This is a genomic window from Ensifer sp. 22460 (assembly GCF_052044935.1).
In the GTDB taxonomy this organism is placed as follows: domain Bacteria; phylum Pseudomonadota; class Alphaproteobacteria; order Rhizobiales; family Rhizobiaceae; genus Ensifer.
On the sequence record NZ_JBQENZ010000019.1, the window covers coordinates 1 to 57,090 of the forward strand.

At 62.1% G+C, this 57,090-nt stretch carries 51 protein-coding genes and 2 pseudogenes (1 of these 53 only partly in view); 27 read left to right on the plus strand and 26 right to left on the minus strand.

Translation table 11 applies throughout. The annotated features are described in order from the left end of the window. Positions 1-1,127, plus strand: a 1,127-nt coding sequence (locus tag ACTJKM_RS22245; RefSeq protein WP_440660929.1) for a glycine C-acetyltransferase, incomplete at its 5' end; no start/stop codon positions are given. Between the two features lie 11 nt (positions 1,128-1,138). Continuing rightward, on the plus strand, positions 1,139-2,173 hold the full coding sequence (gene tdh / locus ACTJKM_RS22250; RefSeq protein WP_440660734.1) for an L-threonine 3-dehydrogenase: 1,035 nt from the start codon (positions 1,139-1,141) through the stop codon (positions 2,171-2,173). A 202-nt stretch (positions 2,174-2,375) separates the two neighbouring features. Here tdh and ACTJKM_RS22255 read toward each other — a convergent pair whose 3' ends face one another. From ACTJKM_RS22255 to ACTJKM_RS22265, 3 genes are all read right to left on the minus strand, one after another. Next, a complete protein-coding gene (locus ACTJKM_RS22255) occupies positions 2,376-4,175 on the minus strand; it encodes an NAD(P)/FAD-dependent oxidoreductase (protein ID WP_440660930.1) in 1,800 nt (599 codons plus the stop codon). 66 nt (positions 4,176-4,241) lie between these two features. Next, positions 4,242-5,315, minus strand: coding sequence for a 2,3-butanediol dehydrogenase (locus ACTJKM_RS22260; protein WP_440660932.1), 1,074 nt, complete (start codon positions 5,313-5,315; stop codon positions 4,242-4,244). Between the two features lie 163 nt (positions 5,316-5,478). After that, the gene (locus tag ACTJKM_RS22265; RefSeq protein ID WP_440660933.1) at positions 5,479-7,350 is read right to left on the minus strand and encodes a sigma-54-dependent Fis family transcriptional regulator; all 1,872 of its coding nucleotides are present in this window, start codon (positions 7,348-7,350) and stop codon (positions 5,479-5,481) included. A gap of 363 nt (positions 7,351-7,713) precedes the next feature. Between ACTJKM_RS22265 and ACTJKM_RS22270 the strand changes: the two genes are divergently transcribed. Next, positions 7,714-9,111: a family 16 glycosylhydrolase gene (locus ACTJKM_RS22270; RefSeq protein WP_113515146.1), complete on the plus strand. Its 1,398-nt coding sequence runs from the start codon at positions 7,714-7,716 to the stop codon at positions 9,109-9,111. A gap of 355 nt (positions 9,112-9,466) precedes the next feature. Here ACTJKM_RS22270 and ACTJKM_RS22275 read toward each other — a convergent pair whose 3' ends face one another. Next, a complete protein-coding gene (locus ACTJKM_RS22275; protein ID WP_440660934.1) occupies positions 9,467-9,892 on the minus strand; it encodes a hypothetical protein in 426 nt (141 codons plus the stop codon). Positions 9,893-10,271: 379 nt separating this feature from the next. Here ACTJKM_RS22275 and ACTJKM_RS22280 point away from each other — a divergent pair, with 379 nt between their 5' ends. After that, positions 10,272-11,585, plus strand: a complete 1,314-nt coding sequence (locus ACTJKM_RS22280) for an alkyl sulfatase dimerization domain-containing protein (RefSeq protein ID WP_440660935.1) — start codon at positions 10,272-10,274, stop codon at positions 11,583-11,585. Between the two features lie 219 nt (positions 11,586-11,804). On the opposite strand, the gene ACTJKM_RS22285 is transcribed toward ACTJKM_RS22280, so the two are convergent. From ACTJKM_RS22285 to ACTJKM_RS22300, 4 genes are all read right to left on the minus strand, one after another. Further along, on the minus strand, positions 11,805-13,184 hold the full coding sequence (locus ACTJKM_RS22285; RefSeq protein ID WP_058328959.1) for an aspartate aminotransferase family protein: 1,380 nt from the start codon (positions 13,182-13,184) through the stop codon (positions 11,805-11,807). A 37-nt stretch (positions 13,185-13,221) separates the two neighbouring features. Beyond that, a complete protein-coding gene (locus ACTJKM_RS22290; protein WP_058328958.1) occupies positions 13,222-14,718 on the minus strand; it encodes an NAD-dependent succinate-semialdehyde dehydrogenase in 1,497 nt (498 codons plus the stop codon). Between the two features lie 176 nt (positions 14,719-14,894). Then, a complete protein-coding gene (locus tag ACTJKM_RS22295) occupies positions 14,895-15,341 on the minus strand; it encodes an MEKHLA domain-containing protein (RefSeq protein ID WP_058328957.1) in 447 nt (148 codons plus the stop codon). Positions 15,342-15,543: 202 nt separating this feature from the next. Next, the gene (locus ACTJKM_RS22300) at positions 15,544-16,128 is read right to left on the minus strand and encodes a tyrosine phosphatase family protein (RefSeq protein ID WP_058328956.1); all 585 of its coding nucleotides are present in this window, start codon (positions 16,126-16,128) and stop codon (positions 15,544-15,546) included. Positions 16,129-16,746: 618 nt separating this feature from the next. Between ACTJKM_RS22300 and ACTJKM_RS22305 the strand changes: the two genes are divergently transcribed. Beyond that, positions 16,747-19,314 (plus strand): SH3 domain-containing protein, encoded by a 2,568-nt coding sequence (locus tag ACTJKM_RS22305; RefSeq protein ID WP_063893413.1) that lies wholly within the window; start codon positions 16,747-16,749, stop codon positions 19,312-19,314. A 384-nt stretch (positions 19,315-19,698) separates the two neighbouring features. After that, on the plus strand, positions 19,699-20,124 hold the full coding sequence (locus tag ACTJKM_RS22310; RefSeq protein ID WP_057249384.1) for a plastocyanin/azurin family copper-binding protein: 426 nt from the start codon (positions 19,699-19,701) through the stop codon (positions 20,122-20,124). Between the two features lie 137 nt (positions 20,125-20,261). On the opposite strand, the gene ACTJKM_RS22315 is transcribed toward ACTJKM_RS22310, so the two are convergent. The 12 genes and pseudogenes from ACTJKM_RS22315 to ACTJKM_RS22370 all read right to left on the minus strand — a co-directional run bounded on the left by ACTJKM_RS22315 (position 20,262) and on the right by ACTJKM_RS22370 (position 32,583). Then, positions 20,262-21,068 carry an ABC transporter ATP-binding protein gene (locus tag ACTJKM_RS22315; RefSeq protein ID WP_058328954.1) on the minus strand — a complete coding sequence of 269 codons (807 nt, stop codon included), beginning with the start codon at positions 21,066-21,068 and terminating at the stop codon, positions 20,262-20,264. Further along, positions 21,065-22,018, minus strand: a complete 954-nt coding sequence (locus ACTJKM_RS22320; RefSeq protein ID WP_440660937.1) for an ABC transporter ATP-binding protein — start codon at positions 22,016-22,018, stop codon at positions 21,065-21,067. The genes ACTJKM_RS22315 and ACTJKM_RS22320 overlap by 4 nt, the downstream gene beginning before the upstream one ends. Beyond that, the gene (locus ACTJKM_RS22325) at positions 22,005-22,844 is read right to left on the minus strand and encodes an ABC transporter permease (RefSeq protein WP_058328952.1); all 840 of its coding nucleotides are present in this window, start codon (positions 22,842-22,844) and stop codon (positions 22,005-22,007) included. Before ACTJKM_RS22325 ends, ACTJKM_RS22320 begins: the two co-directional genes overlap by 14 nt. Beyond that, positions 22,841-23,863: an ABC transporter permease gene (locus ACTJKM_RS22330; protein ID WP_440660939.1), complete on the minus strand. Its 1,023-nt coding sequence runs from the start codon at positions 23,861-23,863 to the stop codon at positions 22,841-22,843. Before ACTJKM_RS22330 ends, ACTJKM_RS22325 begins: the two co-directional genes overlap by 4 nt. A gap of 16 nt (positions 23,864-23,879) precedes the next feature. Further along, positions 23,880-25,445: an ABC transporter substrate-binding protein gene (locus tag ACTJKM_RS22335; RefSeq protein WP_440660941.1), complete on the minus strand. Its 1,566-nt coding sequence runs from the start codon at positions 25,443-25,445 to the stop codon at positions 23,880-23,882. A gap of 36 nt (positions 25,446-25,481) precedes the next feature. Further along, positions 25,482-26,603 (minus strand): DUF917 domain-containing protein, encoded by a 1,122-nt coding sequence (locus tag ACTJKM_RS22340; protein ID WP_440660942.1) that lies wholly within the window; start codon positions 26,601-26,603, stop codon positions 25,482-25,484. After that, the gene (locus ACTJKM_RS22345; RefSeq protein WP_440660943.1) at positions 26,600-28,144 is read right to left on the minus strand and encodes a hydantoinase/oxoprolinase N-terminal domain-containing protein; all 1,545 of its coding nucleotides are present in this window, start codon (positions 28,142-28,144) and stop codon (positions 26,600-26,602) included. The genes ACTJKM_RS22340 and ACTJKM_RS22345 overlap by 4 nt, the downstream gene beginning before the upstream one ends. A 3-nt stretch (positions 28,145-28,147) precedes the next feature. Beyond that, positions 28,148-28,651: an Lrp/AsnC family transcriptional regulator gene (locus ACTJKM_RS22350; protein ID WP_162764751.1), complete on the minus strand. Its 504-nt coding sequence runs from the start codon at positions 28,649-28,651 to the stop codon at positions 28,148-28,150. A gap of 564 nt (positions 28,652-29,215) precedes the next feature. Further along, on the minus strand, positions 29,216-29,566 hold the full coding sequence (locus ACTJKM_RS22355) for a ribbon-helix-helix domain-containing protein (RefSeq protein ID WP_057249375.1): 351 nt from the start codon (positions 29,564-29,566) through the stop codon (positions 29,216-29,218). A 24-nt stretch (positions 29,567-29,590) separates the two neighbouring features. Further along, complete coding sequence (locus ACTJKM_RS22360) at positions 29,591-30,187, minus strand: DJ-1/PfpI family protein (RefSeq protein WP_058321348.1); 597 nt, start codon at positions 30,185-30,187, stop codon at positions 29,591-29,593. A 310-nt stretch (positions 30,188-30,497) separates the two neighbouring features. After that, a pseudogene (locus ACTJKM_RS22365) lies at positions 30,498-30,931 on the minus strand (ParB-like protein); the annotation flags it as partial. Continuing rightward, the gene (locus tag ACTJKM_RS22370) at positions 30,928-32,583 is read right to left on the minus strand and encodes a SulP family inorganic anion transporter (protein ID WP_440660945.1); all 1,656 of its coding nucleotides are present in this window, start codon (positions 32,581-32,583) and stop codon (positions 30,928-30,930) included. The pseudogene ACTJKM_RS22365 and the gene ACTJKM_RS22370, both read right to left, overlap by 4 nt. 116 nt (positions 32,584-32,699) lie before the next feature. On the opposite strand from ACTJKM_RS22370, the gene ACTJKM_RS22375 reads away from it, so the two are divergent. Continuing rightward, on the plus strand, positions 32,700-33,194 hold the full coding sequence (locus ACTJKM_RS22375; RefSeq protein ID WP_440660947.1) for an NUDIX hydrolase: 495 nt from the start codon (positions 32,700-32,702) through the stop codon (positions 33,192-33,194). Between the two features lie 43 nt (positions 33,195-33,237). On the opposite strand, the gene ACTJKM_RS22380 is transcribed toward ACTJKM_RS22375, so the two are convergent. From ACTJKM_RS22380 to ACTJKM_RS22390, 3 genes are all read right to left on the minus strand, one after another. Then, positions 33,238-33,612 (minus strand): hypothetical protein, encoded by a 375-nt coding sequence (locus ACTJKM_RS22380; RefSeq protein WP_440660948.1) that lies wholly within the window; start codon positions 33,610-33,612, stop codon positions 33,238-33,240. 168 nt (positions 33,613-33,780) lie between these two features. Beyond that, entirely contained in the window at positions 33,781-34,650 is an 870-nt protein-coding gene (locus tag ACTJKM_RS22385; protein WP_113399518.1) for a DMT family transporter, read from the minus strand. A gap of 146 nt (positions 34,651-34,796) precedes the next feature. After that, positions 34,797-35,918 (minus strand): NAD(P)-binding domain-containing protein, encoded by a 1,122-nt coding sequence (locus ACTJKM_RS22390; RefSeq protein ID WP_440660950.1) that lies wholly within the window; start codon positions 35,916-35,918, stop codon positions 34,797-34,799. A gap of 386 nt (positions 35,919-36,304) precedes the next feature. Between ACTJKM_RS22390 and ACTJKM_RS22395 the strand changes: the two genes are divergently transcribed. The 6 genes and pseudogenes from ACTJKM_RS22395 to ACTJKM_RS22420 all read left to right on the plus strand — a co-directional run bounded on the left by ACTJKM_RS22395 (position 36,305) and on the right by ACTJKM_RS22420 (position 40,972). Beyond that, positions 36,305-36,856 carry a MaoC family dehydratase gene (locus ACTJKM_RS22395; RefSeq protein ID WP_113513988.1) on the plus strand — a complete coding sequence of 184 codons (552 nt, stop codon included), beginning with the start codon at positions 36,305-36,307 and terminating at the stop codon, positions 36,854-36,856. Positions 36,857-36,863: 7 nt separating this feature from the next. Beyond that, positions 36,864-38,024, plus strand: a complete 1,161-nt coding sequence (locus tag ACTJKM_RS22400) for a CaiB/BaiF CoA transferase family protein (protein ID WP_113513986.1) — start codon at positions 36,864-36,866, stop codon at positions 38,022-38,024. Then, complete coding sequence (locus ACTJKM_RS22405; RefSeq protein WP_440660951.1) at positions 38,021-39,157, plus strand: extracellular solute-binding protein; 1,137 nt, start codon at positions 38,021-38,023, stop codon at positions 39,155-39,157. Before ACTJKM_RS22400 ends, ACTJKM_RS22405 begins: the two co-directional genes overlap by 4 nt. Positions 39,158-39,284: 127 nt before the next feature. Next, positions 39,285-39,550 (plus strand): annotated as a pseudogene (locus tag ACTJKM_RS22410) (nucleotidyltransferase); the annotation flags it as partial. Between the two features lie 631 nt (positions 39,551-40,181). Continuing rightward, on the plus strand, positions 40,182-40,478 hold the full coding sequence (locus ACTJKM_RS22415; RefSeq protein WP_058321439.1) for a type II toxin-antitoxin system TacA family antitoxin: 297 nt from the start codon (positions 40,182-40,184) through the stop codon (positions 40,476-40,478). After that, the gene (locus ACTJKM_RS22420; protein WP_113513982.1) at positions 40,475-40,972 is read left to right on the plus strand and encodes a GNAT family N-acetyltransferase; all 498 of its coding nucleotides are present in this window, start codon (positions 40,475-40,477) and stop codon (positions 40,970-40,972) included. Before ACTJKM_RS22415 ends, ACTJKM_RS22420 begins: the two co-directional genes overlap by 4 nt. Before the next feature lie 515 nt (positions 40,973-41,487). Here ACTJKM_RS22420 and ACTJKM_RS22425 read toward each other — a convergent pair. Further along, positions 41,488-42,324: an amidohydrolase family protein gene (locus tag ACTJKM_RS22425; protein WP_113513980.1), complete on the minus strand. Its 837-nt coding sequence runs from the start codon at positions 42,322-42,324 to the stop codon at positions 41,488-41,490. 76 nt (positions 42,325-42,400) lie between these two features. Further along, on the minus strand, positions 42,401-43,189 hold the full coding sequence (locus ACTJKM_RS22430; protein WP_057249366.1) for an IclR family transcriptional regulator: 789 nt from the start codon (positions 43,187-43,189) through the stop codon (positions 42,401-42,403). A gap of 167 nt (positions 43,190-43,356) precedes the next feature. Here ACTJKM_RS22430 and ACTJKM_RS22435 point away from each other — a divergent pair, with 167 nt between their 5' ends. The 14 genes from ACTJKM_RS22435 (at position 43,357) to ACTJKM_RS22500 (ending at position 56,654) form a co-directional block, all read left to right on the plus strand. After that, positions 43,357-44,676: an ABC transporter substrate-binding protein gene (locus ACTJKM_RS22435; RefSeq protein WP_058321356.1), complete on the plus strand. Its 1,320-nt coding sequence runs from the start codon at positions 43,357-43,359 to the stop codon at positions 44,674-44,676. Positions 44,677-44,757: 81 nt separating this feature from the next. After that, positions 44,758-45,654 (plus strand): carbohydrate ABC transporter permease, encoded by an 897-nt coding sequence (locus ACTJKM_RS22440; RefSeq protein WP_057249364.1) that lies wholly within the window; start codon positions 44,758-44,760, stop codon positions 45,652-45,654. After that, positions 45,654-46,520: a carbohydrate ABC transporter permease gene (locus ACTJKM_RS22445; RefSeq protein WP_057249363.1), complete on the plus strand. Its 867-nt coding sequence runs from the start codon at positions 45,654-45,656 to the stop codon at positions 46,518-46,520. The genes ACTJKM_RS22440 and ACTJKM_RS22445 overlap by 1 nt, the downstream gene beginning before the upstream one ends. 6 nt (positions 46,521-46,526) lie before the next feature. Next, entirely contained in the window at positions 46,527-47,624 is a 1,098-nt protein-coding gene (locus ACTJKM_RS22450) for an ABC transporter ATP-binding protein (RefSeq protein WP_440660954.1), read from the plus strand. Position 47,625: 1 nt separating this feature from the next. After that, positions 47,626-48,738: a mandelate racemase/muconate lactonizing enzyme family protein gene (locus ACTJKM_RS22455; protein ID WP_440660955.1), complete on the plus strand. Its 1,113-nt coding sequence runs from the start codon at positions 47,626-47,628 to the stop codon at positions 48,736-48,738. A gap of 10 nt (positions 48,739-48,748) precedes the next feature. After that, on the plus strand, positions 48,749-49,099 hold the full coding sequence (locus ACTJKM_RS22460) for an L-rhamnose mutarotase (RefSeq protein WP_440660957.1): 351 nt from the start codon (positions 48,749-48,751) through the stop codon (positions 49,097-49,099). Continuing rightward, a complete protein-coding gene (locus ACTJKM_RS22465; protein WP_440660958.1) occupies positions 49,092-50,171 on the plus strand; it encodes a Gfo/Idh/MocA family protein in 1,080 nt (359 codons plus the stop codon). Before ACTJKM_RS22460 ends, ACTJKM_RS22465 begins: the two co-directional genes overlap by 8 nt. 1 nt (position 50,172) lies before the next feature. Then, entirely contained in the window at positions 50,173-50,619 is a 447-nt protein-coding gene (locus ACTJKM_RS22470; protein WP_058321363.1) for a MaoC/PaaZ C-terminal domain-containing protein, read from the plus strand. A gap of 10 nt (positions 50,620-50,629) precedes the next feature. Next, positions 50,630-51,364, plus strand: a complete 735-nt coding sequence (locus ACTJKM_RS22475) for an SDR family oxidoreductase (protein ID WP_058321364.1) — start codon at positions 50,630-50,632, stop codon at positions 51,362-51,364. Positions 51,365-51,389: 25 nt separating this feature from the next. Next, the gene (locus ACTJKM_RS22480; protein WP_440660960.1) at positions 51,390-52,235 is read left to right on the plus strand and encodes a fumarylacetoacetate hydrolase family protein; all 846 of its coding nucleotides are present in this window, start codon (positions 51,390-51,392) and stop codon (positions 52,233-52,235) included. 21 nt (positions 52,236-52,256) lie between these two features. Next, positions 52,257-53,534: an L-fuconate dehydratase gene (locus ACTJKM_RS22485; RefSeq protein WP_440660961.1), complete on the plus strand. Its 1,278-nt coding sequence runs from the start codon at positions 52,257-52,259 to the stop codon at positions 53,532-53,534. Positions 53,535-53,730: 196 nt separating this feature from the next. Further along, positions 53,731-54,708, plus strand: coding sequence for a C4-dicarboxylate TRAP transporter substrate-binding protein (locus ACTJKM_RS22490; RefSeq protein WP_440660963.1), 978 nt, complete (start codon positions 53,731-53,733; stop codon positions 54,706-54,708). Positions 54,709-54,831: 123 nt separating this feature from the next. Beyond that, positions 54,832-55,344 carry a TRAP transporter small permease gene (locus ACTJKM_RS22495; protein WP_440660965.1) on the plus strand — a complete coding sequence of 171 codons (513 nt, stop codon included), beginning with the start codon at positions 54,832-54,834 and terminating at the stop codon, positions 55,342-55,344. After that, entirely contained in the window at positions 55,341-56,654 is a 1,314-nt protein-coding gene (locus ACTJKM_RS22500; RefSeq protein ID WP_440660966.1) for a TRAP transporter large permease, read from the plus strand. Before ACTJKM_RS22495 ends, ACTJKM_RS22500 begins: the two co-directional genes overlap by 4 nt. Before the next feature lie 67 nt (positions 56,655-56,721). Here the strand turns inward: ACTJKM_RS22500 and ACTJKM_RS22505 are convergent, their stop codons facing one another. After that, positions 56,722-57,090, minus strand: the 3' portion of a protein-coding gene (locus tag ACTJKM_RS22505) for a VOC family protein (RefSeq protein ID WP_058327568.1). 6 nt of this gene lie beyond the right edge of the window; the window shows 369 of its 375 coding nt (coding positions 7-375); its start codon lies off the right edge, out of view; its stop codon occupies positions 56,722-56,724.

The following is a 57,090-nucleotide window of genomic DNA, read 5'->3' on the forward strand; positions in this document are numbered from 1 at the left end:
TGTACAAGTCGGAGCGTGTCATCACCTCGAAGCAGGCGGGCGCGATCGAGGTCGCCTCGGGCGACCGCGTGCTCAACTTCTGCGCCAACAACTATCTCGGCCTTGCCGACAACGCGGAACTCGCCGAGGCCGGCAAACAGGCGCTCGACCGTTACGGCTACGGCATGGCCTCGGTGCGCTTCATCTGCGGCACGCAGGAGGAGCATAAGCAACTCGAGGCCCGCATCTCGTCGTTCCTCGGCCTGGAAGACACCATCCTCTATTCCTCCTGCTTCGATGCCAATGGCGGCCTGTTCGAAACGCTGCTTGGCGAAGAGGACGCGATCATCTCCGACGCGCTCAACCACGCCTCGATCATCGACGGCGTGCGGCTCTCCAAGGCCAAGCGCTTCCGCTACGCCAACAACGACATGGCAGCACTGGAGGAGGAGCTGAAGAAGGCGGAGGGCAGTCGCTTCAAGCTGATCGCCACCGACGGCGTGTTCTCGATGGACGGCATCATCGCCAACCTGCAAGGCGTCTGCGACCTCGCCGACAAATACGGCGCCATGGTCATGGTCGACGACAGCCATGCGGTCGGCTTCGTCGGCAAAAATGGCCGCGGCTCGGCCGAACATTGCGGCGTCGAGGGCCGCATCGACATCATCACCGGCACGCTCGGCAAGGCGCTCGGCGGCGCCTCCGGCGGTTACACCTCGGCCAAGGCCGAGGTCGTCGAGTGGCTGCGCCAGCGCTCGCGGCCCTATCTGTTTTCCAACACGCTGGCGCCGGTCATTGCCGCCGCCTCGCTCACGGTCTTCGACCTGATCGAGAACGGCGATGCACTGCGGCAGCGGCTCTATGCCAATGCCACCCTGTTCCGCACCGAGATGTCGAAGCTCGGCTTCACGCTTGCCGGCGAAGGGCACCCGATCATCCCGGTCATGCTCGGCGATGCGGCGCTCGCCCAGGAGATGGCGGCGCGCATGCTGCAAAAGGGCGTCTATGTCATCGGCTTCTCGTTCCCGGTGGTGCCGAAGGGACAGGCGCGCATCCGCACGCAGATGTCGGCGGCCCACAGCGAGAACGACGTACGCCGGGCGATCGCCGCCTTCGAAGCGGTCGGCCGCGAGCTTGGCGTGATCTGAGGGAGAGACTGATGACGAACATGATGAAGGCGCTGGTGAAATCGAAGCCGGAAGAAGGCCTCTGGATGGAGCGGGTGCCGGTGCCGGAGATCGGCCCGAACGACGTGCTGATCAAGGTGAAGAAATCGGCGATCTGCGGCACCGACGTGCATATCTGGAACTGGGACCAGTGGGCGCAGAAGACCATCCCGGTGCCGATGGTCGTCGGCCACGAGTTCATGGGCGAGATCGCCGAGGTCGGCTCGGCCGTCACCAAGTACCATGTCGGCGAGCGGGTGTCGGGCGAGGGCCATATCGTCTGCGGCAAATGCCGCAACTGCCGCGCCGGCCGCGGCCATCTGTGCCGCAACACGCTCGGCGTCGGCGTCAACCGCCCGGGTTCCTTCGGCGAGTTCGTCTGCCTGCCGGAATATAACGTCGTGCCGATCCCGCACGACGTGCCCGACGAGGTCGCGGCGATCTTCGACCCGTTCGGCAATGCCGTGCACACCGCCCTTTCCTTCGATCTCGTCGGCGAGGACGTGCTCGTCACCGGCGCCGGGCCGATCGGCATCATGGGGGCACTGGTTGCCAAGCGCTCGGGTGCGCGCAAGGTGGTGATCACCGACATCAACCCGACGCGGCTGGCGCTCGCCAAGAGCGTCGGCATCGATTACGTCGTCGACGCCTCGAAGCAAAACCTCGCCGACGTGATGAAGGCGATCGGCATGACCGAGGGCTTTGATGTCGGTCTCGAAATGTCGGGGGCGGCGCCGGCCTTCCGCGACATGATCGACAAGATGAACAATGGCGGCAAGATCGCCATCCTCGGCATCGCGCCGGCCGGATTCGAGATCGACTGGAACAAGGTGATCTTCAAGATGCTCAACCTCAAGGGCATCTACGGTCGCGAGATGTTCGAGACCTGGTACAAGATGATCGCCTTCGTGCAGGGCGGCCTCGACCTTTCTCCCGTCATCACCCACCGCATCAGGATCGACGAATTCCGCGACGGCTTCGAGGCCATGCGCTCCGGCAATTCCGGCAAGGTGGTGATGGACTGGTAAGGCCTTGAGGAGAGCTCCGCGCGATTTGCGTGGTCTCTGGAACGACCATAGATAAGCGTTTGCCAGAGTCTCCGCTCGCGGCGGGTTCGGAGATACTTTCATCCGCGCTTCGGCGGGCGTTCCAGTCTCCTAAAGCTAGCCTGGTCTTCTCACGAGCGCGGGGAGAGGGCGGGCAAACCGCCCTCTCGTCGGCGCACTTTCGTCAGCGTTTGTGATGAACGCTTTGCAGGCCATAGACCGGTGTCTGGATGCCCTCCAATCGTGCCTTCAGTTGCAGCGAGAGATACTGCGAGTAATGGCGCGACTGGTGCAAGTTGCCGCCGTGGAACCAAAGCGCCTCCTGTTGCGTCGGCTTCCACATGTTGCGCTGTTCGCCCTCCCAGGGGCCGGGGTCCTTCGGCGTATCGGAGCCGAGCCCCCAGACTTTGCCGATGCGGTCGGCGGTCTCCTGGTCGATGAGGTCCGCGACCCAGCCGTTCATCGAGCCGTAGCCCGTCGCATAGACGATGACGTCGGCCGGGATTTCCTTGCCGTCAGACAGTTTTACCGAGGTCTCGGTGATCTCTTCCACCTGTCCCGCGGCAAGCTTCACCTTGCCATCGATGATCAGCTGTGAAGCGCCGATATCGATGTAGTAGCCGGATCCGCGGCGCAGGTACTTCATGAAAAGACCCGAGCCATCCGCCCCCCAATCCAGCTGGAAGCCGGCTTTCTCCAGCTCCGCGTAGAAGTCGGCGTCGCGCTCGCGCATCTTGTCGTAAAGCGGGATCTGGAACTCGTGCATGATCCGATAGGGCAGCGAGGCGAAGATGAGGTCCGCCTTGCCCGTCGTCACGCCATTTGCCAGCGCCTGTTCGGAATAGAGCCCGCCGAGGCCGATATCCATCAGCGTGTCGGATTTAACGATATGGGTTGTCGAGCGTTGGATCATCGTGACGTCGACGCCTGCTTCGTAAAGTGCGGCGCAGATGTCATGGGCCGAATTGTTCGAGCCGATCACGACAACTTTCTTGCCCTTGTAGCCATCCGGCCCCGGGTGCTGCGAGGAATGATGCTGCTCACCCCTAAAGCGCTCGCGGCCCTTGAAATCCGGGATGTTCGCCTTGCCGGACATGCCGGTTGCAAAGACGAGCTGTTTCGGCCGCAGCACCACTTCCTCGCCGTCGCGGTCGACCACGATCGTCCATTCCTTCGTGGCTTCGTCCCATTTGGCCGACTTGGCGGTGGAGCGTGTCCAGTAGTTCAGCTCCATCACCTTCGTATAGAATTCCAGCCAATCGCCGATCTTGTCCTTTGGCGCGAAGACCGGCCAGTTCTTCGGGAAGTCGATGTAGGGCAGGTGATCGTACCAGACGGGGTCATGCAGGCAGAGCGACTTGTAGCGCTTGCGCCAGCTGTCGCCTGGCCGGTCGTTCCTTTCGAGGATGATGGTGGGCACGCCCAGCTGACGAAGCCGAGCGCCGAGCGCAATGCCGCCCTGTCCGCCGCCGATGATCACGACATAGGGCTGGTATTCATAGCCGAGCGTGCGCTCCTCATGCTCGCGCTCCTCCTTCCAGGTCTTCGCGCCGACATTCTGGCCGTGCTTGGCGCCGAGGGGGCGGGTAAAGCCGGACTTTTCCTCGTGGCCCTTGAGTTCGGCAAGCGCCGTCAGCAGCGTCCAGATAAGGCCGTTCTTGATGCGCACGAGGCCATAGCCGCGCCCGGTCGCCGTCTCGAACGAGATCCAGCTTTCGAGCACGCCATCGGTCTCGGTCGCTTCCTCGCCGGCGGCGACGCGCCAATTGGAGGGCTTTGCAAAGGCGAGCTGCGCATCAAGCATGTCGCGCACCTGATCCCGGCCCTCGACCGTCTTGATATTCCAGGTGAAGGCGACGAGGTCGCGCCAGTAGCATTCCTCGGCGAAGAGGTTGGCTGCATCGTCGATGCGGCCGGTTTCGAGCGCGTCGCCAAAGGCATCAAGCAGCGTCTGAACGCGGGTGGTGGGGGTCTTCTCGAGCATCGTTTCTCCTCCTGCTCTGTGATGAAGATGGGACGGCTCCTCAACCGTCCCGCAACGCGGACCGGCCTAACGCTTGAGGTCGATCAGAATTTTCAAATGGGTGCCGGCGGGATCGAGTAGCTTGTCGAACCCTGCCGAAACGGCCTCGCCGAGCGAGACATATTTGGTGACGATCCGCCGCGCCGGAATCTGGCCGCTCGCGATCAGGCGCGCGACACGCGGCCAGTAGTGGGTCGGGTAGGCCCAGGAACCGCGGATATCGATGTCCTTGAAGGTTACGTCGAACCAGTTCAACGGGTTTTCTCCGGGGTGAAGACCGGTCTGTACGACAACACCCTGCTTGCGCACGGCGCTTGCGCAGGCCTTGAGCGCATGTTCGTTGCCGACGCATTCGATGGCGACGTCGCAGCCGACACCGCCCTCGGTCTCGGCCTGGACGACGTCGCCGACCTTTTCCATCTTCGGATTGATCGTGCGGACGTCGCCCAGCGCTTCCTTGGCCAACGACAGTCGCGTCTCGTTGGGGTCGGAGAGGAAGATCTTCGAAGCGCCGGCGGCCCGCGCAGCCATCGCAACGAGAATGCCGATCGGCCCTGCGCCGGTGACCAGCACGCTGCTGCCGGCGGTGACGCCGCCGCGGTCGCAGGCGTAAACAGCGACTGCGGTGGGCTCGATCAGCGCGGCCTCCTCGTCGGACAGTGCATCGGGAATGGGCTGGACATTGTAGTCGTTGAGAAGGGCTGCTTCCGCCATTCCCCCGGAATGCCAGGAGAGGCCCGCAAGTGCGAGGTTGGCGCTCAGGTGAAACAGACCGCGATCGGCGTAATAGTCGCCACGGCGGGGCATGATCAGCGGTTGGACCGAGACCCGGTCGCCAGGCCTCACATGGCTGACCCCTTCGCCGACTGCCTTCACGATGCCGCCGAATTCATGACCAAGGATCTGTGGTCCATGGGCGCCGGTGAAGGGATGCGGCTCTTTCGGGATGAAGATCGGCCCATAGGCGTATTCATGCAGATCGGTCCCGCAGATACCGCAGAAACGGTTCTCCACCAGCACCTCGCCCGGCCCGGGCTGAGGCGGGGCCTCGACATCGTCAATGCGTAGATTCCTGGCGGCGTGAAAGCGCAGAGCTTTCATTTGTGTTTCCTCCTGTTGTTCTTGCACAGGAGGGGCAGCAAGTGGCATGCCAGATCGCGATGCTGCCTATTTTCTGGGTAATATCAATGGTTTAAAAATCGTCGCAGCCGAAAATCTCGGGGAATGCAACAGTTGCTGCGCAACAGGTGTTGCAGGCGTTGCGTCAGTTGAGACGCTTCAGGCGACGGTGGATGGTCGAGCGGTTGACGCCGAGCTTCCTTGCAAGTGCCGAGATGTTGTCGCCGCAGTCTCGCAGCGCCTGTCTCAATGCATCGTCCTCGCCTGGCAGCGAATGGACCTGGGTGGCGAAGAGATGTTCCGGCAGGCACTCGGTATCGATGAGGCCACCTTCGGAAAGTGCGGCGGCGACCCGCAGGACGTTGGAAAGCTCACGCAGATTTCCCGGCCATTCATGCGCCAGCAAGGCCGCCCGGGCGGCCTTGTCGATGCGGTAGGGCTCGTTGTTCTCCTTCTCGATGCGAGCGAGCAATTGGTCGATCAGCCAGCCGAGATCCTGGCGCTCTCGCAAGGCTGGCAGGCAGAGCGTTGCGGCGTTCAGGCGGTAATAAAGGTCTTCTCGGAAACGGCCTTCCTTCACCAGTTCCGCGAGATCGCGGTGGGAGGCGGAAACCACGCGCAGGCGGATCGGGCGCGCCTTCAGCGCGCCGACCGCCTGGACCTCATTTTCCGAGAGCACGCGCAACAGCCGGCTTTGCAGCGAAAGCGGCATGTCGCCGATCTCGTCGAGGAACAGGGTGCCGCCGTCGGCATCCTCGATCAGGCCGCGCTTGCCCTTCTGGCTGGCGCCAGTGAACGCGCCGGGAGCGTAGCCGAAGAGTTCGGACTCGATGAGATGCTCCGGGATTGCCGCGCAATTGACCGCGACGAAGTTGCCATTGCCGCAGCAACTGTCATGGATCGCGCGCGCAAGATATTCCTTGCCGCTGCCTGTTTCCCCTTGAATGAGAATAGAGATGTTGCGGGTCGCAAGTTTCGCCGCGCGGGTCTGCACCCGTTCCATTGCGGCGTCGCCGCGACTGAGATCGCGCAAAGCCCGGGGTAGGCGCGGCTCCGGCCCGGTAGGCGCGCGAAGGCTGACGACGGGCGCGATGGCGCTAGCGAAAAGGACAAGACCACTCTTGGCTCGAAGCAGGCGTTCGCCGTTCGGCCGGCCGCGCATGAAATTCGGCAGGTCGTCTACGTCGATATCGAAGATCTCCGAAACCGGAAGGCCAAGGAAATCACGCGTTCTGAGGCCGCGGATGTTCATCGAGCGGGCGAGTGCGCCGAAACCACCATGGGTCATGCCAGTGATACGCCCGCTGCCATCCAGGGCGATGGCGGCGTCCGGGTCGACATCAAGGAATTCCGGCGACCGCGCGAGCCGCAGGACCCAGTCATTGCGGGTACGGGTCATGAGATTGGCGAGCTCGATCCGGCGTGCAGTCGCGGACACCAGATGCAGCGCCAGCTGCTGGCTCGCCTTGGCGGTGGGTGACCGGAGCTGGGAGATGTCGAGCACGGCGGTAAGGTCGCCAAGCGTGTCGAAGACGGGCGCCGCCGTACAGGTCAGTCCGATATGGCTGGCGTCGAAATGATCGTCCTGATGAATGATGACCGGTTCGCCGGAGACAATGCAGGCCCCGACGGCACAGGTTCCTGCTCGGCTCTCCGACCATTCCGAGCCGAGATAGAGCCCCGCCTTGCGCAGCTGGTTGTCGAAAGTCGGGTCGCCCATGAAATCGACGGTGACGCCACGCGCATCGGACAGCAACAAAACATAGTTCTGTTCGGCGACCTGGTTGAACAGCCCTTCAAGGCCGGAGCGGCCGATGCGGATCAGTTCTTCAGCCTGTTCGCGATGCTCGCGCAGCTTCGATCCCGGAACGATATAGGCTTCCTGCGCGATCGTCGGATCCAGCTTGTAATCATTGAGGCAGCGAAGCCAGGATTGGACCACGGGTGCATCGCGCGGGCTCGCAGCGCCCAAGCCAACACGCTCTATCTCACGTATATGCGATAGCGGTGTTGTCATCGATCGGCCTCCCAGGCGGGAAGCTGACACACTCTCGGCGTGTCGACAATCCATATCTATCAATAGGCAAGGCAGCGACCGGTGGGGACTTCCCATGCGGTATTGATCGGAATCCGCGCCATCGTGATGCTGCGGCCTGAGTGCGTTTTCGTTTCTCCATTCTGAGAATCGCGTCGCCGGCGCATAGGCTGCTTTCCGGTGGGCGCCTCGATCCCCACGGGAGCCTGTCGGCGGCCAGCTGCTGCATCACAGTTGAAGAATGCGCAGGGGCAAAAGAGTTGGAGGTGTGGGCGACAGGCCACAGTCAGAGATGCTAGGGGTGCTCACCGGGAAGGGGCACTCTATCAAGCAGGAGACTTCTCGATGAGCAGAACTGCCATGAACGCCCTAGGACAGCCGGTCTATTACAGCGGAAGTTCGACGGCATGGTATTCCGCAAGCGGATCCGGACCGAGCCTTTTCGGCACGCCCGCCAACGATTCCATCTGGGGCGACAGTTCCGTCGACGTAACGATGGTCGGCGGCACGGGCGACGACATCTACTACCTTTATTCATCGACGAACCGGGCCGAAGAGGCCCCCGGCGAAGGCGTAGACACGATCGATACGTGGATGAGCTACACCTTGCCGGAGAATTTCGAGAACCTGACCGTCACCGGCAACGACCGATATGCGTTCGGCAACAGTGCCGACAATATCATCACCGGTGGTTCGGGCAGCCAGACCATCGACGGACGCGCAGGTAACGACGTGCTCATCGGCGCCGGTGGAGCCGATACCTTCGTGTTCGAACATGGCAACGGCAGCGATCTCATCGCCGATTTCAGCTCCAACGACACTGTCCGCCTCGATGGCTATGGGTTCACCTCGTTCGAACAGGTCCTGGCCAATTCTGCCCAGGAGGGGGACGATCTCCGCCTTCATCTCGCCGACGGCGAAAGTGTGGTGTTCGCCGATACGACAACCGACCAATTGCAGGAGAACCAGTTCAAGCTGAGCCTGGACCGGTCCGCCTTCACGCAGACTTTCTCCGATGATTTCGACACGCTTCAACTCCGCAGCGACACAGGCGGTGTCTGGGATGCGAAATACTGGTGGGCGCCGGAAGAGGGGGCAACGCTAACCGAAAACGGCGAGCTGCAATGGTACGTCAATCCGAGTTATGAGCCGACCGCTTCCATCAACCCGTTTTCGGTCGAGGACGGCGTGCTGACGATCACCGCCGAGCGCGCCTCGGAAGAAATCCAGTCCGAGATCGGTGGCTATGATTACACGTCCGGGATGCTGACGACCTATTCGTCCTTCGCCCAGACCTACGGCTACTTCGAGATGCGAGCCGACATGCCGGACGATCAAGGCGCCTGGCCCGCTTTCTGGCTGCTACCCGCCGACGGCTCCTGGCCGCCGGAACTCGACGTCGTCGAAATGCGCGGGCAGGACACCAATACCGTGATCACCACCGCCCATTCCAACGAAAGTGGCGAGCACACCGTGAGCCGAGACGGAGTGCAGGTCGCCGATACCGATGGGTTTCACGACTATGGCGTGCTTTGGACGGAAGATGAGATCGTCTGGTACTTCGACGACACGGAGATCGCCCGCACGGACACGCCCGCGGATATGCACGAGCCGATGTATATGCTCGTCAATCTCGCGGTTGGAGGGATGGCCGACACGCCTAATGACGACTTTGCCGACGGCGCGGAGATGAAGATCGACTCCATCGAGGCGTACTCGCTGGACTCCGACTGGGATATCTAAGCGGACGACGAAGGGTGGGCCGCTTCCGGAGCGGCCCACCCTGCCAAACGCCCTGTCATGACCATGCGCAGCGTCTGTACGGATGGGCTCCAGGATCAATGTGAGCAGCCTTCGTCGGGTTCCGTGGCGAACCGGATGTCACTACTCGCCGCAACGGCCAGGACGCGAGAGACGGCCACATCAGCGCCAGTCTGTGCTTCCGGTTCCTCTATCGTCTTGCAGGGTTTCGAGAAGCAAGCTCATTTCCCCGAGCGCAACGGTTTGGGACATGGCAATGTCCAGAAGCGCGTCTCTGAACCGGCTGCTCTGCGAGGCGTCGCGGCGCTGCAAGCCTTCGAAACGCGCTGGGCAAAGGTCACTCGCTGGGTGCGGCACGATTGCTCACCTCCTGCACCACGTCGGACGAATGGTGAACCTGGCGCGCTTGTCTTAGCAGATAGGAACCCAACTCTGCGGCTGCGGCGATATCGGCGAAGAGCAGGCCCGCCTCAGCCATGGTGCCGTCGTCGAGCGTATCTGTCTCCTTCGGGTCGAAATCATCCAGCAGTTCGAGAAGTGCCGCGATCCTACGCCGTTGCTCGCCGGCCGCGGTCAACAGGCTCCGCTCGATCCGCTCGCGCTCCAGCCTCTCAAGGTCGCGCAGTGCCTCGCCCACGCGGTCACGGCATTCGCAGTCGATGGCGCTGCTCAAGATCGCGCCGTGCATCCGTGCGATCGCACGGCTGATGTCCTCTCTTGTCTGGGCCAATGTCGATGTCATCGCGGGTTCGGCTGCTCGCATTACGTTTGTTCCACGTCCAGAGTTGCGTAGCGGCATCTTTCGGCGCTGCGCAATCACGATCGGGTATTTCGACGTCCAGCCTAAAGGCAAGAGGAACCGGGCTGTTTGAACCAGCGCAAAGAAAGGTAGCTTTCCACTGGCACGCCGCTTGGCCAGGACAGCCGGCCGCGTTTTAGCCCCACGGCCGAAGAGACTTGAGGTCTCCGACGATCACCACGCAGACCCTGGCCGCAAGGAAGGACGGGACTTCCGTCAGTTATTCCCATATCAAGTCCACGGGATGCGTTGCAGTCGCAACCGTAACGACAGACGGCCGGTCGCCGTCATTTCTGAACGTACCATGCAAGGCTCGTGGAGCCGTGAAGTAGGACTAACCTTGATGGTCGCATCAACACTCGGGCAGACGTCGCCCGCGTCTCGAGATGAATTCGCCGGGCGCGAGCAACTGCGTGCGAGTTCCGCAGAATTCCGGAAGGAAGTCATCGAAATCACGGACGGTGTCTTTGCTGCCGTGGGGTATTCGGCGAGCAATGTCACGCTGATCCAGGGGGAGAAAGGCTCCATTATCGTCGACACGTCTGCAAACCCCGTCGACGCAAAGGCGATCGTGGACGCCTTCGGGAATCGCTTCGTACGTCCCGTCCTGGCAATCATCTACACGCACAATCACCCGGACCATTCCGGCGGCGCGAGCGTGTTTGCCGGATCTGACAACCCCGAAATCTACAGCCATCAGACGCTGTTGGAATCTGGTCCTGAGTTCGGAAGAGGACCGCGCGACGGCGGTGATGCCTTCGGCACCAAGCTCGCTGACCATCTGTTCATCAACGCGGGTACGCAGCTCGAATATGGCCGTGTGACCCCGCATACGCGGGAGGGATTCCTGCCGCCGACCCGCACGTTCAGAGGGGAGAGCGAGACCATAGAGCTGGCGGGGGTGCAGATGCAGCTCATCCATACGCCTGGGGAGTCTCCTGAGAACACGGCGATCTGGATCGCCGGGAAGGGAGTGCTGGTCCCCGGCGATGATTTCCTGAAATCATACCCGAACCTCTCGCCGATCCGCGGCCTGAAGCTGAGGCCGCCGGAGAAGTGGATCGCAAGCCTCGACAAAATGCTCGCCTTGGACGCCACCTACATGGTCCAGGGCCACATGCGCCCGATCCTCGGGAAGGACGAGGTCCGCAAGGCTCTCACCGATTACCGCGACGGCATCAAGACCGTCCTCGACCAGACCCTGGCCGGGATCAAACAAGGAAAGACACCCGACGAGCTTGTTCAGGAGGTGAAACTCTCTCCTGAGCTCTCAAAGAGCCCCTACCTGCAAGAATACTATGGCACTGTCGCGTGGGCTGTGCGTGGTATTTACGCCGATTACGTCGGCTGGTTCGATGGAAATGCCACGAATTTGAATCCTCTGCCGCCCGGGGAGCGCGCCCGAAAGATGCTCGAAATGGCAGGAGGCCTAGATAAGGTCATCGCCCGCGCCCGGGAAGCCATTGAGGCCAAGGAGTTTCAATGGGCGGCAGAAATGATCGATCATGTGTTGGCCGTTGACCCTGCGAACATGGCAGCCAAGGAGATCAAGGCCCAGGCGCTGATCGAGTTGGGCGAACGCCAGATCAATGCTAACGCCCGGAACTATTACCTCACCACAGCTCAATACCTGCTGAAGCGAGAGAGGCAGGCGTAGCTGTGTCCGCGCGGGCACGCCATCGTTCTTGAATTCGCTTCAAGGTGAGGACCGGAGGTTTCTTCGGTCCGAGACACCAGAGGCTTCATTGAGCGCGTGGCCGCGGGCCCTTCTGAACTTCGAGCTTATGCCCGGTCGCTTGCGCGGCCGGGCATGCAGGGAATGGAAACGCATGATTGCGCCATTGGGCCTCTTTCATCGTTTCCTGCTCGCCGGGCCTTACTTTGAGCCGAGCACGGATGTGATCGCGTCTGCGGCCGCTTTCACGACGATGTCAGCCTCTTTCTTCGTCAGGCAGAGTGGTGGTGCGAAGCCGAGGATGTCGCCTTGGGGCATGGCGCGGCCGATGACGCCGCGTTCCAGGAGGGCGGCGGCGATCTGCGGGCCGACCTTTTTTGCCGGGTCGAAGAAGGCCCGGTCGTCCTTGTCCTCGACGAACTCGACCGCCGCCATCAATCCGTCGCCACGCACCTCGCCGACATGCTTGTGGTCGGCAAGCGCTTTCGCCAGTTCCGAGCGGAAATAGGCGCCGGTTTTGCCGGCGTTCTCGACAAGGCGCAATTCGTCGATCAGTTCGAGATTGGCAACGCCCGCGGCCGCGCAGATCGGATGGGCGGAATAGGTCCAGCCATGGCCGATCGCGCCCAGCTCGTCAGAGCCCTGCACCAGCACCTGCCACATCTTGTCGGAGACGATCGTGCCGGAAAGGGGCGCATAGGCAGAGGTCAGGCCCTTGGCAATGGTGATGAGGTCGGGCTTCATGCCGTAATGGTCGGAGCCGAACATCGTCCCGAGACGGCCAAAGCCGGTGACCACCTCGTCGGCGACGAGCAGGATCTCGTATTTTTCGAGCACCGCCTGGATCTTCTGCCAGTAGCCCTTCGGCGGTGGTACGATGCCGCCCGTACCGAGGATCGGCTCGCCGATGAAGGCGGCGATCGTCTCCGGTCCTTCGGCCAGGATCATCTCTTCGAGCTTGTCGGCGCAATCTTGCGAGAACTGCTCTTCATCCATCGACCGGTCCGGGCGGCGGAAGAAGTAGGGCGCTTCCGTGTGCAGGATCGGCGCGCGCGGCAGGTCGAAAGCGTTGTGGAAGAGATGCAAGCCGGTCAGCGAGCCCGTCATGACGCCGGACCCATGATAGCCGCGCCAGCGTGAGATGATCTTCTTCTTTTCCGGCCGGCCGAGGATGTTGTTGTAGTACCAGATCAGCTTGATGTTGGTCTCGTTGGCATCCGAACCTGAAAGACCGAAGTAGACACGGCTCATGCCCTGAGGCGCGCGATCGATGATCAACTTGGACAGCCTGATCGAGGCTTCTGTGCCGTGACCGACATAGGCGTGGTAGTAAGCGAGGTTCTTGGCCTGCTCGGCGATCGCGTCGGCGATCTTCTGCCGGCCGTAGCCGACATTGACGCAGTAGAGGCCGGCAAATGCGTCAAGGCTCGTCTTGCCGCTGGTGTCGGTAATGTAGACGCCTTCGCCGCGGCCGATGACTCGGGTCGGCGTCTCGCCGCGCGCATGCATGCCCATATGCGTGGACGGGTGGAAGAAGTGATCACGGTCCCAGGCGGTAAGTTCGTTGCTTCTGTCGAGCATGGTCTTTCCTTTCGCGTATGAAATGTGGCGCGCGCGCTCAGGCGGCCGTGTCGATGCAGAGGTATTTGAGTTCCGTGAAGGCTTCGATGCCGTGGCGGGAGCCTTCGCGGCCGAGGCCCGACTGCTTCCAGCCTCCGAAGGGGATCGGTCCGCCGGTGATCTTCACCCGATTGATGGCGACCATGCCGTACTCAAGCGCCCGTCCGAGACGCATCTGGCGCGCGCCGCTCTCTGTGACGACATAGGCGACGAGACCATACTCAGTGTCGTTGGCGCGGGCGATCACTTCGTCCTCGTCGTCGAAGGCCGTCACGGCTGCGACCGGACCGAATGTCTCTTCGCGCATGATCAGTGCCTCGTCGGGCGCGTCGGTCAGGAGTGTGGGTTCAAAGAAAAGCGGCCCGGCCGGGTGGCGCCGTCCGCCGACTGCAAGCTTGGCGCCAAGCCGCAGCGCGTCGGCCACCTGCTCCTCAACCTTGGCGATCGCTCGTTCGTGCATCAGCGGGCCGATTTCGCTGTCGCGGTCGAGCCCGGTGCCGACCTTCAAGCGCGCAATCCGCGCAGCAAAGGCCTCCTCAAAAGCCCTGAGGATCGGCCGCTCGACATAGATGCGATTGGCAGCGAGGCAATCCTGGCCAGACGTCGCGAACTTTGCGGCGATCGCGATATCGGCTGCCTTCTCCACGTCGGCATCGGCGAAGACGATCAGCGGCGCGTGACCGCCGAGTTCCATGACCAGCCGCTTCATCGTCCGTGCGCACTGGCCGGCAATCAGCTTGCCGATCTCCGTCGACCCGGTGAAGCTCATGGCGCGGATGCGCGCATCGGCATTCATGCGGCCAACGATGGTGGCGGCATCCCCTGTCACCACGTTGAAGACACCTGAGGGCAGGCCGGCCCGCTCGCCGAGTTCGGCAAGGGCAAGTGCTGAAAGCGGTGTTTCGCTGGAGGGATGCGCAACGACGGTGCAGCCGGCGGCAAGGGCCGCTGCGGCCTTGCGGGTGATCATGGCGGAGGGGAAATTCCACGGCGTCACGATGCCGACGACGCCGAGAGCCTCGCGGCGGACAATCATCTCGGCTCCGGGAAGATGGCTGGTGACGCTTTCGGCGTTGAGGCGCTTTCCTTCCTCGGCATACCACTCGATGAAAGAGGCCGCATAGTCGATCTCGGCACTGGACTCGGCAAGCGGCTTGCCCTGTTCCAGCGTCATCAGCAGCGCAAGATCCTCGCGGGCCTCCAGGATCAGGTCATGCCACTTGCGCAGGATCGCGGAGCGCTGTTGCGGCAGCATGCTGCGCCAGGCGGGCAGCGCGTCGCTCGCGGCCGAGATCGCCTCCCCGGCCTGCTCGGCATCAAGGGCTGTGACCCAGGCGATGGTCGCCGACGAGGCGGGATCCGTCACCTTGAAGCCGGCACCGTCATGGCCGGCGATCCAGCGACCGCCGACATAGGCGAGCTCCCTGAGCAGGTGCGGATCGGCAAGGCGGGCGAGGGCGTCGTGAAAGGTCGTGCGGGCAAATACGGCGGTCATGGCGGCCTCCTCTGGTTGTCTGGAAGAAGTCTGCCAGAGGGAAGGCGACAGATTGTCTATTGCCGGGGTGGGCGGCAGAGACTTTGGCCAAAGGTAGGGGCAACCGTAGACAATCTCTCTATTAGGAGGCGGGAAGCAGCGTCTCGAGCGGTCACAAGATAAGGCGCAAAGCGCTCTTACCGGTCCTTCCAGGTGTGAAAGACGGCGGCCTGGCCGACACAGGCGCCGTCGGTGCGCACAAGCTGCCAGACGGTCGCGTTTTCGATCCAGAACCGGCGTCCGGATTTCGCGATCCGAACGCCGCGATAGTTGTCGATGAAACCTTTGGCGGAGACGCCGTCTAGAAGACGCTGCCTTTCTTCGCGGTCTGGCGCCTCGGCAGAAAGGCGCGACGGCATACCGATGAATTCCTCCCAAGAGTATCCGAAACAGGCCTGGGCCGTCTTGTTCGCGTATATGAAACGGGGATCCTCGGACCGGTCATGTGCGAGCAAGGCGAACGGCGCGGATGCATAAAGCCACCTGCCATCCGCGGAAGGATCACCTAAGCTTCTGCCTGTCAGCTGGCGGAAGCTTGCAATCATCAGTGCGGAAATCTCTTCGACGTCACGCTCGCTCATCATGCCGTTCCCTTTTTGCCGTGCGTCGCCATTGGCCGCATCTTGCAGACATCGGCCATCGTGGAGGCGAGAGTCTGCTGTCGCTGCTGCCAGCCACTTGGATCGCGCGGTGTTCCTGAAGGTGGGCGCTCTGCGAAGAATTCTACAATATCCACGCTGAGCGCCTCTGCCGATGATGCCTCGAGACCGGGTGCGCCTTAGGCGGTCAGTCGTGGATGGCCATCTGCAATTCGGCATCGCGGCCGAGTGTCGTCATCCATTCGGTGAACTCGGGGCGGCTCTTGATCTGCCGACCATAGTGGCGGCCAAGCGCCGCAGTGAGGTCACCCCGGCGACCGAGCTGCTCGTCGGCAAAGCCAATCATCTGGGAATTCGGCCACGCTTGCGGGCGTATGGCGGCAAGGCGGGCAAAGAGGCTTTCGCCGGGCTCATCCGGGTTTGCCTGCGCCATGAGGGTCAGCATGGCTGCCGTCGAGCGCGATACGCCCATATGGCAATGAACCAGTACATGGCTCGCGGCTTCCCGATCCTGCCGTATCAGGAAATCTGTACCGAAGCGAAGAATGGCCTCCACGTGGTCCGGGCGGGGCATCACCCGGTTCGGTGCCGCCGCAATGATATCGTGGAAACGCAGCGTCGTGCGGTGGTGTTCGCCATAGGCGCCGAAAGCTTCCAGTTCCGGGAGTTCCGGATCGACGATCGACAGAACGTGGGTCACGTTTCGGCTGCTCTGCCCCGGAAGCTCCTCGATGCCGCAAACGGTCAGCACCGGAGAAAAGGTCGTTTCCATGTTCACTATCCTTGCATCAGTTTCATAAAGCATCTGCCTCGCATTTGCGCGCGAGCAGGGTAAAAAAGCACGTCGAGCATCATACATCTGGGTGCCGCAGATCGGTACGATGAGGAGTGGATCGACAAGCGGCAGGCGTTGAGAATGACGTTTTCATCGGTGGGAGGCGACGACGAAGCCGCCGGGAGAGATGGAAACTATACGTGCGCCGGCCTTCTTGGCAATCTCGATATTCGAACACAGGATAACTCTTGCGGCCCGAAAAGGAGAGCACGAAAAGCACGCCCTTTCCCGTCAGGCGGGGGTACCGAAACCATCTGCAAGATTGGACATTCACGATACCGGAAGATGCCGTTCTCCAGCCGCTCCACCAACCGGGGGGCGCCGCGATGGGGTCTGCTCTACGGGCAACAGAGAAGGCATCGTTCAACGCGCGGTTTAATTAGAAGTTGGCCGCATTGCCAGTTGCACTCGTCATCGAATGTGCAATGATTTCCGAATTAAACGACGCCGAATAGCTGCGATCTCGAGACGCCTTTGCGCGACGATCCGTGCCTAGTGCAACTTTCAGCCAACAGGACTTGAACACACCGTACACACCAATGAAGGAATGTGATCATGCGTAGAATTCTTGCCTACCTCACGGTCGCTTCGTTCTTCTCGACCTCTGCATTTGCGGACCCCGCCGTCCTGACGGCAAATGTGAATTTCAGGGTAGGCCCGGGCACTGGATTTGACGCGATACGCGTCATTCCCCAGGGAGAGGAAGTCGATATCAAGGAGTGTGATTCGGAAGCCAGCTGGTGTGCCGTGAGTTATTCCGGCGCAAATGGGTTCGTTGCGGGCAAATATCTCAACCAGTCTGACGCCACCGCGCCTGCCTGGCCAAGGGTGTTCAACACCGACAAGGGCGCGACGATCACGCTCTTTCAGCCGCAGATAACATCCTGGAAGGATTTCAAGGTGCTCGAGGCTCTTGTCGCCACCGAACTCAAATCGGCGGCAGACGCGAAGCCGGTCTACGGGATCATCGGGCTTTCGGCCAAGACCGTCGCTGACGATGCATCTGAAAACGTCACTCTGACGGATGTTCGCACCACGCGGCTCGAGTTCTCTGCGCTCGACCGCCAGCAACTTGCCGATCTCGCGCTCGATATCGGCAAGCTTGTTCCTACCGATCCGATCGTCGTGTCACAGCAGCGACTGGCCGCGAGCCTTGCGGATTTTGAGCGTCTCGCAGACGTTCCGGATATCAAGGCCGACCCGCCGCCGATCTTTGAGAGCGAGGCGCCAGCGATCCTGTTGCAGACGGATGGCAAGGCGGTTACGGCCCCGGTCAAGGGCGTTGAGGGCCTATCGTTCGTGGTCAACACGAATTGGGACCTGTTTAAAGTCGAACAATCAGGCGATTACTATCTGCGAAGCGACAAGAACTGGCTCACCTCGAAGACATTGGAGACCAGCTGGGTTGAGGCAGAAACGGTTCCGGATCTGTTTTCCAAACTGCCGGACATCGAGAACTGGAAAGGGGTAAAGGCCTCCCTTCCGCCAACGCGCTTCAACGAGAACGAGATCCCGAAGGTTTACTATTCGGAGAAGCCAGCGGAGCTCTTGATCTTTGACGGAAAGCCGGTCCTGGAACCGGTGACGGGCACAGGGCTAGATTGGGTTTCCAATACGACCAGCTCGGTCTTTTTCCATAGGGCTAGCAAGAACTGGTACACCCTTCTCTCCGGCAGGTGGTTCTCATCAGCCTCGCTCGAAGGACCCTGGAGTTTTGCCACTCCCGATCTGCCGGAAGATTTCGTGAATCTACCCGACGACGCGCCCTACTCAGCCGTGCGTGCTTCGATCCCCGGCACCTCCGAAAGCGCAATGGCGCGTCTGAGGGCGAGCATTCCGAAGCTTGCGCGGGTTTCGACCGATGGTTCATTGAAGGTGGACGTACGCTACAATGGAGAGCCGAAGTTCGAGCCGATCGAAGGCACGTCCCTGTTTTATGCCGTCAACGCAAACGAGCAGGTCATCAAGGTCGCGGACAAGTATTTCGTCCTCAAGGATGGCATCTGGTTCGTCGGCGATACGCCGACCGGGCCCTTTGCCGTTGCGCGCGCGGTTGCCGATGAGATCTACGGCATTCCATCGTCGTCTCCGGTCTATAACGCCACCTATGTCCGCGTTTACGACACGGAACCGGACGCCGTCTGGTACGGCTACACCCTCGGCTATCTCTATACCTATCTCGCCTGGGACACGGTCGTCTGGGGCTCAGGTTGGTACTATCCACCCTATTGGGACTATTACGATGACGATTGGCCCTATTATCCGCCTCCGATCAGCTATGGGTTTGGCGCCTCATACAACCCGGCCTACGGAACCTTCGGCCGCTATGGCTATGCCTACGGTCCCGAGAGGGGTTTGGCATTTGGCGCGGCTTATAATCCCGTCACCGGGACCCGGTTCCGCGCCGGTGCTGCGGCAGGACCTGGCGGCGAACGGGGCTTCATCTCCGCCTACAATCCAAGGACCGGCAACGCCATGGTCGCGCGCGGCGGGCAGAATGTCTACGGTTCCTGGGGCAGCGTTGCCGTCAAGCACGGCGGAGAATTCGCGCGTATCAGCGGCGGAACAACAGGCAGTGCCGGCGGTCTGCGCTGGCGCAACACGGAAGGCAACAAAGGCTTCATCGTCGGCAGCAAGGGTGGTGACGTCTATGCCGGTCGCGACGGCAGCGTCTATCGTCGCCAGGACGGGCAGTGGCAGAAGCACACGCCGGATGGCTGGCAACCGGTTCAGCGGCCGGACGGAGAGAACCTGCGAGATGCCGGTCAGCGTGTAGCATCCAATCGACCTCAAGCCGCCCAACGTATTCAGAACCGGGTCGAGACAAGGCCCGCACCACGCCGCAACCAGCAGGCTCGTCAGCGGGCGCCGGACCATCTTTCCTTGGATCGCGCCGGACGACAGTTCGGCAACCAGAATGAACTGAGCCGCAACTATGGCCGGCTCTATCAGGAGTCCGGCCGCAACTTCCAAAGCTTTGACCGTGGCGGCGGCTATCGCGGCGGCGGTTTTCAGGGCGGCAGCCGCGGCGGGTTCCACGGTGGTGGCGGTCGGGGCGGTGGGGCGGCCTTCCGTGGTGGTGGCGGCGGTGGAGGACGTGGCGGCGGCGGCCGGGGCCGCTGAACGCGCGGATTGATCTGGCGAAAGCCGCATCGGGAGACTTTTCGCCAAAGCACGGCCGGCGGAGGCCACACCCTGTCCATCGGCTCGTCCGACTGTACTGGAGGAGGCTGCTGATGGCGGCCTCCAACCAAGCGATGGCGTGTCGAGCCGGTTCCGTCCGCAAAACCCTGGCGCCGTCACAATGCAGCTGCAGGACAGCCGATGGACAGGGTGTGTCGCCTAGAACGGCGTCGGGGCCGCACGGCATTGCCGATCGGTTCCGCTCATTGCGCCGAGGCTGAACGCACGATCGCGTCCTGACCAAGGAAGAGCCCACCGGTCAGCAAGGTCTCGCGTCATGGCGCAAATCGCCGATAAACGGCAGCAAAAAAAGGGAAACTTAAAATGCGGTTCACCCGAAACAAGCTAGCAGTGCTTACTTTCATCTGTCTGACGTCGCCTGCATTTGCCGGCACGACCGTCAAAGTTGTCGAGAGCGGCGAGGCTGGCGGTTCGATGACCCTCACACTGGATCAATCGACCATCAAGGCCGGCGAGACGACGTTTATGGTCCACAACGACGCAATGACAGAAGAGCACGAGATGGTGTTGATCAAGCTGAAATCGGCCGACCAGAAGATCGATGTCGTCGCGGCCAAGCACCGCGTCAACGAAAAGCAGCTGAAAAGCCTTGGCGAGGTGTCCGACCTGAAACCGGGTGCCGATGGCCAGATGAAGGCCAAGCTCACGCCAGGGTCCTATGTACTGCTCTGCAATATCAAGGGACACTTCGAAGCCGGCATGCATGCGATGCTGACGGTCACGAAGTAGCCCGCCTCTGACGCCGAGACGACCAATTGCACCGGCGGTCATCGCATGGCCGCCGGTTGCGCAGTGAGATTGGGCATGGCAGTTCAGTCGTTGCCTATGCAGACCACTGAAAACGAAAGCGAGGCAGGCGCTTGGCGTCAGCCGGGAGCCAGTTCGTGCTCGACAAGCTTTTCGCGGCGCCCGTAGGAAAGCAGTTCGCGCGTATAGGGATCGGCTGGAGCGCCGATCACCTCTTTCGTTCTGCCGAATTCGATGACGTCGCCGTGCCGCATGACCAGAAGCGCGTCGGAGACATGTGCGACGACCTTCAGATTATGGGTTACGAAGAGCATCGACAGCCCGCGGCTTTCCTTCAGATCCGAAAGGAGATTGAGGATCTGTGCCTGCACCGAGACGTCGAGCGCCGATGTCGGCTCGTCGAGAATGAGGAGGCTCGGCTCCAGCGCCAGTGCGCGGGCGATCGCCACGCGCTGGGCCTGACCACCGGAGAGTTCGCTTGCGCGTCGGTCGAGAAAATCGGCCGGCAGCCCGCAGTCGCAGAGCAGGCCCGCGATCTTCTTCCGCATGGCCGCGTCGTGTCGGCCGCCTTGCGCCAGGATCGGCTCGGCAAGGATATCGGCGATCGTCAATCTCGGGCTCAACGAGAGGAAGGGGTTTTGCAGCACGACGCCGATCTTCTGGCGTTCCCGGCGCAACGCGCTGCCCCGCAGCGCCAGCCAGTCCTGGCCGTCGAGCCGGATCTGCCCGCTTTCCACCGGAAGGAGCCGAAGGATGGCGCGCAGGAGACTTGTCTTGCCAGAGCCGCTTTCGCCGACGATGCCGAGGGTCTCGCCCTTGGCAAGGCGGAAGCTTGCGCCGTTGACTGCGGGTTTTGGGCGCGCAGCGAAGAGACCGGCGCGGTAGCGGATCACGAGATTGTCGATGTCCAGTATCGGCGTGGTCATGCAGCATCCTCCGGCAGGTGGCATAGCCAGCGATGCGCAGCACGGCTGCGCTCCGGCGGTGGCGTGACTGCGCACTCATGGAGCGCCTGGGGACAGCGCGTGGCAAAGGCACAGCCGGCAATTGCCGAGCGCGGCGGCGGGATGGAGCCCTCGATGGCCGCAAGCCGTGCTCCGAGCGGTGCAGCGTCGGGGAGTGCGGCGAGCAGGGCACGGGTGTAGGGGTGCCCGGGATTTTGCAACACGGCATCGAGCGGGCCGGTCTCGACGGAGCGGCCTGCGTAGAGCACGGTTGCACGATCGCAGGCCTCGGCGATGACGTCCATGTCGTGGGTGATCATCAAAACGGTGAGGCCGCGCTCGGTCACCAGCTTGCGCAGAAGCGCCAGAACTTGGGCGCCGACCGAGACGTCGAGCGCTGTGGTCGGCTCGTCGGCGATCAGGAAGTCCGCGCCGGTCGCCAGCGCCTGGGCGATGACCACGCGCTGCTGCATGCCGCCGGAAAGCTGGTGCGGATAGCTGCGGAGCACTCTTTCAGGATCAGACAGTCCCGTTGAGGCCAGCAGATCGATCGCCTCCGCGCGCCTCGCCCGATGCGGCAGGTCGCGATGGGCGCGGATCACATCGTCCATCTGCGTGGCGATGCTGAGAACCGGATTGAGGGCGGCGGCAGGATCCTGGGCGATCATGCCGATACGCCGGCCACGCAGGCGCGCCGCATGCTCCCGAAGATCCTCGCCGTCAAAATGGAACCGGTCGGCAACGATGCGGGCACCCTTCGGAGCCAGGCCAAGTGCCGCCATCCCGGTCATGGTCTTGCCGCAGCCGGATTCGCCGATGACGCCGTGGATCTCGCCGCGCTCGATCTCGAGGCTGACCGCACGCACCGCGTGAACGTCGCCTTCTGATGTCGGGATGCTGACCGACAGGTTGCGGATATCAAGCAGAGGCACGAGCAGTCCCTCCCTTGCGCTCTCGCAGCGCATCGCCGAGCACGCTGAAGGCGAGCGCGATGACGAAGATGGTGAGGCCCGGCATCGCCGAATACCACCAGCGCGCGGGGAAGAACTTTCGACCGGCATCGACCATCTGGCCCCAGTCGGCGGTCGGCGGCAACACGCCCAGGCCAAGGAAGGAGAGGGCAGCCGCGGTAAGAAGTGCCGGCCCGACATCGAGAGCAGCCTGCACGGTCAGCGGCCTGCCTGTCGCCGGCAGGATGTGGCGGAGGATGATGCGCCAATGCGAGACGCCGGAGAGTTGCGCCGCCTCCACATAGGGCTGACCACGCAGCACCAGCACCTCCGCGCGGGCCAGTCGCGCATACCAGGGCCACCAGGTGACAGCGACGGCGATGACGCTGTTCAGAAAGCCCGGTCCGAGGGCGGCGGCCATCAGCACCGCTAGCAATAGTGCAGGGAAGGCAAGGAAGACGTCGGTGCCGCGCATCAGCGCCTCGTCGACCCAACCGCCGAAGTAGCCGGCGGCAAGACCGATCGGCAGGCCGATGAGCAGCGAGAAGGCGACGATTAGCATACCATTCGTCAGCGACACCCGGGTGCCGTAAGCAATGCGGCTCAGAATATCCCGGCCAAGATGGTCTGTACCCAGCCAGTAGTCTGCGGAGGGCGGCGAGAGCTTGGCGACAACATTCGGTCCGCCGGCCCCCTGCACGGGATAAGGCGCGATCCACGGCGCGAAGAGCGCGACGAGCACGAAGAGAAGGACGATGGCAAGGGCGAGGGTGCCAGGCCAGCCGAGGCGTTGGAGGAGCTTTTTCATGACAGCGCCACCCGCGGGTCGACAAGGGCCTGGGTGATATCGATCAGCAGGTTCATCACCACGTAGCAGATGGTGACAACCATGGTGACGGCGGCGATGACCGGAAAGTCCTTGGCGAGGATCGCGTCGGAGACGTAACGGCCGAGACCCGGCCAGGCGAAAATGATCTCGACGAGCACCGCGCCGGTCAGGGCATAGGCAAAGGAGAGACCGATCACTGTCAGCGCCGGCCCCATGGCGTTCGGCAGCGCGTGACCAAATAGGATGCGCGGTTCGGAAAGGCCGAGCGCGCGGGCCGCAACGATATGGCGGCGCTCAAGGATTTCGATCATGGCCGAGCGTGTCAGCCGCATGGCGACGCCTGCAGGATAGGAGGCGAGCGTCAACGCCGGCAGGATCAGATGCGTCAGGGCATCGCCGAATGCGTCGAGGCGGCCGGCGATGAGCGCGTCGATCAAGTTGAAACCGGTCACCATCGGCAGCGGCGCGGAGATCGCGATCTCTCTGGAAAGTCGGCCGGAGAGCGGGAGGATACCAAGCCATTGCGCAAAGATGAGCTGCAGGATCATGGCCAGGAAAAAGGTCGGCATCGCGACGGCCGCGATAGAACCGAAACTGCAGAACCGGTCCGCCCAACCGTCTTGCCGCGCCGCGGCGATGACGCCGAGCGGGATACCGATCAGGAGCGCAAGGCCGGTCGAAAATATGGCAAGCTCCAGGGTGGCCGGAAGATAGGCCCTGAGATCCTCCGCGATGAGGCGTCTGGACTTGTAGGAGATGCCGAAATCGGCGGACGCCATAGCGCCGGCGAAAGTCGCGAAACGGGCCGGAAGAGGCGCGTCGAGATTAAGCTCCTGGCGCGCCTTCTCGATTTGCTCGGCCGTGGGACGCGGGCCCGCATAGAGCGCTGCGGGGTCCGACGGTACGACCTGTGCCACCACGAAGACCAGGAAGGTCACGCCGACCAATACGAAGGCGGAGAGAAACGTACGGCGCAGGATGTAGCGTAGAAGTTCCATCAGACCCCCCGCGTGCCTACCGGCTCAGATCGTTGACAAAGGCGATGTGCCCGTAGGCCGGATTATCGGCATAGCCCTTGATGTCCGCACGGATGATGTGGACGTTCGGCTGGTCAAGCATGAAGATGGCTGCCGCGTCCTCGATGATCTTGCGCTGCGCCTCGACGAACAGCGCCTCGGCGCGCGGGCGGTCCGTGCCCGAGAGCTTGGCCGCTTCATCGATCTTGGCGTCCACCTCGGGGTTGGAATAGTAGCCGAGATTGAAATTCGGCTTCTCTTCACTGTGGAACAGGTTGAAGAGGTAGTCATAGGGGGTGACGAAGGTCGGCCACCAGAACATAACGAAAATGTCCTGCGCCGCTTCGGGGTTCGATTTGCCGAGCTGCCACTGCGCTTCCCATGCCATCGGCTGGAGTTTCAGCGTGATGCCGAGCGTCTCCAGGTTGGCCTTCCAGAGTTCGCCTGCGACCGCCTCGATCGCCTGGGATGTGGAGTAGGTCATGACCAGTTCCAGACCCGGTTCGATGCCTTCTTCGGCAAGCAGGGCCTTGGCTGCTTCCAGATCAGTTTTCGGTATCGGCGCATTGGCGTCATGGCCCCAGATGCCGGCCGGCACAACACCCTTGGCACGCGTGCCGAAGCCGCTCGTGCCCGCGGCGATCACGTCGTCATAGGGAAAGGCGAGCGACAGGGCCTGACGCACCTTGACCTTGTCGAGTGGCGCACGCTTGACGTTGTAGAGGCCGAACAGCGTTTCGAAGGAAGGATTGACGACCACGTTGAGATCGGCATTGGACTTCAACGCCTCGAGATTTTCGTAGGGGAGGCTGTAGGTCCAGTCGGCCTGGCCGCTCTCGATCATGTTCTGAGCGAGCGTCGCATCCTCGACGATCTCGAACGAGATCGTCTGGAAGGCGCCATCCGGCACCTTGCCCCAATAGCCTTCGACCCGGTCGAGAACGGCGCGCTGACCGGGCTCGTAACGCGAAATCTTGAACGCTCCGGTCCCTGCATCGTTGCCGGCATTGAACCAGGAAGCTTTCTTGTCATGCGCAGAAGGCGCGTAGATCCAGGCGGCAAAGCCGGCTGATGCGATGAGGTCCAATGGCTGCGGTTCGGAAAGCACGAAGACTACCTTCAGCGGTTCCGGCGTTTCGATGGACGAAACCGGGCCCCAGATGAAGGACGCACCGCCGCCGATTTTCTTGGTCCGCTCGATCGAGCCCTTGACCGCCTGTGAGGTCAGCGGGCTGCCGTCATGGAACTTCACGCCATCACGCAGGGTGAAGGTCCAGGTCTTGCCGTCTGCGCTCACGTCCCAGGAGGTGGCAAGCAGAGGCTCGATTTTGGCTTCGGCCTTGTCGGTCGCGGGAATGTAGCGCGTCAGCCCTTCGTAGACATTGGCAAGCACCGCGCCGTCGTTGGAAAAGGAGGTGGCGGGGTCGAGATCCGGAAAGCTCGTCGGATAGGCGAGCGTGAAGATGCTGCTCGTGCCCTCAGCCATGGCAAAATTCCAATGCGACGCGGCGGCTGTGGCGAGAGCAGTGAGGGCGGCGGTTTTCAAGAAATTGCGGCGGTTCATGTCGGGCTCCCAATCGAGTTCTGGAGGGGCGGACGCTTAGGCGTCTTCTTTGTAGTGGGGTACGGCAGGCGCATCCGCAGACACGCCCATCGGCACGAAGTCGAAATCGTAACCAAAGGCACGCGGGCCGACGGAGGCGAGCGCGATTTCGCTGCGCAGCAGAACCGGGGCAGGCATGGACAACACGTCGATGCGCAGGCCGTAGCGCAGCTCTTCCGTGCCGATCGCCCGACCGGTCTCTGAATCCACGATGCAGATCAGGTCCGGCACCATGGTGATGATCTCTTCGCCTTCACGCGCGATCAGATATTCGTTCTGGATGTCGACCGTCAGTGTGCGCCCCGCGTCCGCATCCAGGCCCGCAACGGTGAGCTTGCCGCGGGTGAAGCCCGCCATAACGCGGCGGCTGATATCGGTCACCTTGCCACGCATCAACCGCACACCACCGGATTGCTTCAAGATGGCCTCGACCGGATCCTCCTTGGCCGCGCGCGCGTTCATGACAGCATCCCCGAGGCTCCAGGCCTGGCTGGTGGTGTGGGGCACGCCGAAACGGCGGACGAATTCACCGGACATCGGCGCCGTCGTCATCAGTGCCGTGCATCCCATGGCAATGGTGCTGGCGCGCAGCAGCTTCTCCAGCATCTTCGGCGTCGTCGCGTCGGTGACGACGAGCACATTGCCGTCCGCATCGGCAAGGGCCGCGGGCTGCACCGCCTGGCCGTGGATGAAGAAAGTCGTCATCTGCACTTCCGGGAAAGCGCGACCCATGCCGTCCGCATCGACGACAGGCAGATCGACCATCGCCGCCGTCAGCATCGGCGCGATGCCGTTACCACCACCGACTTCGTCACCGAGCAGTGCATCGACCTTGCGGCCCAGATGTCGTTCGAGCGCGTTCAATAGCCGGACGCCCTCACTGCCTTCCGCGATCTTCTCGATACCCACGGTCGGGGCACCGATGCCGCCGATACCGAGAATCTGGGCATCCGGTGCCATGTCGGCCGGCCGCACCATGCGAATGCGCTTGCCTTCGCGCAAAAGCGCCTTGGCACGCAGCAGGCCATGATAGGTGCTACCGCCGCCGCCGGTTCCCAGAATGCCGCAGCCGATGGCGATGCGATCGATATCCGCTTCGCTGAGCGTCCAGTACTTCATGCCCGCAACTCCCCAATCACTTTCGCGGCGACGCGAACGGCATTGCCGGGCAGGTAAGCCAGCGGCGTTTCTTCGATTTCGGCAAGGGTGGTCGTATCGGCATCTGCGCCGGCCTCGACGGCGCGCGCCCGAGCCTCCGCGACAATGGATTCCAGTGCGATTTCCCGCGTGGTGCCTTCGAGCGAAACCACGCTGTCCACCTCGCCGGAGACCTGCGCGATTGCCGCACCGATTGCGTTGGCCGAACCGAAATGATCAGGCTTGAGTGAAACGGATGTTCCCTCCAGCAGCCCCTCGACCAGCACCGAGCCGCCGCCGACGAGAATGGCGGGGATCGGATCGGCGCTCGGCTTCATGCGGTCCAGCACCGTTTCGATGCTGGCTTTCATCTGCGCTAGCATCATGTGCGCCAGTTCCGCCGTGATGTGGCTGAGGCGGCTGCGGTCGCCGAGGTCGACGAGGCCGGCAGCGACGGCGATATCGGTTGCCGTCAGCGTGTCGCCGCCGAAGCAGAGAGCCTTTTCCGGCAGCCGAAAACCGACCGAATCCGGACCGATCGTCGAAGCCGGACCGGGGCGTACGATGCTGCCGCCGCCAAGGCCGAAGGAGTAGACATCCGGCACGCGGAAATTGGTCGGCACGCCGCCGATCATCGCGCCTTCGCTGCGGGTGCGCGGAAAGCCGGCGACCAGCATGCCGATATCCGTGGTGGTGCCGCCGATATCGATCACGGCCGCGTCGGAGAGCCCGGTGAGGAAGGCCGCGCCGCGCATGGAGTTGGTCGGTCCCGACGCGATCGTGAAGACTGGATACCGCTCGGCGAACTCGGCTGCCATCAGCGTTCCGTCGTTCTGTGTGAGGAAAAGCGGGCAGGTGAGGCCGAGAGCGGCAAAAGCCGAGCGGAAGGCGCCGACCGTTTCGCGTCCGAGCGTGTGGAGGCTCGCATTGAGGATCGCGGCGTTTTCGCGGGGCAGGAGGCCGGTGCGGCCGACGCGGTGCGACAGGCTGATTGCCGCGCCCGGCATTTCTTCTGCGACGATTTCCGCCGCGTCGTTTTCCATTTTCGGGTCGACCAGGGCGAAGACCGAGCAGATCGCGACGGCGGAGATGCCACGCGCCCGCCAATCGCGGCACGCCGCGCGGATCGCCACATCGTCGAGCGGCGCAATCTCCGAGCCATCGTAATTGACGCCACCGCCAACCAGGGCGGCACCACCGTCGACGACGGGGCGAAGCGTGTCCGGCCAATCGATCATTGGCGGCAGCGAGCGCGTCGCCGCGCCGCAAAGTCGGAGAACGCCAACCTTTTCAAGGTGCCGGCCCTCGACGATGGCGTTGAGGAAGTGCGTGGTGCCGATCATCACCGCATTGACCGCGCCGGCAGAAACGCCTGCTTCGGCCAGGACCGTGCGGATTGCTGCGCTGACGCCCGATGTCACGTCCGCGGTGGTCGAGGATTTTACCGTGGCCAGGACCTCGGCGCCGCGCAGCAGCGCTGCGTCCGTATTGGTTCCGCCGACATCCACTCCGATACGAAGCATGGTCTATCCCTTTTTCTTGCCGCCGAGATCCGTACCGCGGCTAATTGCGGTCGTCCTCGTGCCAAATACCTTGTAGAGGCGCAGCACGACCGAGCTCGTGACGCGCTTGACGCCGGGCAGTTTGCCCAGTTCCTGATCGATGAATTCGAGCAAAGCCGCATGGTCGGAGACGAAGAGCGAAGCGCTGAGGTTCGCCGTACCGCTCGTGGCGGCGAGGTAGCCGATCTCGTCATACTCGGCGAGCAGGATGGCGACGTCTTCCTGTTTGCCGGGCTCGACTTCGATCAAAAGCTCGACCTGGACATCGCGTCCGAGCGCCACCGGATCTGGAATGGCGCCGATGACGATCATTTTGGCCTGGAGCAATCCGGCAATGCGGTTGCGGATCGTGCGTTCCGAGACGCTGCCGATCCGGCCGGCGATCTCGGCCGCCGAAAGGCGTCCGTCTTCGGAGAGATAACGGATAATCTCGCGGTCCAGATCATCGACGAGGTAGCGTTGGGTCATCACCGTTTCCATTTCGGCCTTGATGACCGGAGTAAATTTCCGAAACGGAACTGCGTCAAGAGTATTTCAGTCGGCTAAGGTAATTCTTGTCGAAAATTTCCTGTTTCAGGCAATGAGTCTTCTGGAAGTTGCCGAATCGGAAACGGCGCCGGGATGGCGAGCAGTCGATACGGCTGATCGGGGCAGCATGGCTGAATTCCGCTTGGCGTGGGCTGTGCTCGGGGTCTGTAGCGAAAACGTGCGGAAGTTCGGGCGGAATGCTTCCGTATCGATATGACGGGAACCGAGTGTGGCCGTGGAGGCTGTTCCCTTCTGCGGGCGCTCGGCCGACAGATGGCTCTGCCGGTCGCTGCACGCGGGGACCCGGCACTATCGGCGGCGTCACCATTGCCCAGGCCGAGCGGCTGCAAGCGAAGGTCTAAATGACGACCGCCTGCAGCGCCGCAGCCATCCTGACATTCGCAACGGGAACGCTTCCGAACCGCAATACCCTCAGCCGCTTCAGGCGAGCCGGCCGAGGGTGCGGTGGTTCTTGCCGGCCCTCAACCGTCGAGGGCCGCTGCCTTAGTGGTATTTTTCCTGCTCGCGAACGAGGATCGCCGGAGCGTTCAGCCCGGCGATCGGTTGTTTGACATCCGTCGGAATGTCCCCGGTCAGTTGAAGGTCGAGATAGCGCGCGCAACAGACCCTCAGAAACGAAGTGAAGTTCCCAAGATCGTGGCCGGCATCGATGGACTCATGATGCAGCTTGGTTATCAACTGCGTGACGTTCATGCGATCGCGATGGGCGATCTCCTCGAGCTTCGACCAGAAGAAGTTCTCCAGCCGAACGCTTGTCACCATGCCATCGATGCGTAGCGAACGCGTTGTGCTTTCCCAGAGCCTTGCGTCCGCCTTAATGAACAACTCGCACATCACGACCCTCCCTTTTCCGCTTCCTCAGGCGGCGTCCGTTTGTAGCAGGGCGGAGGCGTCGAGCACAGCCATGAACTGCCGCAGCCACGAAGGATGCGCCGGCCATGCGGGGGCGGTGACGAGATTGCCGTCCGAGACCGCGTCATCGATCGCGATATCGGCATAAATGCCGCCGGCGAGTTCGACTTCCGGGCGGCAGGCGGGATAGGCAGAGCATGTGCGCCCCTTCAGCACGCCGGCTGCGGCAAGAAGCTGCGCGCCGTGGCAGATGGCCGCCACCGGCTTTCCGGCCTCGAAGAAATGCTGCACAGCCTTGATGACATCGGGGTTAAGGCGCAGATACTCGGGCGCCCGGCCGCCGGGTATGACGAGCGCGTCGTAGTCGTCGGCGCGAATGCTGGAGAAGGTAGCGTTGAGCGCGAAGTTGTGGCCGCGCTTTTCGGAATAGGTCTGGTCGCCTTCGAAGTCATGGATGGCGGTCGCGACCGTCTCTCCGGCCTTCTTGCCGGGGCAGGCGGCATGGACGGTATAGCCGCAGGCAAGCAGCGTCTGAAACGGGACCATCGTTTCATAGTCTTCGGTGAAGTCACCGGTGATCATCAGAATTTTCGAAGCTGTCATCTGTTCCTCCCAAAACCAATGGGAGGAGCTTAGCAGTGCAGGTACGCCTGCAGGTACTAACGGAATACTACAACGAAAATTCCGGTCGGCTCGGCTGACGCCGGATAGTGGAGCTTCCGCCCCAAAAATCCCGTCAGTCCGAGACACCGCACCAGCCCGGCAGAAAACTGGCGGACCTGTCATGCGCAAGGCTGAGCCCGTCACGCAAAGCCTTGTCTATGTCGCTGGCGATCAGCTTCGCGTCGACGCGCGATCGGAGGAGGTTCGCCCACATGAACTCGCTGTAGGGGGTGATATCCTTGGCGTAGCCGCCCGCTCGGCGAAGCGCACCCGCCAGTGACCGGTAGGGGTCGTCGACGAGGCCGGCTATGGTCTTTGGAAGGTCCCGATGGGGTCGGCGCAGACCTTCGGCATCGAAGGGATACATCCAGTGGCGATGGTCCATGACCGACCCTTCATCCTTGCCGAGATGGCTGAGGTCAAACACGATGCTGGTCGGCACATGTGCGACGCCCTCCTCGTAAAGGGCGCGCACGAGGTGATGGTGGTCGACCAGATAGGCCCGCTCCTTCGGGCCCAGAACGGCACCATATGACGGCCGAGATATTCCGGGCCGTGTTTCTTTGCATTCCTTCGCCATTCCTGGCGTTTGTCGGCGACTTCGAGGAGGCCAACGGTGATCTGGGTCGGACGAAGGTCGGCAATCTCGACCGGTTGCAATTGCGGCTCATAGACGGTCGTCATTGAACGGCTCCGGGCAAGGGGGTGGTGGACCCTGGTTGAGACACGGCGGCGACGGCATCATCGACACTGTAGCTGAGATAGGAAAGAAGCGCGGGAGCTGCCAGCGCGATCAGGTCGCGTACACGGTCATGGACACGTGCGTATTGCACGCGCTTGTTCTGCGCCCGGACGAGCGTGTCGAATTCGAGCAGCGCGTCGAGGGCGGTGCTGTCGAGATCGAAGCTTTCCTCGAGGCTGACGATGATGGCGCGCGCCGTCTGGTCCCGGCCGATCCTCGCTGCCGTTTCGGTGAGGATGGCATCCGCATTGGCAAAGAAAAGTGGCTGGGCGGGTCGCCATATCGAGATCCCCGGAATTGTCTCAGCATCGGAGTGGCGGGCGATGTCGACGAAGTCGTGCCCCTGACCGAGGCGGCCAAGGGTGGCAACGTAGGGAGTGGCAAGCCTGTGCAGCAGAACGGCCAGGGAGAGCGCGACCGCAATCGTGATGCCGTTTACGACGCCGAAGGCGATAACCCCCACTGCCGCAGCGAGCGCAATGACGACGTCATGCTTCAGCTTCCACAATCGCAAAAGCGGGCGCGGATCGAGGGCGTGCGCCAGCGCGACGATGACGACCGCCGCCAAAGCCGGTTCGGGCAGGCTCTCCACCAGGCCAGCGCCGACGATGACCAGGACGGCAAGACCGATCGCGGCGATGAACGCCGTCATTCGACTTTCAGCACCGGCCGCCTCGGCGGCGGACCCGGCCGAAAAGCCAGCGCCGACGGGCATGCCTTGCGCGACGGCGCTGGCCACATTCGCGGCGCCGAGCGCCAGCAGTTCGCGATTGGCCGTCACAGTTTCCCCATGGCGCAGCGATAGCGAACGGATGGTGCCCCAGGACTCGGCAAAGAGAATGAGGACGAGCGGAAGCGTGTATGGCACCAGTTGCCTGAGCTGGCTCCATTGAACGAGCGACCACGACGGCCAGGTCAACGCTACGGACAGCGGGCCGACGACCCCCACGCCATGGCTTGGCAGGTCCAGCAGTCTCGAAGCCGATATACCGGCACAGAGCACCAGGAAGGCGCCGGGCAGAAACGGCACGCGGCGCAAGAGCAGGAGGGCGGCCAGGGCCACAAGACCGACCGTGATGCTCGCGGCATTCCACTGTGGGAATGCCGCGAGAAGCGCGGCGACCTGATGGATGATGTCCGTGGTCGGTACGTCAACACCGGTGACGGCGGGCAATTGTCTTATGATGATGGTGATCGCCAAACCCAAAGCGAAGCCGCGGAGCACAGGGCGGGAGATGAAGCCGGCGAGGTTCCCAAGCCGCAGCAGCGACGCCGTGACAAACAGAACGCCCGTCAGTGCCACGATCACGGTCACGAGCGCCATCTTGTCGGTCATCGAGCCGGGCAGTGTCGCCATCGTGGCCGCAAGAATGGCAGCGGAAGATGACGTCGGAGACACGATGGCGAAACGGCTTCTGCCGAAGATGGAATAGGTCAGGCAGCCGACAATGGCAGCGACCACCGCGTGTTGTGGCGCGATGCCGGCAATGCCCGCATAGGCGACAGCTTCGGGCAGCATCAGTCCGGCGACGGAGAGGCCAGCAATCCAGTTCCTGTTGCCCACCCTTGTTCCGACCTTTCTCCTCGTGGCCATGCCTACACTGTCTCCGCCGTTTCATTTTGCAATCGCTCATTGCGAGACGGGGCGTCACATATCTGTCATAAATGCAAACAAGATTCTCGCTGCAATCCATCGAAACCGAGAGAGAAATGTCCGAGCAATTGTCGCTGGCATGCGCAACGTTGCCACAAAACTCTGCTCGTTCAATGACATGTGTCCAGCAGGCTGGAGCGATCTGTTTTCGGGTGTCCGCAGACGGCCCCCCTGAAGTGCTGCTCGTCACCAGCCGCCGCAACGGCCGCTGGGGAATACCAAAGGGTCGCATAGAGACAGGGGAGACGGCGTGCGCCGCCGCCGCGCGCGAAGCGATGGAAGAGGCTGGCGTCAGGGGCCGGGTATCGAGCGATGCCATCGGCTCGTTCGTCTACACCAAGGATAGCAGCGACCTCAGCTATCACCTCAACGTGCATTTGCTCGAAGTCCAGGAAGTTTTAGGGGATTTCCCCGAGAGGCAGAGCAGGAGACTGCAATGGACTGCGCTCGAAGCCGCGATCGAGGAAGTCTCGCAGCCAAAGCTTCGTGAGCTGCTGCTCCTGTTTGCGGAAAATGGGCTGCGTGTCGGGGTTGAGCTCGAGACGCAGTAGTTCTGTCAGCGTCGGCCGAGCCTTGGCCGGCCGTCAAGCGAACTCAGTTTGCAGTTTTCCCTCTTTGCAGCAGAACCTGCATCTCCTGAAATCGTCTCTTGCGCTCGGGATCGTCCTCATCGGCGGCGTAACAGATGCGTGAAACGCAGAAGCGCAGGATTTTTGTCGGCGCCTTCGCATTGTCGAACTCGCAGTCGAAGGTGTCCGTCATATCTGACTTCTTTGTGTCGGCTCTTTCGGAATATTTAAAGCGTGCTCCGGGCGGTGCAATCTCGGGAAAGGACTGGACCACCCCGACGTTGAGCGTGTCGACCAGGAAGAAATTCTTGGCGACCGCCATGCAGGTCGTCTCCAGGCCGGGGCTTTGCGCATATGCGGGGCCCGCCGCGATACACAGAACTGGGAGAAGCCATTTCATCGCATACTCCATCCGCGGAAAAACCTTGCGATCCGATCGGCTGCTCCGACAACACGCGAAGGTGGAAATTGTTCCGTCGCGTGGCGATCAGGATGTTGGTGCGGTCGTGAAGCGAGATCCTGCTGGCTCAATTGATCGCAAAGCGCGCAGTTTCAGATACCGTATCGGCTATGAGCGCTTGGCCAACTGGTGTTCGCGCCAGATCGTGAAAAGGCCCGCGCCGACCACGATCAGGGCGCCGATGATCATGTTGTGGGTGATCGTTTCGCCAAACAACAGGACGGCAAACATCACGTTAAGAACCAGCTGAAAATAGGTGACGGGCTGAACTTCCGCGGCAGGCAGCAGCCCGTAGGCCCGGATAAGGAAGTAGTGGCTGAGCGTGCCGCAGACGCAAAGGGCTGCCAATGCGAACCAATCGGTGGGGACGACTTCGGTCCAGTAGAACGGGCCGATCAGCGAAATCGCCAGTGCCCCGACCACACCCGCATAAAAGAGGCTCGTTACCGCTGAATCCTCGCGACTTACTGCGCGCGTGGCGATGCTGTAGAGCGCGAACAGTACGGAGGCGACAAGCGGCAGAAGCAGCGACATGTCGAAATGAACGTCCACTGGGTTGATGATCACCAGCACGCCGACAAGACCAACCACCACCGCGGCCCCGCGCCGCCATCCGACCACCTCTCCGAGAAGAGGTATCGACAGAATGGTGATGATCAGTGGCGTTGCCTGGAAGATCGACTGGCTCATGGCGAGCCCGGCGTGGACATAGGAAAAGACGATGACGACGATCTCTGCGACCAGCAGAAGGCCGCGAACAACCTGCAGCCAGGGATGTCTTGTTTGAACGGACCGGCGAATGCCCCCGGGAGACGACGCGGCAAAAGCAAACACGAAGAGGGCGAATGCCCAGAAACGGATCATCGTTATGAAGAGCGCCGGATAGCGATCACCCAGATACTTGGTTATCGCATCCTGGCCAGCGAAGATGCAGATGGCGAGGAACGCAAACAAATAGCCGCGGGTCTTGGGGCTCATCACACTAAAAACTCAGAATCGTTGACCATTTGATTAGCATAGACTTTTCGGGAGCGCTCGAACCAAAGCTCACGATACGGGTGCATTGGCGCGCGAAGTCGGATTGCCTGACCCATCGCTGGGCGGTCGGAGCAGTCCCGGCCGGATCAGATCAGACCGAGATGGGTGGCCAGTTCCCGTGCTGCTGCGCCGCCCGCCCTGTTCGCTCCAATCGTGGAGGCCGAGGGGCCGTAGCCAACCAGATGGATGCGTGGGTCCTTTTCGACCCGCGTCGCCAGGCGTCCGCCCATGACGATGCCGCCATCGTCCTCGCGCAGCTGCAGCGGAGCGAGATGGTCGAGTGAGCTGCGAAAGCCCGTCGCCCAGAGAATGACGTCAGCCGTCTGTTCCGTTCCATCCGGCCAGCGCACGCCATGAGGAAGGATTTCGCTGAAGACCGGCAGCCGTTTCAGTGCCCCGCGTTTTGCGGCGGCCCGCAGGGCCGGGGTCCAGGGAATGCCCGTGACCGACACCACCGAGCCCGGCACCAGCCCATTGCGTACCCTTTCTTCTACGGCGGCGACCGCGGCGCGGCCGTCTTCCGGCGTGAAGGGCCGCTCACGAAACTGTGGCTCGCTACGCGTGACCCACGTCGTCGTCGTTACTTGCGAGATTTCGTCGAGGTGCTGCAGCGCAGAAATACCGCCGCCGACGACAATCACATGTTTGCCCGCAAAGGCGTCCGCCGTTTGATAGTCGCGGGAGTGAAGCTGCTGACCTTCGAACCGGTCGGCACCGGGATAGGCGGGAATGGAGGGGGTCTCCCATGTTCCCGTGGCGTTGATGAGCCCCTCGGCCGAAAAAGTTTCCCGGTCGGTCTCCACCCGAAGCCGCCCGAAACGTTCGCAGACCACCTTGACCGCGACCGGCCGATAGATCGGCAGCCGAAATTTCTCTTCGTAGGCGGCGTAGTAGCTGGGAACCGCGGTCGACGCCCGTGCTTCCGTTTCGCCAACGGGAACAACTTCCGCAAACTCCATGCCCGGCAAGTCGTGGAGACGGTTGACGGTGCTCAGTGTCAATGACGGCCAGCGATGCTGCCAGGCGCCGCCCGGTTTATCGTTCTTGTCGAGGACGATGAAATTCCGGCCCGGCTGGAGGCCAAGCTTCATCAGGTGATAGGCCGATGACAGCCCGGCTTGGCCAGCGCCGATCACCACAATGTTGACCTTGATCGCGGCGTGAAGCGCGGCATTCGTTGAGGCTGTGGATGGCATGGTGTCAGTCACTCTGGGACCTCGAAACGCGTAGCTCGGCCGCCGGCTGCAATGCGAAACTCAGCTCTTCTACGCATCCTTGTGATCGTAGGAAGCCGGACACGCAATGCGCTCGCGGCATCGTTTCGAGGAATCCCCCGCTCGGCAAGCCCATTGGAGAATTGCGCCCGCGGCGGTCGGAAATTGGGCCCGGAAGATTCGGCTCGTGGGGCGCAATCATCTCCACTGCACTCGGGATCGTGCAGTCCCCGTCGAAGACTTGAGCCCCTTGCAATGTTAATCCATATGTGAGTAAGCTATTCATATAAGAAGAAGTTGATCGCTGCCGCTGAGCACCACTGGCGTTCGATGGCGAAAATCAAGGTCGGACTTAGCTTTCGCTACGCAGGGGTCTGCTCATGCATGAATTTACGCCAACCGTCGGTGTTTCCTCGACGCATCCCACGGATATGCCGCAAGACCACGCCGCCCTGCCGGTCTGGAATGCGGAAAACTGGTTCTATGAAGATTGGCCCGTCGGCCAGCGCATCCGGTCTTTGCGCCGCACGATCGCCGAGGCGGACAGCCATCTCTTCAACACGCTGGTCGTCGACATCCACCCCTATGTTCAGGATCAGATGTTTGCCGAGCGCGACGGCATGTTCGGCAAGCGCCTCGTCGCTGGTGCGTTCGTTTTTTCAGCGGGCCTCGGGCTCGTGGCCACCAATTGCGTCAACGCCTTTTCCTACGGCTACGACAAGCTGCGTTTCATCAAGCCGGTCTTCATTGGCGACACGATCTACACGATCCGGACCAACATGGACAAAACCCCCCGCTACAAGGAGCTCGGGCTCATCCGAGCCAGCTACCAGGTGTTCAAGGGCGAGGGGGAACTGGTGCTCTACTGCGAGCACCTGCAGACGGTGAAGTACAAGAACCCCGCCGATTTCGTCGGCAAGACCGAGAAATAAGATACCGATGACCGAAACAAACGAACTGCCGCTCTCAGGCCTTGTCGTCGTCGACATGAGCCAGTTTCTCTCAGGTCCCTATTGTTCGCTGCGCCTCATGGATCTCGGCGCGCGCGTCATCAAGATCGAGCGCCCCGACGGCGGCGACCTGTCGCGCCGGCTCTATCTGAGCGACACAGAGATCGGCGGCGACTCGACGATCTTCCATGCCATCAACCGCGCCAAGGAGAGCCTGGCGATCGACCTCAAGAACGAGGCTGACGTTGCAGCCTTGAAGACGCTGCTCGCCAAGGCCGATGTGCTGATCCAGAACTTCCGCCCCGGCGTCATCCAGCGGCTCGGACTTGATTACGAGGCGGTCAAGGCGATCAACCCGCAGATTGTCTATGCCTCGATCAGCGGGTACGGCGAGGAGGGTCCCTGGGTGAAGCGGCCGGGGCAGGACCTGCTGGCGCAATCGCGCTCCGGCGTCATGTGGCTGAACGGCGACGAGGGCCAAGGGCCAGTGCCTTTCGGTCTGGCGATCGGCGACATGCTTGCCGGCGCCGCGGCAGCGCAAGGGATTCTTGCGGCCCTCGTTCGCCGCGGCATCAGCGGCAAAGGCAGTCTGATCGAAACCAGCCTGCTTGAGGCACTTGTCGACTTCCAGTTCGAGGTTCTGACGACTCATCTCAATGACGGCCGCCGGCTGCCAACGCGCTCCGGCTTTCGCAGCGCGCATGCCTATCTGTCGGCGCCCTATGGCGTCTATCCCGCCAAGGACGGTTATCTCGCCATCGCCATGACTCCGATCCCGAAGCTCGCGGATCTCCTCGAGATGCCCGAACTCGACGCCTATCGCGACGATCCGGCTTCATGGTTTTCCGAGCGCGACAGGATCAAGGCGCTGATCGCCAAGCGGATCGCCGAAAACACCATCGACCATTGGCTTGGCCTGCTTGAACCCGCAGACATCTGGTGCGCGCGGGTCCTCAACTGGAACGAACTGCTCGAAAGCGAAGGTTTCCGGGTGCTCGACATGCTGCAGACGGTCGTGCGCGAGGACGATGTCTCGATCCTCACCACGCGTTCGCCGCTCAGGGTCAACGGCAAGCGCGCCCAGGTGGATCGCGCCGCGCCACGCATCGGCGAGCACAGCGAAGCGATCCGAGAGGAGTTCGGCCTGTGAGCATCACGTTGAAGGGCATGACCTGGAGCCACCCGCGCGGCTACGATCCGATGATCGCGTGTTCGCGGCTGTGGCGGGAACGCACCGGCGTCACGGTCGAATGGGACAAGCGATCGCTGCAGGATTTCGAGACCTATCCGGTCGAGGAACTGGCGCGGGCTTATGACCTCATCGTCATCGACCATCCGCATGTCGGCCAGATCACCAAGGAGAAGTGTCTGGCGCCGCTCGATGTCGAAGAACGAGAGGCCGAACGGAAGGCACTGGCCGATGCTAGCGTCGGTCGCTCCTATCCGAGTTACACCTGGCAGGGCCGGCAATGGGCCTTCCCGATCGACGCGGCGACGCAGGTGCAGGCCTGGCGGCCAGATCGGGCGGAGCGTGTTGAGACCTGGTCTGAGATGCTGGTTCTGGCGAGTCAGGGAAAGGTTGCGTTGCCGATGCGCCCGCCGCATTCCCTGATGAGCTTCTATACGCTCTCGGCCAATCTCGGGAACCCGTGCCGCAGCGACGGTATCGGGCAGCTCATCGCTCCTGATGCGGGCACCGACGCCTTCGAGCGCCTGCGTGAATTGACGGATCTGATCGATCCCGCCTGTTTCTCGATGGATCCGATCGCCGTGCTGGAGGCTATGAGCCATCCGGGCTCCGGGTTTGTCTGCGCGCCGTTAATCTACGGCTATGTCAGCTATTCGATGCCGGGTTTTCGGCCGTCGCTTGTGAAGTTCGGCGACATACCGGTGGCCGGAAATACTGGCCCCGCCGGCTCCGCCCTCGGCGGAACCGGGATCGCGGTCTCGGCCTTCTCCCACTCGATCGATGCCGCGAGGGATTTTGCCTATTTCATCGCGAGCGGCGAGGTCCAGCGCGGCCCCTATGCCGCCGGCGGCGGGCAGCCCGGCCACGCGGCCGCCTGGGATGATGATGCCGTCAACGCCGCGACGTCGGACTTCTACCGCGCCACGCGCAAGACGCTGGAAACCGCCTGGGTTCGCCCAAGGCACGATGGCTACATGGCCTTCCAGCAGGCAGCTTCGGATCGGATCAATGACGGGCTCCTGCGCAAGGACGCGGCGCGAAAGGTCGTCGACGATCTCAATCGCCTATTTGGTGCGAGCTTTGCTCCCACGTGAGCAGCCGGCGACTGCTGCGCAGCTTAGCGGCAGGGTCTTCGATCCGGGGAAATGGAGGGCAGCGCATAGCGGCTGGAATTCATATCGAGATCTGCGGCGCCGCTTGTGGGCGCGACCTACTCATAAACCTTCGAACAATCTCAAATTCCTGCTTGGCTTAGCCGAAGATCGTGATCAGCGGCTTGTCGAGGCCTGGCCGCGTGACCAACATCGCTAAGTCGCCTGGTACAACATTCTCAACGAAGCCTATGTGCACGCTACCCCAAGCACTTCGAGGTCACCGAAGAAGCACTCGCCTGGCTCTTCGGCCGGACGGAACATCTCCACCGCCTCGTCGAGATAATCTGCAAGGAACGGCTCACTGAGCTGGCTCGGGTATTGGGCGCGACCTGAGACCTTGTCTCGGTCGCGGATCGATGGACGGGTCGGTGTTTCGACCACGTTTACGCAATCACGCGACGAAGTCGTAAGCCAGCCAACCTTGGTCGGGGCCCGGACTTGCGTATGACTGAGAAACGTTCTCAGACGGCAGGGTCGCAAACCGTCCCGTCTTCGCAGCGTTTGGCGTCTGTCGGTTGTGTGGTTGGCACCAAACGAGGTGATTTGGGGGCGAAAACCGTCACTATCGATACTGGCGCGGCAGCTCGGCGTCGGACAGTTTTCCGAGAACCTAGCCCTGAACGCCGATGCTGCCGGAGGTCGGGTTTCCAGATGCAGGATCGAGCGGGTGAGCGTCGCATTTCCCGAGCCGCTTTCGCCGACAAGGCCGAAGCTTTCGCCCTTGGCACTTGCTTCGGCGCCCGCGGCTTCGACCGCATCGACGGCGCCGACAGCTATCACGGCCCATGGCAGGGATCCGTAGTTGGCTGCCGCAAATCGCGAAGCTACGGTTCTACTCCCATCAAGGCGTGCAATGAACCTCATGCTGCTGAAGCCCACGGCCTATATGTAACGACATCATCTTTACGGGCCTTGTAAAGATGATGTCGTTACGCTATCTTATGAGTGCAGACAGGAGTTTTCCATGGCCACCTCGAACACGAGTAAAAGTCCGGACGCAAGCGTGCCGCTAAATATGCGTATCAAGCCTGCGACACGCAACTTGATCGACCGCGCCGCCGAGCTGCTCGGTAAGACGCGCACGGATTTCATGCTTGAGGCTTCCGAGCGCCGCGCCGAGGAAGTGCTGCTAGACCGTTCCGTATTCACGGTCAGCCCCGAAATCTATGCCGAGTACCTTGCCCGGCTCGATGCGCCCGCGCAAACAAATGAGCGTCTGAAACGCACCATGTCGACCAAAGCGCCGTGGGATGAGGCGTGAGTCTTAACGCACCGACACCACTGGCCGATCAGCACGAACTGGCAGACTTTAATTCCGGTGTGCCTGAACTAGACGACTGGCTGCGTCGCCGCGCCCGTACCAATCAGATTGGCGGCGCATCGCGGACATTCGTCGTGTGCGAAGGAAATCGCGTCATCGCCTATTATGCACTCGCCTCCGGCGCAGTGAAGCAGCCGGAAGCACCTGGTCGGTTTCGGCGCAACATGCCTGATCCAATTCCGGTTGCCGTGCTTGGCCGCCTCGCCATCGATGGGGCTTATCAGGGACGCGGTATCGGCAGAGCGTTAGTGCGCGACGCAGGTTTGCGCCTGCTCAATGCCGCAGAAATCCTGGGTATCCGCGGCGTGCTGGTGCATGCAATTTCCGAGGACGCGAGGGCCTTCTATGAGGCGGTCGGCTTCCTGCCCTCGCCATCGGACCCAATGATGCTTATGGTCGGGTTACATGATCTCAAAAGCGCGCTCAACTTCTAACCGCAACTTGTGAACTATCAGCACCCATTGGCCAGGCATGTTCGCGTCCTGCTCCATTGGGCTTGAGATAGCTGATCCATTCCGTGCCGAGTAAACCTCAAATGCGAGCTTTCGAAACCCCACCGCGTCCACTCCGCGCTGTCCGCTTTAAAGACGGGCCGAACGGCTGATATTTCCCAACTTTGCAGCAAGGTTGGCTTGCTTAGGTCCAGAAGGCTCTCGCTTCCCGCTGCAAGACGTGGATTTCCATTTCATCGCCTCGAGCGGTTAGGCGGCAGCTCATTTGGGTCGGCTTAGAATGACGTGCATCCGCATGTTGCGGATGCCATTGTCGGCGACCACCATATCGTTGATCAGGGGTCGACTTCCTGCACGTCCGAGCACACGACGAGCGCGATGAAATCCGGATCTCCGCCGGCGCGCATACAGTCGACGGCCTAGGAAAACCCAACGAACGCGCGTTCGAACTGGACGGCGATCGTCTCGGGCCGGATACTATCCATGTGAACTATGCGCTAGGCGAGCTTCCAGATCCGCCGCGCATTGCCGGAGAGCAACTTGCGCTTTTCGTCCGCGCTGCAGCCCTCAAGTAGAGCGTGGGTGGCGCCGACCCAGGTCGACAGATTTCCGCCGAGGGTGCAGACCGGCCAGTCGCTCCCCCAGACCACCCGGTCCCAGCCGAAGACACCGATCGTGTGCTCGACATAGGGGCGCAATGTCTCCATCTGCCAGGCCTCGTCGGCATAGGCGACGACGCCGGAGATCTTCGCCGTGATGTTCGGCCGTCGCGCGATCTCGCTCATGTGCTCGCGCCAGGGATGCTCGGCGCCGCCGCGAATATCGGGAACGCCGCAATGGTCGAGGATGAACTGAACATCGGGCGCAAGATCGGCAAGGGCGATGGCCCTCGGGATCTGGTGCGGCAGGACGCAGAGATCGAAGGTGAAGCGGCGGCCGTCGAGCCTGCGGATGTTGTCGCGGAACGTCGGCCCCTCGGACAGCTCGTCCGGCATGACGTGCAGCACCCGGCGGAAACCTCTGACGAAATCGTTTGCCTCCTGGCGTTCGAGATAGGCGGCAAAGCCATCGTCTTCGGGTCGGCAGGCGGCGATGGCACCCTTGAGCAGGTTTTCCGGCTGGCGCGCCAGCCGTTCGATCTCCGCCGTTTCCTTCTCGATCTCCGAAGGCTCGACATCGACCTCCATGTGCAGGCAGGCCTCGATGCCGAGCCGACGGGCCTCGCGCGCGTAGGTCGCGTAGAGAAAGTCGTGGTCGAGCGCCGGCACGCCCGAGAGCCAGGGATAGGTGAGCTTCGACCTGTCGATGAGGTGAAGATGGGTGTCGATGATCAAGGCGCTTCTCCTCCGAACGTCATCTCACATAAGAATGGACTGTTCAAATAAGAAGTAAGGCCGTCGCCGGCTGCCGTCAATCGGCTACCGGCGCCACGTCCGAGCCAGCAAGCGTCGACAGTTGCTCCGCGGTCTTCAGCAAAAGGGCAATCGTTTCGGTAATATCCGGCGCCGAGGGCGCGTTGACCAGCGCGATATAGGGCACGGTGAGTGCCGCGATGCCGCGGCCATCGGGACCTAGAATCGGTGCCGAAAGGTTGTAGACGCCGGCGGTCTGCGCGCTCGCCATCATCTCGTAGCCGCGTTCGCGGATCTGGTCGAGCCGCGCGTAGAACTCCGGTCCGCGCGGGACTTCGTCTTTGCTCTTGGCGTGTTCTGCGATCATCATTTCGCGCTCTTCGGCTGAGCGGAAGGCGAGAAGGATGTGGCCGGAGCCGGTGTCGAACAGGCTGATGTGCGATCCGACCCGGATCGAGATGCCCCAATAATCAGGCGCTTCCTGCTGGGCAATGACCACGGCCGAGCCGCGATCGAAGACGGCGAGGTGGTTGGCCTGCTTGGAGCGCTGCGCCAGGTCGCGCATCAACGGTGTTGCGTAGGAAGCGAGCCTGCGAACCGGCGCATGCAGTTGCGAAAGACCGAACAGCTTTAGTGTCAGGGAATAGCGATCGCCGTCGATGCGGGTGACGTAGCCGCGCCGCACGAGCCGGTCGAGCATCCGGTAGAACTCGTTGGGGCTGCGGTTCAGGCGCTTGGAAATCTCCGCCTGCGTCAGGCCGCCGTCGACGCTGGCGAGCAGCTCGAGAATGTCGAGCCCCTTGTCGAGGGCGGGCGCGCGATAGCGGTCAGACTCTTCGGTGTCCATGAGATCCCTCCTTGGTGAATATTCATATCCATATACGCAGAGAAAGGCGCCGACAAAGGAAAGTTCGCCCTTGACGCTGGATAAATTTGTTGTTTGTATATGAATCAGTTTCTCACAAATGAGAACATCGCGCCAAGATGAGGGGCGTGAACCAGGGAGGAGTGGAGATGAGAAGGCTGCTATCCGGCGTGTCCGCCGGAGCGATCATGCTTGCCGCGGGACTGGGGACGGCTATGGCCGCTGACCTGCCCGGCAAGTTTGAAGGCGTCACAATCGACGCCAAGCTGATCGGCGGACAGCAATACGAAAAGCTCTACGAGCGTATCGGTGAGTGGGAGAAGGCGACCGGCGCCAAGGTCAACATCCTGTCGAAGAAGAACCACTTCGAGCTCGACAAGGAGATCAAGTCGGATATCGCGACCGGAGGCGTCAGCTGGTGCGTCGGTTCCAACCATTCGTCTTTCGCTCCGCAATATCCTGACATCTACACCGACCTGCTAGCGCTTTTGCCACCGGACGAGATCGCCAAGTTCGTGCCGGCACTGATCGATGCCTCGACACTCGACGGCAAGCTGGTGATGCTGCCGCGCGCTCAGTTCGACGTATCGGCACTCTACTACCAGAAGAGCCTCTATCAGGACGAAGCGAAGAAGACCGCCTTCAAGGCAAAGTATGGCTACGACCTCGCGCCGCCGGACACCTGGGCCCAGGTTAGCGACCAGGCCGAGTTTTTCGCAGCGCCACCGAATTTCTACGGCACGCAGTTCGCCGGCAAGGAAGAGGCCATCAACGGTCGCTTCTATGAAATGCTGGTCGCCGAAGGTGGGGAATATCTCGACAAGGATGGTCGCCCGGCTTTCAATTCCGAAGCCGGCGTGCGCGCGCTCGACTGGTTCGTCAAGCTCTACAAGGACAAGGCGGTACCGCCTGGCACGACCAACTATCTCTGGGACGACCTTGGTCAGGGTTTTGCCTCGGGCTCGATCGCTCTCAACCTCGACTGGCCTGGTTGGGCGAGCTTCTTCAACGATCCGAAGTCGTCCAAGGTCGCCGGCAATGTCGGCGTGAAGGTGCAGCCGGCCGGTTCTTCCGGCAAGCGCACCGGCTGGTCGGGCCATCACGGCTTCTCGGTCACCGAGGATTGCGCCAACAAGGAGGCCGCCGCCTCGCTCGTCTGGTGGCTGACCAACGAGGACAGTCAAAAGCTGGAATCGGCTGCCGGTCCGCTGCCGACCCGCACGGCCGTCTGGGAATACAACATCAAGGCAGCCGCAGGCGACGCCTACAAGACCGAAGTGCTGCAGGCTTTCCAGGAAGCTGCCAAGCATGCCTTCCCGGTGCCGAAGACGGCTGAATGGATCGAAATCTCCAACGCAGTCTATCCGGAACTGCAGGCCGCCATCCTCGGCGACAAGACGTCGAAGGAAGCGCTCGATGCCGCCACTGAGAAGGCGACCGGCATTCTGGAAGACGCGGGCAAGCTCTGACCCTGACCAACGAGGCGGCGCCGATGCCTTAACGGCGCCGGCGCCGCCTCAGCCATTTCATGCCATCCTCAGGACTGCCCGATGAAGCTCAAGAAATTGTCAGCACCGGCCCTGCTTCTGCTTCCGGCTTTTGTTGTGCTCGCGGCAGTGATCGTTTTGCCGCTGCTCTTTTCCTTCTATTCGAGCTTCACACCCTTTCGCCTGACCAAGCCGGAGACGCTGTGGATCTTCGTCGGTTTGCGCAACTACGCGACCGTTCTCGGCAACGCCGAGTTCTGGGTCGCCTTCGGCCGCACCGTGCTGTTGCTGACGGTGGCCCTGAACGCGGAGATGCTGCTCGGTCTCGGCCTGGCGCTGCTCGTCAACAAGGCGACCCATGGCCAGCGACTGCTGCGAACCGCGATGATGTTTCCGATGATGTTCTCGCCGGTGCTGGTTGGCTTCCAGTTCAAGTTCCTGTTCAACGACAACATCGGTTTCGTCAACAATGCGCTGCAGTCGCTGGGGCTGACCGACCAGGCGATCCCGTGGCTGATCGACGGTAATCTGGCGCTCCTTTCGATCATCATAGCCGAAGTCTGGTCCTCGACCGCCGTGTTCGCCATCCTGATCCTCGCCGGTCTGCTCGCCATGCCGAAGGATCCGGTCGAGGCCGCCCATGTCGACGGCTGCACGCCGTGGCAGACCTTCCGTTATGTCACCTGGCCCTATCTCATGCCGTTCGCCTTCATCGCCATGACCATCCGCTCGCTGGACGTCGCCCGGGCCTATGACATCGTCAAGATCATGACGGACGGCGGCCCTGCCAAGCGGACCGAACTACTTTGGACGCTCGTCGGCCGCACCGCCTATGCCGATGCCCGCATGGGGCTCGCCAACGCCATGGCCTATGTTGCCATCCTCTTGTCGATCGTCTTCACCGTCTATTTCTTCCGCAAGCTTGCCGCAGCGCGCCAGCAGATCGGAGCCGAGTGGTAATGGATATCAACGCTTCGCACCGCCTGCGCCGCCGCCTTTTGAAGGTCGCGCATCTGATCGGCTTGTTCCTGGCGATGCTCGTCATCTGCCTGCCGGGCCTCTGGATCGTGCTGTCGTCGCTGCGCCCGACGGTCGAGATCATGGCCAAACCGCCGGTCTGGATTCCGGAAAGCGTTTCTCTCGATGCCTATCGCGCCATGTTCTCGGGCGCGGGGCAGGGCGGCGTTCCCGTCTGGGACTATTTCCGCAACTCGCTGATCATCTCCGTGACATCGACGGTGATCGCGCTCGCGATCGGCATGGCCGGTGGCTACGCCTTTGCCCGCTATCGCTTCAAGGCGAAGTCGGCGATCTTTCTCGGCTTCATGCTGACGCGGGCCGTGCCCGGGATCGCCCTGTCGCTGCCGCTCTTCATGCTCTACGCCCGCACCGGCATCATCGACACGCATTTCTCGCTGATCCTCACCTATGTCGCGCTCAACGTGCCCTTCACCATCTGGTTGATTGACGGCTTCTTTCGCCAGGTGCCGAAGGATCTCGCGGAAGCCGCCCAGATCGACGGCTGCACTCCTTGGCAGGCCTTCTGGCAGGTGGAGTTTCCGCTCGCCGGTCCCGGCATTGCGTCCGCCGGCATCTTCGCGTTTCTCACCTCCTGGAACGAATATGCGCTCGCCTCGCAGATCACCCGCTCGGTCAATTCCAAGACGCTGCCGGTTGGACTTCTCGACTACACCGCTGAATTCACCATCGACTGGCGCGGCATGTGCGCGCTCGCCGTCGTGATGATCATCCCGGCGCTGACCCTCACCTTCATCATTCAGAAGCACCTCGTCTCAGGCCTCACCTTCGGCGCGGTGAAAGGATAATCGTTCATGGCTCCTGTCACCCTCAGGAAATTGGTCAAACGCTACGGCGCGCTTGAGGTCGTCCACGGCATCGATCTCGAAGTGAAGGATCGCGAGTTCATCGCGCTTGTCGGCCCCTCCGGCTGCGGCAAGTCAACGACGCTGCGCATGATCGCCGGCCTCGAGGACGTCAGCGACGGCGCGATCGAGATCGGCGGCCGCAAGGTCAATGATATGCCGCCGCGGGCGCGCAACATCTCCATGGTGTTCCAATCCTATGCGCTCTATCCGCACATGACCGTTGCCGAGAACATGGGCTTTTCGCTGAAGATCGCCGGGCGCAGGCCGGATGAGATCAAGGCGCGTGTCGACGAGGCGGCCGCCATCCTCGATCTTGGCCATCTCCTGGAACGTCGTCCCTCGCAGCTTTCCGGCGGCCAGCGCCAGCGCGTCGCCATGGGCCGCGCCATCGTGCGCCAGCCGGATGTCTTCCTGTTCGACGAGCCACTGTCCAACCTCGATGCGAAGCTGCGCACGCAGGTGCGCACCGAGATCAAGAAGCTCCACGCACGCATGCAGGCGACGATGATCTACGTCACCCACGACCAGGTCGAGGCCATGACGCTGTCCGATCGCATCGTCATCATGCGCGACGGTTACATCGAGCAGGTGGGGACTCCGGAAGAGGTGTTTCAGCGCCCGGCCACCAAGTTCGTCGCCGGTTTCATCGGCTCGCCACCGATGAACATGGACGAGGCGATCGTCGACAACGGCGCACTGGTCTTTGTCAGCGGCGCGCGCCTGCCGATCCCCCCGCGCTTCGCAAAATCACTGCGGTCCGGCCAGAAGGTGACGTTTGGCTTAAGGCCCGACGACATCTATCCGAGCGGTCACGGTCTTCATGCCGGCGATCCGGCGGCCGTGCACGAGGTCGACCTGCCAGTATCGATCACCGAACCGCTCGGCAATGAGACGCTCGTCTTCATCCAATTCAACGGCCGCGACTGGGTTTCGCGCATGCTCAATCCGCGCCCGCTCGCCTCGGGCGAAAAGGTGCGCATGAGCTTCGACCTGTCGCGCGCCCACCTCTTCGACATCGATACCGGCAAGGCTCTGGAAGGCTGACATGGCAAGAATCGAAAAAATTGAACTGCGCATGGTCGACCTGCCGCCGAAGGTGAAGCGGACCGATGCGATCCAGAGCTTTGTCAGCCAGGAAACGCCGATCGTCACCATCACCGATTCCGACGGAGCGACGGGCACGGGCTACAGTTACACGATCGGCACCGGCGGATCGTCGGTGATGCGGCTTCTTTCCGATCACCTCGTGCCGATCCTGATTGGCGAGGACGCCGATTGCATCGAGGCAATCTGGCACAAGATGGAATTTGCGACCCATGCGACGAGCATCGGTGTCATCACAGCGCTCGCGCTTGCTGCCGTCGACACAGCACTTTGGGACTTGCGCGCAAAAAAGCAGAAGCTGCCGCTCTGGAAGCTCGCCGGCGGCGCCAAGGACAATTGCCCGCTCTACACCACCGAGGGCGGCTGGCTGCATATCGAGAAGGAGGCGCTGGTCGAGGATGCGCTCGCTGCCAAGGCCAAGGGCTTTTCCGGCTCGAAGGTGAAGATCGGCAAGCCGCACGGCTCGGAGGACTACGACCGGCTCGCCGCCATGCGCAAGGCGCTCGGCGACGGCTTCGAGATCATGACCGACTGCAATCAGGGCTTCACCGTCGACGAGGCGATCCGCCGCGCGTCGCGGCTGAAGGAGCTTGACCTTGCCTGGATCGAGGAGCCGTTGCCGGCCGACGATCTCGACGGCCATATCCGGCTGACGCGATCGACGCCGACCCCGATCGCCGTCGGCGAATCCATGTATTCGATCCGCCATTTCCGCGAATATATGCAGAAGGGCGCCTGTTCGATCGTGCAGGTCGACGTCGCCCGCATCGGCGGCATCACGCCCTGGCTGAAGGTCGCGCATGCGGCGGAAGCCTTCGACATTCCGGTCTGCCCGCATTTCCTGATGGAACTGCATGTGAGCCTCGTCTGCGCCATACCGAACGGTAAATACGTCGAATATATTCCTCAGCTCGATGACCTGACCACCAAGGGCATGGAGATCCGCAACGGCCGCGCCATCGCGCCTTCAGAGCCGGGCATCGGCATCGCCTGGGATTGGGACGCCGTGCGCGCCCGCTCGATCAGTGAATTCACCCGCGAGTTCCGCGGGTAGGGAGGTCATCATGCAGCGAATGGGAATGGTGATCGGCCTCGAAGCGTCGAAGATCGCCGAATACAAGGCTCTACATGCCGCCGTCTGGCCGGAGGTCCTCGAACTGATCTCCGAATGCAACGTCACCAACTACTCGATCTTCCTCAAGGAGCCGGAAAACCTGCTGTTCGGCTATTGGGAATATGTCGGCTCGGACTTTGAGGCAGATATGGCCAAGATGGCGGCGCATCCGAAGAACCAGGAATGGTGGTCAGTCTGCATGCCCTGCCAGAAGCCGCTTGAGACGAGACAGGAAGGCGAGTGGTGGGCGATGATGGAAGTGGTGTTTCATCACGACGGGAAGGCATCCGGTCATGACTGAAAGCTTCGATCCGGGCGCGCTCAGACAATGGTGGCCGAAGCCGAGCAAGCCGCGACCGATTGTGATCTTCGGTGCCGGCAGCATCGTCGGCGACGCGCATCTGCCGGCCTACCGCAAAGCCGGCTTCCCCGTTGCCGGGATTTACGATCCGGATCACGCCAAGGCGGCCGCTCTGGCGGAGAGATGGCATATCCACGCCTTCGAAAGTGAGGCGGACGCGCTTTCGGTGCAAGAAGCGATCTTCGACCTCGCAACGCCGCCCGCCGCCCATGCGGCCATCCTTGGCCGATTGCCGATCGGCGCGGCAGCGCTGATCCAGAAGCCCATGGGGTCGGACCTCGCCGCCGCAACCGCCATTCTCGAGATCTGCCGGACGCGCAAGCTGAAGGCAGCCGTCAACTTCCAGCTTCGCTTCGCGCCGATGTTGCTGGCGCTGAAGGATGCCATCGCCAAGGGGCATCTCGGCGAGGTGGTGGATTTCGATGCCTGGCTGGCGCTTTCGACCCCCTGGGGCCTTTGGCCGTTCCTCAAAGGTCTGCCGCGCATCGAGATTGCCATGCATTCGATCCACTACCTGGACCTCGTCCGCGGCCTGCTTGGCAATCCCCAGGGCGTGCATGCGAAGTCGATCGGCCATCCGAACCACGATGTCGCCCAGACGCGCACGGCAGCGATCCTCGACTACGGCGACCGCGTGCGCTGCGTGCTCTCGGTCAACCACGACCATGATTTCGGCCGCAAGTTCCAGGCCTGCGAATTCCGCATCTCCGGCACGTCCGGTGCGGCCTACGTGAAGCTCGGCGTCAATCTGGACTATCCCAAGGGCGAGCCGGATGAGCTCTGGATCAGGCCTACAGGCGGCAGCGATTGGGTTGCCGTGCCGCTCGAAGGCGCCTGGTTTCCCGACGCCTTCGCCAACCGCATGGCGAACCTGCAGCGCTTAGTCACGGGTGAGGACAATGAACTGATCGGCTCGGTAGAAGACGCCTGGCAGACGATGGCGCTCGTCGAGGCCGCCTATCAATCGAGTGCTGCGCCGGCAACGGCGATCGCGCCGCTTCCAGGACAATGACATGGCAGAACAGATCATCCATTTCGAAGACTACGAGCTCGGACACGAACGTCTGACGACGGGTCGCACGATCACCGAGACCGACTTTGTCGTTCATGCCGGCCACACCGGCGATTTCTTTCCGCACCACATGGATGCGGAATTCGCCAAGACCTTGCCGGGTGGTCAGCGTATCGCCCATGGCACCATGATCTTTTCGATCGGCGTGGGTCTGACAGCCTCGCTGATCAACCCGGTTGCCTTTTCCTACGGCTATGATCGTCTGCGCTTCGTGCGTCCGGTCCATATCGGCGATACGATCCGCACCCGCGTGACGATCTCGGCCAAGGAGGACGATCCGAAGCGGCCAAAGGCGGGACGCGTCGTGGAACGATGCGAAGTTATCAACCAGCGTGGCGAGGTAGTTCTCGCCGCCGACCATATCCTGGTCGTCGAACGCAAAGCATGAGGGATCGAGAATGACAGCGGATCTTAAAGGCAAGGTCGTCCTGATTACGGCCGCCGCTCAAGGAATCGGCCGCGCTTCGGCTTTGGCCTTCGTAAAGGCCGGCGCGAAAGTTCATGCGACCGATATCAATTTCGACGCGCTTGCAGCACTTGCCAAGGAAGCGGACGTCGAAACGCACCGGCTCGACGTGCTCGATACGCAAGCGGTGGAAGCGCTCGTCGCGAACATCGGCGCCGTCGATATCCTCTTCAACTGCGCCGGCTTCGTTCATGCCGGCTCGATCCTGGAGATGAAGGATAGCGATCTCGAATTCGCCCTCGACCTCAACGTCAAGGCGATGATCCGCACCATCCGCGCGGTGTTGCCAAGCATGCTTGCCCGCAAGGATGGCGCCATCATCAACATGGCTTCGGTCGCCTCGAGCATCAAGGGCGTGCCGAACCGCTTCGCCTATGGCGTCACCAAGGCCGCCGTCATCGGTCTCACGAAGGCTGTTGCGGCCGACTACGTGTCAGCGGGTATTCGCTGCAACGCCATCTGCCCCGGCACGGTCGAGAGCCCGTCCTTGCAGGACCGCATGCGCGCCCAGGGCGATTATGAGACGGCACGTGCCGCGTTCATCGCCCGCCAGCCGATGGGTCGCCTTGGCACGCCGGAAGAGATTGCCGACCTTGCCGTCCACCTCGCGGGCGCCACCTATACGACGGGCCAGGCCTATGCCATCGATGGCGGCTGGACCATCTGACAACACACAAGCAGGAAGCAGACACATGAAACTTATTCGTTACGGCCTTCCGGGCCACGAAAAGCCGGGTATCCTCGATGCAAACGGCACCTTGCGTGATCTCTCGGGCCACGTTGCCGACTTCTCCGGCGCCGCCCTCGACCCCGACAAGCTCTCGGAATTGAAGGCACTCGATCTCTCCGGCCTGCCTGTCGTCGACGGCAACCAGCGGCTCGGTCCCTGTATCGCCGGTACCGGCAAGTTCATCTGCATCGGCCTCAACTATTCCGACCATGCCGCCGAGACCGGCGCCAAGGTTCCCTCCGAACCGATCATCTTCATGAAGGCGACGTCGGCGATCGTCGGCCCGAACGACGACCTGATCATTCCGCGCGGCTCGGAAAAGACCGACTGGGAAGTGGAACTCGGCGTCGTCATCGGCCGCAAGGCGAAGTACGTCACCGAGGCGGAAGCCCTCGACTATGTCGCCGGCTACTGCGTCGTGCACGATGTGTCCGAGCGCGCCTTCCAGATCGAACGCCAGGGCCAGTGGACCAAGGGCAAGTCCTGCGACACCTTTGGTCCGACAGGCCCCTGGCTCGTAACCAAGGACGAAGTGCCGGATCCGCAGAACCTGCCGATGTGGCTTAAGGTCAATGGCGAGACCATGCAGAATGGCTCCTCCAAGACCATGGTCTACGGCGTCGCCCATCTCGTGTCCTACCTTTCGCAGTTCATGTCGCTGCAACCGGGCGACATCATCTCGACCGGCACACCGCCCGGCGTCGGCATGGGCATGAAGCCGCCGCGTTATCTCAAGGCGGGCGATGTCGTCGAACTCGGCATCGAGGGCCTCGGCAGCCAGAAGCAGTCCGTACGCGCGGACGATTAATTACCACCGACTGGAGTGACCATGACCCGCATCACTGATCTGCGCGTCTTCGACCTGCGCTTTCCGACCTCACAGAGCCTTGACGGCTCCGATGCGATGAATCCGGACCCGGATTATTCCGCGGCCTATGTCATCCTCGACACGGACAAGGAGGGTGTTGCGGGCCATGGTCTCACCTTCACCATCGGCCGGGGAAACGATATCTGCTGCATGGCGATCAAGGCTATGCAGCACCTGATCGTCGGTCAGGATACGGCGGACATCCTCGCCAATCCCGGCCGCTTCTGGCGGCACCTGACGAGCGACAGCCAATTGCGCTGGATCGGCCCCGAAAAGGGGGCGATCCATCTCGCCACCGGCGCCGTGGTCAACGCCGTCTGGGACCTGCTTGCCAAGGAAGCGGGCAAACCCGTCTGGCGGCTCGTTTCCGACATGTCGCCGGAACAGATCGCCGACATCGTCGACTATCGCTACATGACGGATGTACTCACCCGCGACGAGGCGATCGGAATTCTCAGCAAGGCCGAGCCCGGAAAGGCCGAGCGCATAGCGACGCTCGAGAGGGAAGGCTACGCCTGCTACACGACGTCGGCCGGCTGGCTCGGCTATGACGATGACAAGCTCAGGCGGCTCGCCGAGGAGGCGATCGACGAAGGCTTCAATCACATCAAGATGAAGGTCGGCCGTGATCTTGCCGACGACATCCGGCGGCTGACGATCGCACGCGAGGTGATCGGGCCGGACCGCTATCTGATGATTGACGCCAACCAGGTCTGGGAGGTCGGCGAGGCGATCGATTGGGTGAAGCAGCTTGCCTTCGCCAAGCCCTTCTTCATCGAGGAGCCGACGAGCCCCGACGACGTCGCCGGTCACCGCAAAATCCGCGAGGCGATCGGGCCGGTGAAGGTCGCGACCGGCGAGATGTGCCAGAACCGCATCATGTTCAAGCAATTCATTGCCGAGGGCGCGATCGACATCGTCCAGATCGATTCCTGCCGCATGGGCGGGCTGAACGAGGTGCTGGCGGTGTTACTGGTCGCAGCCAAATACGGGCTGCCGGTCTGGCCGCATGCCGGTGGTGTCGGCCTTTGCGAATATGTGCAGCACCTGTCGATGATCGACTATGTCGCCGTTTCCGGTACCAAGGATGGGCGCGTGATCGAATATGTTGACCATCTGCATGAGCACTTCCTCGACCCTTGCGTGATTGAGAACGCGGCTTACATGCCGCCGCAGCGACCCGGATTCTCGATCGAGATGAAGCCGCAGTCGATCGCCGATTACACGTTCGGCGTATAGCGCAAGAAATTTTCATATAAGAATAGGTTCTTCAAGAATTGAAGCCGGAGCGGCGATAAGTCGCTCCGGCTTCGTTGTTTTCCGCTGTTCCCTGGCGTCAAAGGGCATACCGCCACTTGACGTCACGCGTTCATTTATGAATGATCTATTCATTCATTGTGAATTCCGGAGGGGAGTCCGGAAAGAGGAGGAACTAATGAAGACCTTTGTTCTGGCCGCAGCCATGGCTGCCCTGTCTTTTTGCGGCGTCGCTCATGCGCAGGAATACAGCCTGCGGTTCTCGACCTCGCAAGTGAATCCCAACGAGCCGATCGTCAAAGCCATGAAGACCTATGCCGAGCGTGTCGGTGAACGTTCGGGCGGCCGCATCGCGATCACCGTCATGACCGGCGACCAACTCGGCGCGCAGAAGAAGGTCAATGAAATGGTCATGAGCGGCGCGAGCCTGCTCAGCGCCACCGACTATGGCCAGCTCGGCCAGTTTGTGCCGGATTTGTCCATTCTTGCAGGTCCCTATGTCTATCCGGACCTGGCGGCGACCGATCGTCTGTTCGCCTCGGATCTCTACAAGGAACTTTCAGGCAAGCTCGAGGCGCAGGGCATCAAGATCATCATGCCCAACGGCCTTTTCGGCTACCGCCACATCATCGCCAACAAGCCGGTCCGTTCGCCGGCCGATCTCGCCGGCGTCACCATTCGCGTACCCTCGTCGCCGATCATGATGGCGACCTTCGGCAATTACGGCGCACGGCCGACGGAACTGCCATGGGGCGACGTCTACAACGCCCTTCAGACCGGTGTCGTCGATGCGGCCGAGGGCCCCTTCGGCTCGATTGCCGGCGCGAAGCTGAACGAGACCCGCAAGGTGATTTCGAAGACCGGCCACCAGATCATGTTCACGGCCTGGGTGGCATCGAGCCAGTTCTTCAACGGCCTGCCGGAAGATCTGCAGAAGATCCTGCTCGAGGAAGGCCAGACGATCGCCAAGGAGCTGACGGCGATGACGCTCGAAACGGACGACGCCTACGCCAAGCAGCTCGCCGCCTCCGGTGTCGAGATCGTCACCGACATCGACGTTCCAGCTTTCATCGAAGCCTCGCGCGCGGCTTACGGGAAAGTGCCGAACATTACGCCCGGAATGTACGATCAGGTGCAGAAGGCAATGGCCGAGTAAGCGCTCCAGCGGCGTGGCCCGAACGGCCGCGCCCATTCATGCTGTCGCGCATCGGTGCGATGACCTGGGGCCGCGTGGCCATTCCGCCGTCCCCATTCCGCCCTTTAGGATATCGAGACAACCATGGAAACCTCACGACCACCCGAGGAAGCAATTCCTCTGCTCAGCCTGCGCCGCGCCGATGAGGCGATTGGTGTTGCGGCGTTGCTCGTCATCGTCATTTCGATCCTTTGGGGAGTGATCAGCCGCTATATCTTCCCGCAGCCCGCCGCGTGGACCTACGAACTGGCGATCATGGCCTTTGCCTATCTCGTCTTCTTCGGCGCAGTTGCCGGCGTCCGTCTCGGCACTCATGCAGCCATCGACGTCCTCGTTGCAGCGTTCCCGGCGGGTTGGCAGAAGGCGGTCGCCTGGTTCAACTACTTTCTGCTGGCCCTGTTCTTCATCGCCATGACGATCCTCTTCGCTTGGCAGGCCTGGACATCGCGCCATGTGCACACGATCGCGCTCGATCTGTCACGGAGCCTTTCCTACGGCCCGCTCGCGCTCGCTTCGGCCGGCATGTTGTTCCAGCACCTCATCGTCGAAAGACCGTGGACTGTCCGTCTGCATCGCAATGTGGAATCGCTGATATGACCTTCTTCCATCTGGCCGGCCCTTCGCTGCTGGTCGTCATCCTCTTCCTGTTGTCGACGCCCATCACCTGGGCCATGGCGATCGGCGCACTCGCCTTTTTCGTCATCAATATGGACATGATCCCGCTGGCCAATTTCGCCCAGGAAATGGCGGAGGGCAGCCAGTCCGTGTCTTTGCTGGCGCTGCCGCTCTTCGTGCTTGCCGGCTGCATCATGAACGCATCGGGCATCACCCGGCGCCTGCTGGCGCTCGCGGACGTACTCGTCGGCCATATGACCGGCGCGCTGGCGCAGATGTGCACCGTGCTCGGCACCTTGCTCGGCGGCCTTACCGCATCGGCCAACGCCGATGCCGCGATGCTGGCCAAGACCCTTGGCGTCGAAATGGCCGAGAGAGGCTACAGCCGCGCCTTTGCAGCAGTCATCACCTCGTCCGCCTCCATCATCACCAGCCTCATCCCGCCCTCGATCGGCCTCATCGTCTACGGCTTCCTGGCGGAAACCTCGATCGGCCGGCTGTTTGCTGCCGGCGTGGTGCCCGGCCTCGTGCTCGCGGCCGGGCTTATGGTCACCACCTACTTCATCGCGCGCAAGCGCGGCTACAAACCGCTTCGCAAGGAGCGCGCCAGCCGGGCGGAGGCGAGCCGCGCGCTGATCGATGGGCTTTGGGCGCTGTCGATCCCGGTCGTGATTTTCGCTGGCACGCGCTACGGCATATTCACCACCACCGAGGCCGGCGCGGTTGTCGTCGTCTATGTGCTGTTCGTCGCCGTCTTCGGCTACCGCGAATTCACGCTCCGCCAGATCCCGGAAGTGCTTGCGGAGTCGGTGCGCGATTCTGCGGTCGTGATGATCATGATCTGCGCGGCGGCCGCCTTCGGCTTCTATCTCGCCTGGGAACAGGTGCCGCAAGCGATGTCCGGCTGGTTGGGCGGTGCAACCGACAATCCGCTGCTCATGCTGCTCCTCATCAACGTTCTCCTCATCGTCATCGGCACGGCGATCGAGGGGTCGGCGGCGCTCATCATCCTGACCCCGATGCTGATCCCGATCATCGACGGCGTCGGCATCGACCGCGTGCATTTCGGCGTCGTCTTCATTACCAACCTGACGATCGCCGGCATCACGCCCCCGGTCGGTGGCCTGATGTACATCTCGTCCATGGTGCTGAAGGTACCGATGATGGCCTATGCGCGCGAGGTGCTGCCCTATCTCGCGATGATGATGGTCCTTCTGGTGATGCTCAGCATGTTTCCGCAGCTCTCGCTGTGGCTTCCCAACCTCGTCTATGGAACCGCCGCAGTTCAATAGCGCAATGAGACGGCCCTCCGCTTTGGCGGAGGGCCTGGCGCCCTTGAGAGACGTTCAACCCGCTCGGTCAGGCCTCAGCTTCGTGGCAAACCGCTTCGATGTTGTGTCCATCCGGGCAAAGCACGAACGCTGCATAGTAGTTCGCGTGGTAGCGTGGGCGCAGACCCGGCGCACCATTGTCTTTACCACCCGCTTCCAGAGCCGCGCGGTAGAAAGCATCGACTTGCTCGCGGCTTTCGGCCGCGAAGGCCAGATGAAGATGCGCCGGCTTCTCGTCGGTCTGGTGCAGGCACAACGAAGCCTTGCCCTTCGAACTAAGTTCGACACCGTAGGAAGGTTCGCCCTCGGCTATGATAGCTACACCGAGCGGTTCGAGTGCCCTAAGGTAGAAGGCTTTGCTCGCAGCAAAGTCCCTGACGCCGAATTTGACGTGGTC

Coding starts and splice junctions, on each gene's coding strand:
- ACTJKM_RS22350 (WP_162764751.1), bottom strand. CDS start 28,651: ATGACCCAACGCTACCTCGTCGATGATCTGGACCGCGAGATTATCCGT.
- ACTJKM_RS22440 (WP_057249364.1), top strand. CDS start 44,758: ATGAAGCTCAAGAAATTGTCAGCACCGGCCCTGCTTCTGCTTCCGGCT.
- ACTJKM_RS22460 (WP_440660957.1), top strand. CDS start 48,749: ATGCAGCGAATGGGAATGGTGATCGGCCTCGAAGCGTCGAAGATCGCC.
- ACTJKM_RS22305 (WP_063893413.1), top strand. CDS start 16,747: ATGCGTAGAATTCTTGCCTACCTCACGGTCGCTTCGTTCTTCTCGACC.
- ACTJKM_RS22445 (WP_057249363.1), top strand. CDS start 45,654: ATGGATATCAACGCTTCGCACCGCCTGCGCCGCCGCCTTTTGAAGGTC.
- ACTJKM_RS22435 (WP_058321356.1), top strand. CDS start 43,357: ATGAGAAGGCTGCTATCCGGCGTGTCCGCCGGAGCGATCATGCTTGCC.
- ACTJKM_RS22375 (WP_440660947.1), top strand. CDS start 32,700: ATGTCCGAGCAATTGTCGCTGGCATGCGCAACGTTGCCACAAAACTCT.
- ACTJKM_RS22290 (WP_058328958.1), bottom strand. CDS start 14,718: ATGACCGCCGTATTTGCCCGCACGACCTTTCACGACGCCCTCGCCCGC.
- ACTJKM_RS22345 (WP_440660943.1), bottom strand. CDS start 28,144: ATGCTTCGTATCGGAGTGGATGTCGGCGGAACCAATACGGACGCAGCG.
- ACTJKM_RS22470 (WP_058321363.1), top strand. CDS start 50,173: ATGGCAGAACAGATCATCCATTTCGAAGACTACGAGCTCGGACACGAA.
- ACTJKM_RS22455 (WP_440660955.1), top strand. CDS start 47,626: ATGGCAAGAATCGAAAAAATTGAACTGCGCATGGTCGACCTGCCGCCG.
- ACTJKM_RS22490 (WP_440660963.1), top strand. CDS start 53,731: ATGAAGACCTTTGTTCTGGCCGCAGCCATGGCTGCCCTGTCTTTTTGC.
- ACTJKM_RS22355 (WP_057249375.1), bottom strand. CDS start 29,566: ATGTGCGAGTTGTTCATTAAGGCGGACGCAAGGCTCTGGGAAAGCACA.
- ACTJKM_RS22400 (WP_113513986.1), top strand. CDS start 36,864: ATGACCGAAACAAACGAACTGCCGCTCTCAGGCCTTGTCGTCGTCGAC.
- ACTJKM_RS22315 (WP_058328954.1), bottom strand. CDS start 21,068: ATGACCACGCCGATACTGGACATCGACAATCTCGTGATCCGCTACCGC.
- ACTJKM_RS22495 (WP_440660965.1), top strand. CDS start 54,832: ATGGAAACCTCACGACCACCCGAGGAAGCAATTCCTCTGCTCAGCCTG.
- ACTJKM_RS22415 (WP_058321439.1), top strand. CDS start 40,182: ATGGCCACCTCGAACACGAGTAAAAGTCCGGACGCAAGCGTGCCGCTA.
- ACTJKM_RS22500 (WP_440660966.1), top strand. CDS start 55,341: ATGACCTTCTTCCATCTGGCCGGCCCTTCGCTGCTGGTCGTCATCCTC.
- ACTJKM_RS22340 (WP_440660942.1), bottom strand. CDS start 26,603: ATGAAGTACTGGACGCTCAGCGAAGCGGATATCGATCGCATCGCCATC.
- ACTJKM_RS22360 (WP_058321348.1), bottom strand. CDS start 30,187: ATGACAGCTTCGAAAATTCTGATGATCACCGGTGACTTCACCGAAGAC.
- ACTJKM_RS22270 (WP_113515146.1), top strand. CDS start 7,714: ATGAGCAGAACTGCCATGAACGCCCTAGGACAGCCGGTCTATTACAGC.
- ACTJKM_RS22285 (WP_058328959.1), bottom strand. CDS start 13,184: ATGCTCGACAGAAGCAACGAACTTACCGCCTGGGACCGTGATCACTTC.
- ACTJKM_RS22385 (WP_113399518.1), bottom strand. CDS start 34,650: ATGAGCCCCAAGACCCGCGGCTATTTGTTTGCGTTCCTCGCCATCTGC.
- ACTJKM_RS22280 (WP_440660935.1), top strand. CDS start 10,272: ATGGTCGCATCAACACTCGGGCAGACGTCGCCCGCGTCTCGAGATGAA.
- ACTJKM_RS22260 (WP_440660932.1), bottom strand. CDS start 5,315: ATGAAAGCTCTGCGCTTTCACGCCGCCAGGAATCTACGCATTGACGAT.
- ACTJKM_RS22295 (WP_058328957.1), bottom strand. CDS start 15,341: ATGATGAGCGAGCGTGACGTCGAAGAGATTTCCGCACTGATGATTGCA.
- ACTJKM_RS22370 (WP_440660945.1), bottom strand. CDS start 32,583: ATGGCCACGAGGAGAAAGGTCGGAACAAGGGTGGGCAACAGGAACTGG.
- ACTJKM_RS22265 (WP_440660933.1), bottom strand. CDS start 7,350: ATGACAACACCGCTATCGCATATACGTGAGATAGAGCGTGTTGGCTTG.
- ACTJKM_RS22485 (WP_440660961.1), top strand. CDS start 52,257: ATGACCCGCATCACTGATCTGCGCGTCTTCGACCTGCGCTTTCCGACC.
- ACTJKM_RS22325 (WP_058328952.1), bottom strand. CDS start 22,844: ATGAAAAAGCTCCTCCAACGCCTCGGCTGGCCTGGCACCCTCGCCCTT.
- ACTJKM_RS22255 (WP_440660930.1), bottom strand. CDS start 4,175: ATGCTCGAGAAGACCCCCACCACCCGCGTTCAGACGCTGCTTGATGCC.
- ACTJKM_RS22450 (WP_440660954.1), top strand. CDS start 46,527: ATGGCTCCTGTCACCCTCAGGAAATTGGTCAAACGCTACGGCGCGCTT.
- ACTJKM_RS22475 (WP_058321364.1), top strand. CDS start 50,630: ATGACAGCGGATCTTAAAGGCAAGGTCGTCCTGATTACGGCCGCCGCT.
- ACTJKM_RS22310 (WP_057249384.1), top strand. CDS start 19,699: ATGCGGTTCACCCGAAACAAGCTAGCAGTGCTTACTTTCATCTGTCTG.
- ACTJKM_RS22430 (WP_057249366.1), bottom strand. CDS start 43,189: ATGGACACCGAAGAGTCTGACCGCTATCGCGCGCCCGCCCTCGACAAG.
- ACTJKM_RS22380 (WP_440660948.1), bottom strand. CDS start 33,612: ATGAAATGGCTTCTCCCAGTTCTGTGTATCGCGGCGGGCCCCGCATAT.
- ACTJKM_RS22275 (WP_440660934.1), bottom strand. CDS start 9,892: ATGCGAGCAGCCGAACCCGCGATGACATCGACATTGGCCCAGACAAGA.
- ACTJKM_RS22480 (WP_440660960.1), top strand. CDS start 51,390: ATGAAACTTATTCGTTACGGCCTTCCGGGCCACGAAAAGCCGGGTATC.
- ACTJKM_RS22395 (WP_113513988.1), top strand. CDS start 36,305: ATGCATGAATTTACGCCAACCGTCGGTGTTTCCTCGACGCATCCCACG.
- ACTJKM_RS22465 (WP_440660958.1), top strand. CDS start 49,092: ATGACTGAAAGCTTCGATCCGGGCGCGCTCAGACAATGGTGGCCGAAG.
- ACTJKM_RS22335 (WP_440660941.1), bottom strand. CDS start 25,445: ATGAACCGCCGCAATTTCTTGAAAACCGCCGCCCTCACTGCTCTCGCC.
- ACTJKM_RS22300 (WP_058328956.1), bottom strand. CDS start 16,128: ATGGAAACGACCTTTTCTCCGGTGCTGACCGTTTGCGGCATCGAGGAG.
- ACTJKM_RS22330 (WP_440660939.1), bottom strand. CDS start 23,863: ATGGAACTTCTACGCTACATCCTGCGCCGTACGTTTCTCTCCGCCTTC.
- tdh (WP_440660734.1), top strand. CDS start 1,139: ATGACGAACATGATGAAGGCGCTGGTGAAATCGAAGCCGGAAGAAGGC.